This window comes from Curtobacterium sp. PhB146, from assembly GCF_004342995.1.
Classification (GTDB): domain Bacteria; phylum Actinomycetota; class Actinomycetes; order Actinomycetales; family Microbacteriaceae; genus Curtobacterium.
The window spans coordinates 1469643-1527313 of sequence record NZ_SMBN01000001.1; the positions used below are offsets into that span (position 1 = coordinate 1469643).

49 protein-coding genes and 1 riboswitch (2 of these 50 cut by a window edge) are annotated in these 57671 nt (G+C 71.6%); of the genes, 30 read left to right on the forward strand and 19 right to left on the reverse strand.

Translation table 11 applies throughout. The features are described 5' to 3' along the window. The 6 genes from EDF33_RS07110 to EDF33_RS07135 all read right to left on the reverse strand — a co-directional run. Positions 1–325 carry the 5' portion of a 6-phospho-beta-glucosidase gene (locus EDF33_RS07110; RefSeq protein WP_123340745.1) on the reverse strand. It extends 983 nt beyond the left edge of the window, so only the first 325 of its 1308 coding nucleotides appear in the window; it begins with the start codon at positions 323–325; the stop codon falls past the left edge of the window. An 8-nt stretch (positions 326–333) separates the two neighbouring features. Further along, positions 334–1224 carry a carbohydrate ABC transporter permease gene (locus EDF33_RS07115; RefSeq protein WP_123938925.1) on the reverse strand — a complete coding sequence of 297 codons (891 nt, stop codon included), beginning with the start codon at positions 1222–1224 and terminating at the stop codon, positions 334–336. Further along, complete coding sequence (locus EDF33_RS07120; protein ID WP_200849231.1) at positions 1224–2264, reverse strand: sugar ABC transporter permease; 1041 nt, start codon at positions 2262–2264, stop codon at positions 1224–1226. The genes EDF33_RS07115 and EDF33_RS07120 overlap by 1 nt, the downstream gene beginning before the upstream one ends. Next, entirely contained in the window at positions 2264–3622 is a 1359-nt protein-coding gene (locus tag EDF33_RS07125) for an extracellular solute-binding protein (RefSeq protein WP_243692379.1), read from the reverse strand. The genes EDF33_RS07120 and EDF33_RS07125 overlap by 1 nt, the downstream gene beginning before the upstream one ends. 177 nt (positions 3623–3799) lie before the next feature. Beyond that, positions 3800–5041: an ROK family transcriptional regulator gene (locus EDF33_RS07130; protein ID WP_123294056.1), complete on the reverse strand. Its 1242-nt coding sequence runs from the start codon at positions 5039–5041 to the stop codon at positions 3800–3802. Positions 5042–5178: 137 nt separating this feature from the next. Beyond that, on the reverse strand, positions 5179–6228 hold the full coding sequence (locus tag EDF33_RS07135; RefSeq protein WP_132099612.1) for an alcohol dehydrogenase catalytic domain-containing protein: 1050 nt from the start codon (positions 6226–6228) through the stop codon (positions 5179–5181). A 78-nt stretch (positions 6229–6306) separates the two neighbouring features. Here EDF33_RS07135 and EDF33_RS07140 point away from each other — a divergent pair, with 78 nt between their 5' ends. Together EDF33_RS07140 and EDF33_RS07145 are read left to right on the forward strand one after the other, a co-directional pair. Next, on the forward strand, positions 6307–7251 hold the full coding sequence (locus EDF33_RS07140; protein ID WP_132099613.1) for a DUF3097 domain-containing protein: 945 nt from the start codon (positions 6307–6309) through the stop codon (positions 7249–7251). Positions 7252–7322: 71 nt separating this feature from the next. Further along, entirely contained in the window at positions 7323–7976 is a 654-nt protein-coding gene (locus EDF33_RS07145) for a spermidine/putrescine ABC transporter substrate-binding protein (RefSeq protein ID WP_123294054.1), read from the forward strand. A gap of 108 nt (positions 7977–8084) precedes the next feature. Here the strand turns inward: EDF33_RS07145 and EDF33_RS07150 are convergent, their stop codons facing one another. Then, a complete protein-coding gene (locus tag EDF33_RS07150; protein WP_131878405.1) occupies positions 8085–9098 on the reverse strand; it encodes a LacI family DNA-binding transcriptional regulator in 1014 nt (337 codons plus the stop codon). After that, the gene (locus EDF33_RS20380; RefSeq protein WP_235035981.1) at positions 9095–9517 is read right to left on the reverse strand and encodes a DUF3054 domain-containing protein; all 423 of its coding nucleotides are present in this window, start codon (positions 9515–9517) and stop codon (positions 9095–9097) included. The genes EDF33_RS07150 and EDF33_RS20380 overlap by 4 nt, the downstream gene beginning before the upstream one ends. 121 nt (positions 9518–9638) lie before the next feature. On the opposite strand from EDF33_RS20380, the gene EDF33_RS07160 reads away from it, so the two are divergent. The 9 genes from EDF33_RS07160 (at position 9639) to EDF33_RS07200 (ending at position 19735) form a co-directional block, all read left to right on the forward strand. Further along, entirely contained in the window at positions 9639–10589 is a 951-nt protein-coding gene (locus EDF33_RS07160) for a hypothetical protein (RefSeq protein WP_131878409.1), read from the forward strand. Between the two features lie 284 nt (positions 10590–10873). After that, positions 10874–12031 carry an extracellular solute-binding protein gene (locus tag EDF33_RS07165; protein WP_131878411.1) on the forward strand — a complete coding sequence of 386 codons (1158 nt, stop codon included), beginning with the start codon at positions 10874–10876 and terminating at the stop codon, positions 12029–12031. Continuing rightward, a complete protein-coding gene (locus tag EDF33_RS07170) occupies positions 12028–13068 on the forward strand; it encodes an ABC transporter permease subunit (RefSeq protein WP_123294050.1) in 1041 nt (346 codons plus the stop codon). Before EDF33_RS07165 ends, EDF33_RS07170 begins: the two co-directional genes overlap by 4 nt. After that, complete coding sequence (locus tag EDF33_RS07175; protein ID WP_132099616.1) at positions 13065–13877, forward strand: ABC transporter permease subunit; 813 nt, start codon at positions 13065–13067, stop codon at positions 13875–13877. Before EDF33_RS07170 ends, EDF33_RS07175 begins: the two co-directional genes overlap by 4 nt. Before the next feature lie 26 nt (positions 13878–13903). Continuing rightward, positions 13904–14980 carry an ABC transporter ATP-binding protein gene (locus EDF33_RS07180; protein WP_243692380.1) on the forward strand — a complete coding sequence of 359 codons (1077 nt, stop codon included), beginning with the start codon at positions 13904–13906 and terminating at the stop codon, positions 14978–14980. After that, positions 14977–16575: an inositol monophosphatase family protein gene (locus EDF33_RS07185; protein ID WP_132099618.1), complete on the forward strand. Its 1599-nt coding sequence runs from the start codon at positions 14977–14979 to the stop codon at positions 16573–16575. Before EDF33_RS07180 ends, EDF33_RS07185 begins: the two co-directional genes overlap by 4 nt. Positions 16576–17005: 430 nt before the next feature. Then, a complete protein-coding gene (locus EDF33_RS07190) occupies positions 17006–17827 on the forward strand; it encodes a hypothetical protein (protein ID WP_243692381.1) in 822 nt (273 codons plus the stop codon). Between the two features lie 61 nt (positions 17828–17888). Then, positions 17889–18890: an ATP-binding cassette domain-containing protein gene (locus tag EDF33_RS07195; RefSeq protein ID WP_132099619.1), complete on the forward strand. Its 1002-nt coding sequence runs from the start codon at positions 17889–17891 to the stop codon at positions 18888–18890. Further along, a complete protein-coding gene (locus EDF33_RS07200) occupies positions 18887–19735 on the forward strand; it encodes an ABC transporter permease (protein ID WP_123294045.1) in 849 nt (282 codons plus the stop codon). Before EDF33_RS07195 ends, EDF33_RS07200 begins: the two co-directional genes overlap by 4 nt. 70 nt (positions 19736–19805) lie before the next feature. Here EDF33_RS07200 and EDF33_RS07205 read toward each other — a convergent pair whose 3' ends face one another. Both EDF33_RS07205 and EDF33_RS07210 read right to left on the reverse strand, forming a co-directional pair. After that, a complete protein-coding gene (locus tag EDF33_RS07205) occupies positions 19806–20468 on the reverse strand; it encodes a response regulator transcription factor (RefSeq protein WP_132099620.1) in 663 nt (220 codons plus the stop codon). Beyond that, positions 20465–21721, reverse strand: coding sequence for an ATP-binding protein (locus EDF33_RS07210; protein WP_132099621.1), 1257 nt, complete (start codon positions 21719–21721; stop codon positions 20465–20467). The genes EDF33_RS07205 and EDF33_RS07210 overlap by 4 nt, the downstream gene beginning before the upstream one ends. A gap of 114 nt (positions 21722–21835) precedes the next feature. Here EDF33_RS07210 and EDF33_RS07215 point away from each other — a divergent pair, with 114 nt between their 5' ends. The 4 genes from EDF33_RS07215 to EDF33_RS07230 all read left to right on the forward strand — a co-directional run bounded on the left by EDF33_RS07215 (position 21836) and on the right by EDF33_RS07230 (position 26545). Continuing rightward, positions 21836–23239, forward strand: coding sequence for a PspC domain-containing protein (locus EDF33_RS07215; protein WP_165918734.1), 1404 nt, complete (start codon positions 21836–21838; stop codon positions 23237–23239). A gap of 11 nt (positions 23240–23250) precedes the next feature. Further along, complete coding sequence (locus EDF33_RS07220) at positions 23251–23523, forward strand: hypothetical protein (RefSeq protein WP_131878423.1); 273 nt, start codon at positions 23251–23253, stop codon at positions 23521–23523. A gap of 155 nt (positions 23524–23678) precedes the next feature. After that, positions 23679–25580 (forward strand): amino acid transporter, encoded by a 1902-nt coding sequence (locus EDF33_RS07225; protein WP_243692406.1) that lies wholly within the window; start codon positions 23679–23681, stop codon positions 25578–25580. Next, complete coding sequence (locus tag EDF33_RS07230; protein ID WP_131878427.1) at positions 25577–26545, forward strand: EamA family transporter; 969 nt, start codon at positions 25577–25579, stop codon at positions 26543–26545. The genes EDF33_RS07225 and EDF33_RS07230 overlap by 4 nt, the downstream gene beginning before the upstream one ends. Before the next feature lie 29 nt (positions 26546–26574). Here EDF33_RS07230 and EDF33_RS07235 read toward each other — a convergent pair whose 3' ends face one another. Then, a complete protein-coding gene (locus tag EDF33_RS07235) occupies positions 26575–28260 on the reverse strand; it encodes a long-chain-fatty-acid--CoA ligase (protein ID WP_131878429.1) in 1686 nt (561 codons plus the stop codon). A gap of 126 nt (positions 28261–28386) precedes the next feature. Here EDF33_RS07235 and EDF33_RS07240 point away from each other — a divergent pair, with 126 nt between their 5' ends. Further along, positions 28387–29310: an oxygenase MpaB family protein gene (locus EDF33_RS07240; protein WP_131878431.1), complete on the forward strand. Its 924-nt coding sequence runs from the start codon at positions 28387–28389 to the stop codon at positions 29308–29310. 94 nt (positions 29311–29404) lie between these two features. On the opposite strand, the gene EDF33_RS07245 is transcribed toward EDF33_RS07240, so the two are convergent. The 4 genes from EDF33_RS07245 to EDF33_RS07265 all read right to left on the reverse strand — a co-directional run bounded on the left by EDF33_RS07245 (position 29405) and on the right by EDF33_RS07265 (position 33185). Next, positions 29405–30436: an aldo/keto reductase gene (locus tag EDF33_RS07245; protein ID WP_131878433.1), complete on the reverse strand. Its 1032-nt coding sequence runs from the start codon at positions 30434–30436 to the stop codon at positions 29405–29407. Beyond that, positions 30433–30999: a TIGR03086 family metal-binding protein gene (locus tag EDF33_RS07250; protein WP_111086825.1), complete on the reverse strand. Its 567-nt coding sequence runs from the start codon at positions 30997–30999 to the stop codon at positions 30433–30435. Before EDF33_RS07250 ends, EDF33_RS07245 begins: the two co-directional genes overlap by 4 nt. Before the next feature lie 583 nt (positions 31000–31582). After that, a complete protein-coding gene (locus tag EDF33_RS07260; RefSeq protein ID WP_111086826.1) occupies positions 31583–32143 on the reverse strand; it encodes a YceI family protein in 561 nt (186 codons plus the stop codon). A gap of 109 nt (positions 32144–32252) precedes the next feature. Further along, positions 32253–33185: a hypothetical protein gene (locus EDF33_RS07265; protein ID WP_131878437.1), complete on the reverse strand. Its 933-nt coding sequence runs from the start codon at positions 33183–33185 to the stop codon at positions 32253–32255. 490 nt (positions 33186–33675) lie between these two features. On the opposite strand from EDF33_RS07265, the gene EDF33_RS07270 reads away from it, so the two are divergent. The 8 genes from EDF33_RS07270 (at position 33676) to EDF33_RS07305 (ending at position 42784) form a co-directional block, all read left to right on the forward strand. Next, positions 33676–34680: an aldo/keto reductase family protein gene (locus EDF33_RS07270; protein WP_131845390.1), complete on the forward strand. Its 1005-nt coding sequence runs from the start codon at positions 33676–33678 to the stop codon at positions 34678–34680. A 300-nt stretch (positions 34681–34980) separates the two neighbouring features. Then, positions 34981–35451 (forward strand): GtrA family protein, encoded by a 471-nt coding sequence (locus EDF33_RS07275; RefSeq protein WP_243649870.1) that lies wholly within the window; start codon positions 34981–34983, stop codon positions 35449–35451. Further along, on the forward strand, positions 35448–36992 hold the full coding sequence (locus EDF33_RS07280) for a glycosyltransferase family 2 protein (protein WP_207906640.1): 1545 nt from the start codon (positions 35448–35450) through the stop codon (positions 36990–36992). Before EDF33_RS07275 ends, EDF33_RS07280 begins: the two co-directional genes overlap by 4 nt. Then, positions 36989–38977 carry a glycosyltransferase family 39 protein gene (locus tag EDF33_RS07285; protein ID WP_132099623.1) on the forward strand — a complete coding sequence of 663 codons (1989 nt, stop codon included), beginning with the start codon at positions 36989–36991 and terminating at the stop codon, positions 38975–38977. The genes EDF33_RS07280 and EDF33_RS07285 overlap by 4 nt, the downstream gene beginning before the upstream one ends. Before the next feature lie 182 nt (positions 38978–39159). Beyond that, positions 39160–39981, forward strand: coding sequence for a DUF4397 domain-containing protein (locus EDF33_RS07290; protein WP_123294030.1), 822 nt, complete (start codon positions 39160–39162; stop codon positions 39979–39981). A gap of 101 nt (positions 39982–40082) precedes the next feature. Further along, positions 40083–41237, forward strand: a complete 1155-nt coding sequence (locus EDF33_RS07295) for a glycosyl hydrolase family 8 (RefSeq protein WP_132099624.1) — start codon at positions 40083–40085, stop codon at positions 41235–41237. Then, positions 41234–41944 (forward strand): class F sortase, encoded by a 711-nt coding sequence (locus tag EDF33_RS07300; protein WP_165918735.1) that lies wholly within the window; start codon positions 41234–41236, stop codon positions 41942–41944. The genes EDF33_RS07295 and EDF33_RS07300 overlap by 4 nt, the downstream gene beginning before the upstream one ends. Positions 41945–41989: 45 nt before the next feature. Further along, positions 41990–42784, forward strand: coding sequence for a polyprenol monophosphomannose synthase (locus EDF33_RS07305; protein WP_123294027.1), 795 nt, complete (start codon positions 41990–41992; stop codon positions 42782–42784). A gap of 208 nt (positions 42785–42992) precedes the next feature. Here EDF33_RS07305 and treZ read toward each other — a convergent pair whose 3' ends face one another. Genes treZ through glgX form a run of 3 tightly spaced genes read right to left on the reverse strand, consistent with a single transcriptional unit; the run spans position 42993 to position 49476 of the window. After that, positions 42993–44747, reverse strand: a complete 1755-nt coding sequence (gene treZ, locus EDF33_RS07310; RefSeq protein ID WP_132099625.1) for a malto-oligosyltrehalose trehalohydrolase — start codon at positions 44745–44747, stop codon at positions 42993–42995. Then, positions 44744–47245, reverse strand: coding sequence for a malto-oligosyltrehalose synthase (gene treY / locus EDF33_RS07315; protein ID WP_132099626.1), 2502 nt, complete (start codon positions 47243–47245; stop codon positions 44744–44746). The genes treZ and treY overlap by 4 nt, the downstream gene beginning before the upstream one ends. Next, the gene (gene glgX, locus EDF33_RS07320; RefSeq protein WP_123294024.1) at positions 47242–49476 is read right to left on the reverse strand and encodes a glycogen debranching protein GlgX; all 2235 of its coding nucleotides are present in this window, start codon (positions 49474–49476) and stop codon (positions 47242–47244) included. Before glgX ends, treY begins: the two co-directional genes overlap by 4 nt. A 129-nt stretch (positions 49477–49605) precedes the next feature. On the opposite strand from glgX, the gene EDF33_RS07325 reads away from it, so the two are divergent. The 4 genes from EDF33_RS07325 (at position 49606) to EDF33_RS07340 (ending at position 53779) form a co-directional block, all read left to right on the forward strand. Beyond that, positions 49606–49926, forward strand: coding sequence for a hypothetical protein (locus EDF33_RS07325; RefSeq protein ID WP_111086838.1), 321 nt, complete (start codon positions 49606–49608; stop codon positions 49924–49926). A gap of 98 nt (positions 49927–50024) precedes the next feature. Further along, positions 50025–50136, forward strand: a riboswitch (TPP riboswitch). Then, positions 50132–50770, forward strand: a complete 639-nt coding sequence (locus EDF33_RS07330; RefSeq protein ID WP_123294023.1) for an ECF transporter S component — start codon at positions 50132–50134, stop codon at positions 50768–50770. It overlaps the preceding riboswitch by 5 nt. Before the next feature lie 2 nt (positions 50771–50772). Beyond that, on the forward strand, positions 50773–53217 hold the full coding sequence (locus tag EDF33_RS07335) for an ATP-binding cassette domain-containing protein (protein ID WP_207906641.1): 2445 nt from the start codon (positions 50773–50775) through the stop codon (positions 53215–53217). Next, complete coding sequence (locus EDF33_RS07340; protein ID WP_243692382.1) at positions 53210–53779, forward strand: ATP-binding protein; 570 nt, start codon at positions 53210–53212, stop codon at positions 53777–53779. Before EDF33_RS07335 ends, EDF33_RS07340 begins: the two co-directional genes overlap by 8 nt. A 126-nt stretch (positions 53780–53905) precedes the next feature. On the opposite strand, the gene EDF33_RS07345 is transcribed toward EDF33_RS07340, so the two are convergent. Next, on the reverse strand, positions 53906–55303 hold the full coding sequence (locus EDF33_RS07345; protein ID WP_132099627.1) for an MFS transporter: 1398 nt from the start codon (positions 55301–55303) through the stop codon (positions 53906–53908). A 102-nt stretch (positions 55304–55405) separates the two neighbouring features. Between EDF33_RS07345 and EDF33_RS07350 the strand changes: the two genes are divergently transcribed. Further along, positions 55406–56839 carry an LLM class flavin-dependent oxidoreductase gene (locus tag EDF33_RS07350; protein WP_132099628.1) on the forward strand — a complete coding sequence of 478 codons (1434 nt, stop codon included), beginning with the start codon at positions 55406–55408 and terminating at the stop codon, positions 56837–56839. Continuing rightward, positions 56836–57671, forward strand: partial view of an acyl-CoA dehydrogenase family protein gene (locus tag EDF33_RS07355; protein WP_132099629.1) — the 5' portion only. The gene runs 430 nt beyond the window's last position; 836 of the gene's 1266 nt are visible here — the first part of the coding sequence; it begins with the start codon at positions 56836–56838; its stop codon lies off the right edge, out of view. The genes EDF33_RS07350 and EDF33_RS07355 overlap by 4 nt, the downstream gene beginning before the upstream one ends.

A 57671-nucleotide genomic window follows, 5' to 3' on the forward strand; every position in this document is an offset into this window, starting at 1 on the left:
CGGTGGTCTCCTGCCCGATGCAGCACGCTTCGTGCGGCCACGTCTCGTCCTGCTGCCGTGCGGCCTGCCCGCCGATGCGGAGCTGGAACATGACGGCATCGGCGTCGGTGACCCCGGCGACGACGTCGTCGGTGACGTGGATCGTGCCGGGGTGTCCGGCGTGCGCGAACATCCGCTTGGCGACACCGCCGACGAGTTCACGGCGCACCGGGTCGGGGTCGACGAGCCAGAGCTCGTCGATGGGGAGCTGGTCGCGGAGCCGGGCGAAGCCGTCCACGAGTTCGGGGGTGTAGGTGGATCCGCCACCGACGACTGTGAGTTTCACTGGAGCTGCTATCCCTTCACGCCGGTGAGCGCGATGCCCTCGACGAATGCCTTCTGTGCGAAGAAGAAGATGATGACGACGGGGACCATGACGACGACGGTCATCGCCATCGTCATCGACCAGTCGGTGCCGTGCTGTCCGCGGAACGTGGCGAGTCCGTACGCCACCGGCCAGGCGGCCTGGTTCTCGGATGCGTACAGGAGCGGGCCGTAGTAGTCGTTCCACGAGTGGAAGAACATGAAGATCGCCGCCGACGCGATGCCCGGGCGGGCCATCGGGACGACCACGCGCCAGAGCACGCCCCACTCGCTGCAGCCGTCCATGCGGGCGGCGTCGCCGTACTCCTTGGGGATGGTCATGAAGAACTGGCGGAGCAGGAAGATGCTGAACGCGTCGCCGAGCAGGTTCGGCAGGATGAGCGGCCACAGGGTGCCGGTCAGGTGCAGGTGCGACCACATCACGTAGACCGGCACCGCGGTGACCTGCGGGGGCAGGAGCATCGCGACGATGATCACCGTGAAGATCAGGTTCGCGCCCCTGAACTTGATCTGGGCGAGCGCGTAGGCCGCGGGCACCGAGCTGATGAGCATGAACGCGGTGGCGAGGACGGCGTACATCGACGAGTTGCCGAACCACTGCGTGAGCGGCAGCTCGGTGAACACCCGCGCGTAGTTCGAGAAGTCGAACGGCCGGGGCACGATCGACGCCGTGAGGGCCTGGTTGCTCGACATCAGCGAGGTCAGGATGACGAACACGATCGGGGCGATGGTCAGGACGCCGAGGGCCACCAGAGCGGCGTGCTCGGCGATCCACACCAGGGAGCGACCACGCGGCCTGCCGGTGCGGGGCGCTGGACCCCGGGGCGCCCGGGCGAGCGGGGACTGGGACACAGCGGTCATCAGGACTCCTCCGGCCGGAACACACTGATCCGGCGCATCGTGAAGACGAGCACCACGGCGGTGATCACGAACAGGACCACGGCCATGGCGGACGCGTAGCCGAACTGGAAGTTCGCGAACCCGTGCTGGTAGAGCAGCTCGGTGTAGGTGAGCAGCGAGGTGCCCGGGTAGCCGAGCTGGGCGGCGGTCCCGCCACCGATCGTCGCCTTGCCGCTCGCGACGCCCGAGGCGACGGCCGCCTCGGTGAAGTACTGCAGCGCGGCGATCACCCCTGTCACGGCGGCGAACCCGATCACCGGGGCGATCGTCGGCAGGGTGATGTGCCGGACCTGCTGGACGCCGTTCGCACCGTCGAGCGACGCGGCCTCGTACAGGTCGCGCGGCACGTCGAGCAGTGAGGCCAGGAAGATGATCATGATGTCGCCCATCACCCAGACGCCCAGGATCACGAGCGACGGCTTCGACCACGCCGGGTCGTTGAACCACAGCGGGCCGTCGATGCCGAAGACCCGGAGGATCTGGTTCACCGGCCCGGTGCCCGGGTTGAAGAGGAACACGAACGCCACGACGCTCGCGACCGGCGGGACCAGGGCGGGCAGGTAGAACAGCGTCCGCCAGAACCCGGTGGCCGTCTTGGCCCGGCTGAGCAGCCCGGCGACCAGGAGTCCGCACACGATCCGGACCGGTACCAGGATGACGACGAACCACAGCGTGTTCACGACCGCGGGCCCGATCTGCGGGTCCTGGGTGAACAGGAACTTGTAGTTCAGCAGCCCGACGAACTCGGGCTCCTGCAGCTGGTTGTAGCGCGTGAACGAGTAGAAGATCGACGCGACGAGCGGGTAGGCGAAGAAGATCACCAGGCCCGCCAGGGCCGGCGCGAGCATCGTCAGGGCGACGAGGCGGCGCCGGGACTCTGCGGAGCGGGGCCGACGTCGCGGAGCCGTCGGGGGCACCGGACCGGACCCCGTCGGGCCCGTGGGCCGGGCGGCGCGGGCGAGCCGCGCCTCCCTGCCGGTCGTCTTGGTGGTGAGGCTCATCACGGACCAGCCAGCTGGTTCGCGTTGTCGATGTCGGAGTCCAGCTTCTTCAGCTTCGCGTCGAGGTCGCCGCCGTTCTGCTGGTAGGCCTGCCAGAACTTCGTGAAGGTGCCGATGTAGGCGGCGCCGTCCGCGGTGCCCGGCGAGGTCATCGTGTCCTTGTTGCCCGCGACGTCGACGAAGGTCTTGTAGTTCTCGTCGACCTCGAGGTCGGGGGACTCCAGCGCCGAGGTGAGCGTCGGGATGTTCTTCAGACCGTTGCCCATCGTGACCTGCGCGTCGGTGTTGGTGGACAGGTACCTCAGGAGCGCCCACGACAGCTCGGGGTTCTTGGACCCCTTCGCGATGCCCGCGACGTTGCCCGCGATGTACGTCGAGCCGTAGTTGCCGAGGCCGTCCATCACCGGGGTCGGGGACGTGCCGTAGTCGAGGTCCGGCTTCTGGTCCTTGAGGAACGCCGTGCGGTACTCGCCGTCGATCTGCATCGCGACCTGACCGGTCTGGAACGCGTTGTCGGCCGCGAACTCCTGCCCGAGGCCGGAGGTGAAGGCCTTGAGCTTGTCGTAGCCGATCTCGTCGACGAAGCCCTTCTGCCAGGTGATGAGCTTCTTCCACGCGTCGGACGTACCGATCACGCTGTTGCCGTCCTTGTCGAGCCACGAGCCGTCGACCATCGGCGCCCAGTGCTCGGGCGAGTTCTCGTAGAAGTCGATGAGCGGGTTGAAGCCGAGCTGCTTGATGGAGCCGTCGGCGTTGTACGTCGTCAGCTTCAGCGCGTCGGTCTTCAGCTCGTCGAGCGTCTTCGGTGGAGTCGTGATGCCCGCCTTCTCGAGGAGCGGCTTGTTGTACATGAGCGCGCTGACGTCGGCGAGGGCCGGCAGGGTGCAGCGCGTGCCCTTGTACTGCGTGTACGACTGCACCGCCTTCGGGATGTCGGACAGGTCGACCTTGTCGCGCTTGATGTACGGCGACAGGTCGCGGAAGGCACCCGAGGAGCAGAAGCTGCCGACGATCGCGGTCGAGTACGACAGACCCACGTCGATGTTCTGGCCGGACGAGATCGCCTTCTGCAGCTTCTCGTCGTCCTGGCCGGCGTGGATGTCGACGGTGACGTCGGGGTTGGCCTTCTCGAAGCCCTCGACGGCGGTCTTCACGACGCCGGCTTCACGGCCGGTGAAGAAGTGCCACAGGGACACGGTGCCCTTGAGGTCCTTCGGGGCGCTCTTCTCGATCGAGTCGGCGCTGCTGCCGGAGCTGCAGCCGGCGACGACGAGGGCGCCGGCCGCGGCGACGGCGGTGGCGGTGGCGATGCGGCGGAACGCCCGGCGGCGCGGGACGTTCGGTTCGGGGAGGGACAAGGCGGTACTCGCTCTCTGGTCTCGCTCCGTCGCCGCCCGTTTCCGGGCGCTGCTCGTTTCCGGGCGCCGCCCGTTTCCGGGCGCTGCTCGTTTCCGGGCGCCGCCCGTTTCCGGGCGCGACGAAGAGCCCTGTGACAGGGCTGGGTGATGGTGCCTCGAGTGGTGCGGGTGGAACGTTCAGGGGCGCTCGACGGGGTCCGGCGTCGGGGCATCGTCACTGATGCGCTCGAGCCGGTCCGCGAGCGCGGTGCGGACGACGTCGATGAGGACGTGCCGCGCACCGTGCAGGACGGGGGTGTCGGGGACGCCGGGCGCGACCACGGCGGTGGACCAGCGCGAGCGGGTCCGGAGCCAGGCGGTCACGGCGGCGGCCAGGGCGGGGCCACCGGCGATCCCGGTCGGGCCGTGCAGGACGACCGTCTCGGGATCGGCCACGGCGAGGGCGGGGAGCACGTTGTGCCCGACGCGCTCGCCGAGGGCGACGGTGAAGGGGTGCTGCTCGGGCAGGCCGGGCAGCTGCGGGAGCACCTGGCGCCAGTCGGCTGCGGTGCCGTCCGGTGCCGTGATCCCGTGCTCGGCGGCCAGGGCGATGATCGCGGACTCGGAGATGAGGTCCGCGACGATCGTGGCCGTCGGGTCGATGGAGCGTGCGTCGGCGGGCACGCTGAGGTAGCCGATCTCACCCGCGGCACCGGAGGCGCCGGTGTGCAGGTGACCGTGCAGGTCGAGGGCCATGCCGAGGCCCTCGGCCATCCAGAAGAGCGCGAACGACCCGGGTGCTCGACCGGCCCCCATGTTGCGTTCGGCGATGGCGGCGAGGTTGGCGTCGTTCTCGACGACGACGTGGACCCCGAGCTCGGCGGAGAGGGTCGCGCTGACCTGCTCACGAGGCCAGCCGGGCAGTCCGTCGGTGAAGATGAGGGTGTCGGTGGCGTGGTCGACACTCGCCTGCACACCCACGGCGACGGCGGTGACGAGCTCGGGGTCCACACCGGCCGCGGCGGCTGCGCGGGAGATCGCGGCGGCGACGATGTCGGCGCCGGGGGAGCGCACCTCGGCCTCGGACATCCGGTGCGTGGCGACCGGGAACGTGCGACCGGCGGCGTCCACCACGGTCGACCGGACGTCGACGAGCTGGACGTCCACCGCGACACCGAGGTCGCGGTCGGTGATCGCTTCGTACACGACGGCGCTCGGCCCGCGACGCCCGGCCTGGGTGTCCGTGCCGGCCTGGCGGATGAGCGCAGCCGACTCGAGCCGGCGGATGATCTCGGCGGCGGTGGGCTTGCTGAGCCCTGTCCGCTGCGCGATCTCGTTGCGGGTGAGCGGGCCGTCGTCGAGCAGCAGCTCGAGGGCCGCACGGTCGTTCAGGACGCGCAGCAGACCGGGCTGGCCGGGGGTGCGTCCTCGTGTGGTCATGTCGAGGACTGTAACGGACAACCTTCTTTACTGAAAGGTTTGTTTACCGATTCGAAACACGCGTTCTGCTGCGCGAAACGTGCCGCCCCGACGGAGGCCCGCCGACCGCCGGCCGGGTGCCCGCGAGCGACCGGCGCCTACGGCCGCAGCAGCACCTTGATCGCCCGGCGCTCGTCCATCGCCCGGTACGCCTCGGCGGCCTCGTCGAGCGGCAGCTCGAGGTCGAACACGCGCCCGGGGTCGATCGCTCCGGACAGCACGTCGGGCAGCAGCTCCGGGATGTACTTCCGTGCCGGCGCCATGCCGCCCGCGACGGCGATGTTCGTGTCGAAGAGGTAGCGCGTACCGATCGTCGGCACGCCGTGCGGGACCCCGACGAAGCCGAGGTTGCCGCCCGCGCGCACCGAGTGCAGCGCCTGGTCCATGCTCTCCTCGGTGCCCACGGCCTCCACCGCGCAGTCGGCGAGGTCGCCGCCGAGCAGCTCGCGGATCGCCGCGACGCCCTCCTCGCCGCGCTCGGACACGATGTCCGTCGCGCCGAACTCGCGTGCCAGCGCCTGGCGATCGGCGTGCCGGCTCATGGCGATGATGCGCTCGGCGCCGAGTCGCTTCGACGCGAGCACGGCGGACAGGCCGACCGCGCCGTCGCCGACCACCACGACGGTCTTGCCCGGACCGACCGCCGCCGACACCGCGGCGTGGTGCCCGGTGGAGAAGACGTCGGACAGGGTCAGCAGCGACGGCACGAGCGCCGGGTCGACGGGGCCGGGCACCGCGACCAGCGTCGCGGACGCGTCCGGGATGCGGACGTACTCCGCCTGGGCGCCGCCGACCGGGTCGCCGTACGCGTCCTTCCCGCCGAAGCCGGACAGGTGGTCGCAGCCGCTGGTCATCCCGTGGCGGCAGGCCTGGCAGGTGCCGTCGTTCATGGTGAAGGGGGAGATCACGAAGTCGCCCTCGTGCAGGTCGGTGACCGCGTCGCCGACGGCGACGACCTCGCCGACGAGTTCGTGCCCGATCGGCCGGGGCTCCTTCGTCTTCGTGACGCCGCGGTAGGGCCACAGGTCCGAGCCGCACACGCACGCGGCGACGACCTTGACGACGACGTCCGTCGGGGTGAGCACCGAGGGGCGGTCGCGCTCCTCGACGCGGATGTCGTTCGGGGCGTGGATGATGGCTGCGCGCACGGGAGGCCTTCCGTCGAGATGGTGGGTGTCGGCGCGGTCGACGTCGTCCGGGCCGACGTCGACAGTACCCTCGTGCGGGTGGACGACGACCGGTACGGCGGGGACGTGCTCTCGGGAGACTGGCGCTCCCGCGGGGTGAAGAAGGTGCGGCAGGTGCCGCTCGAGCGCGACATGGTGCTCGAGGACCCGGACTCCGGGTGGGCCGGTGCCGTCGTCGGACTCGAGGCGGGCAACATCGCGCTCGAGGACTGGAAGGGCCGCACCCGCTCGTTCCCCTTCACCGGGCAGTTCCTGCTCGAGGGCGAGCTCGTCACGCTGGGCCGCCCGCAGGCGCCGGTCGGCCGGTCTGCCGCAGCTGCTGCCGGGTCGCCGGGTTCGCTGGGTTCCGTTCACTCGGACTGGAGGCCCGGGGCCGCGCCCGCCGTGCGGCATGCGTCCGACGGTGGTCGCCTCCGCACCGCGTCCGGATCCTTCGCGGTGGAGTCGCAGCGTGCCCGGGTGGCTCTGCCCTCGCGCATCATGGTCGAGGGAAAGCACGACGCCGAACTGGTCGAGAAGGTCTGGGGAACCGACCTGCGCGTCGAGGGCGTCGTCGTCGAGGAGCTCTCCGGCGTCGACAACCTGGCTTCGGTGCTCGATGAGTTCCAGCCCTCGCGAGACCGTCGCGTCGGCGTGCTCGTCGACCACCTGGTGCCCGGGTCGAAGGAGTCCCGGTTCGCCGACGCCGTGATGCGCGGCAAGTGGGGCGCGCACGTGCTCGTCGTCGGCCACCCGTTCGTCGACGTCTGGCAGTCCGTGAAGCCCGCCCGCGTCGGACTGCAGGCCTGGCCGACGATCCCGCGGTCGATCGAGTGGAAGAAGGGGATCTGCCAGGCGCTCGGGTGGCCGAACGCCGAGCAGGCCGACATCGCCCGGGCGTGGCAGCGGATCCTCGGACAGGTGCGCACCTTCGCCGACCTCGAGCCGCAGCTGCTCGGCCGTGTCGAGGAGCTCATCGACTTCGTGACGGAACCGAAGGCCTGAGAACCCGGCCGTTCTGGGCAGGCGTGCGGAATGAGCGGGTGATCCGCGCCTCCGCTCCGTATCGTTGAGGGATGGACGGCATCGACGGACGCGTGCGCAGCGCTGTCGACGTCTGGCTGCGCTGGCTGCCGCGCTGGCAGATCGGCACCGCCCGCCCGCGCACCCGCATCTGCCGGAAGTGCACCGGGTCCCCGATCGCGAGTGCCGCCGGCTTCGGGCAGGACGTCCCGCACGCCGTCCAGCACGCGCTCATCGGCCGGATCTCGACCATCGTCGAGGACGCCGTCGACGACTACACCGCCAAGAACCTGCCGCTGCTGCAGCGGGAGCTCGAGCGGGCCGCGGCGCGGAAGCGGCACGCCGGGTACCAGCCGGCGGAAGGCCTGTCGCCCGAGTTCCAGGGCCTCGACGTCGATCCCGAGCCCTCGCCGGGTTCGCCGTTCCTCTTCACGCTCGGGGAGCTCGCGGGGACGGGCGCGGGGGAACAGACACCACGGGAGCCGCTGTCGGACGAGGCGAAGGCGGCGCTCCGGCACGAGATCGAGCTGTCCGACGAGTGCGCTCGCTCGACCGGGACGGCGGTGTGCCTGGCCCTCATCGACCACCGGCCGCGCATCGCCGAGGCGGTCGAGCGCCTGGTCGAACCGCAGATCGAGGCGCTCGTGTCCGACATGTTCCGCGGGTTCGACGGTCCGGACGAGGGGCCGCGCAGCGGGCTGTTCTAGCGGCGACGCGCGCGGGCGCGGGCTTCGCCCGGTGCGAGGTTGACCACGCCGTGCGCGCTTGTTGCGCTGCACCGAGTGGTCAACCTCGCACCGTGCGCGGTCCGTCGGTCAGCGGGGGAGCAGCGTGCGACCGGGCACGACGGTGCCCCGGAGTGAGCGGTGCTCGACGGCACGCGTCGGGTCGTCGATCCGGCCGATGACGAGGTCGATCGCCTCGCGGCCGATGCGTTCGATCGGCTGCTCGAGCGTCGTGAACCCGATCCAGTCGCTCGCGAGGGGGTACACGCCGTCGAACCCGGTGACCGACAGATCGTGCGGGACCCGGACACCGCGGCGTGCGAGCGCCTCGCACACGTCGAGCATGAGCCGGTCCGTCGGGCACATCACCGCGGTCACGTCCGACTCGTGCATCGCGTCGACCAGGTCGGCGGCGAGGTCGTCCGGTGGTCGCACGAAGCTGGCGTCGATGTCGATGACCCGGACACCACGCGCGCGGAGCCGTTCGACCATCGCCGTCGAGCGGGCGTGCTGCGTGATCGCGTTGTCGAGTGGGACGGTGAGTACGGCGACCGTGCTATGGCCGGCGTCGGCGACGGTGTCGGCGATGGTCGCGCCACCGTCCACCTCGTCGCAGTACACGCTGGACAGTGCCGGGTGGAGTTCGGGCCGGCCGGCGACCACGGTGGCGATCCGCGGGGCGAACTCGGCGATGTCGGCCGACGGCATCAAGCCGCTGCAGACCACGAGGCCGTCCACCCGCATCGACACGAGTGCGGCGAGTGCGGACTTCTCGTCCTCGACACGGCCGACACCCGTGGTGGTGACGACGCGGTAGCCCAGCTCGGACGCGCGGCGCTCCATCACGGCGTGCAGTGCGGTGTAGACCATCGACGACGCATCGCGGACGAGCATGCCGATGGTGTGCGTCCGACCGCTGACGAGCCCGCGTGCCATGGCGTTGGCGACGTACCCGAGCTCGGCTGCGGCGCGCTCGACCCGCTCGCGAGTCTCATCGGAGAACCGTCCGGTGCCGGAGAGGACACGGCTCACCGCGGACTTCGAGACGCCTGCTCGTGCGGCGACGTCGAGGATGGTCGGCTGGGACCCGCGGCTGGCGTTCACGCCTCGGTCGCGGCGGCGTCCTGCCGGGACCGCGACGCGGTGAAGCGCAGCACCCCGCGGGCGATCGCGCGCCAACCGAGCAGGAACACCCCGAGCACGATCGTGGCGACGATGACGAAGGAGATCGGCAGCGGGTTGCCGTCGACGTCGCCCTGACCCGTGGCGACGCGGATCGCCATGCCGACGAACACCGTGAGGATCCATACGACGACGCCGGTCGGCCAGAAGCGCAGCGGGCGGGCCCAGGCTCCACTCGTCACGTACCCGATCGCCCAGCCCGCCAGGAACGGGTAGACGGTGGTCCAGATCCCCAGTGCGGTGTTGCCCTCGCCGTGGGAGGAACGGCCGATGAGCGCGAAGACGACGATGAGGACGACGTCGATGACGGCTGCGAGCCAACCCCAGGTGCGTGTGTTCACCCGGACAGTCTCGCAGCCCGGACGGCTCCGGCCTCTCCACAGGCGGGCGTCGCCCTCGTCTTGTCCACAGATCCGCCGCCGTCCCGACGGCTCCCGTTCCCCGACCATCACCATCGTCGGGGTGAACCGTCAGATCGCCCTCGCCCCACTTCCCGCCGTCACCGTCCTCCGGACCTCGGCGCACCATCCAGCCGAGTCCGAGGTGATCAGGAGGCGGGCGGACGCGCAGGAGCTCGTCCGCATCGGGCGAGGGAAGTTCGTCGACGCTGCCGCTTGGGCAGCCCTCCGGCCAGCGGAACAGCACCTGGTCCGCGTCGGTGCGTCCGCCGATCGCATCGGACCCGACCAGGTCGTCTCACACGTCTCGGCGGCGGTCGTACTCGGTGTGCCGACGGTGTCGCCGCCGCCCGATCGAGTGCACGTGACCTCGGTCGGGAGTGATCGGCGGACCACGAATGCTTCCTTCGTCGTCCACGCCGACCTCGACCCGGTACCAGACCCGAACCGGATCAGCACGCCGGAAGGCCTGCAGCTGAGCGGACCTGTTCGGATCGCTGCCGACGTGGCCCTCACGCTCCCGTTCATGGACGCCGTCGTGGCGCTTGACGACCTGCTCCGTCGGGGTCTTCCCCGAGCAGCCGTGCGCGACACGATCGCGCGACGTGGCCCCAAGGGGCGCCGTCGCGCGCTCCGTGCGGTGGACTTCGCCGACTCCGCGTCGGACTCGCCGGGTGAGTCGATCGCGCGCACCCGGTTCGATCAGTTCGGCACGGAGGAGCCCGTCCTGCAGCACCGTTTCCGGTCGTCCGGGCAACCGGACATCGTGGTGGACTTCTGGTTCCCCTCGGCCGGCGTCGTGGTCGAGTTCGACGGCGAGGTGAAGTACCGGGACCCGACGATGCGGAACGGGCGTTCGGCGGAGGACGTGGTCATCGCCGAGAAGTACCGGGAGGACCGGCTGCGGTCCTTGCCCGGCGTCCGGCACGTCGTGCGGTTGCGATGGGCTGATCTCTGGGACGAGGCGACGTTGCGCGCGAAGCTGCGGCGGGCAGGCGTTCGGATGCGACGCTGAGCGCGCCGTGCGAAGTTCGCCACTCGGTGCGAGGTTGTTGCGGCGCACGGGGTGATCAACCTCGCACCAGAGCAGGCGCTGCGCCGGCCGCGGCCCCCGGAGTTCACCCGGCGGCGACGCCCGCGGCACCCGGCGTTCACCCGGCAGCGCCACACTCGACCTCGGCGCGGGAACGTTCCCACACGGCCCGCGCCACACCACCCCGCACGACCCGCACAACCCCCCCCACCCCGCACCACCCCACCCCGGACGACCCCACCCCACGGAACAGGGAGATCATCGACGTGAAGACCCGAGTCCTCGCCGGCCTCGCCATCGCGGCGGCCGCGACCGTCGCACTGTCCGGCTGCGTCCAGAGCGCCAACGCCTCGAACGCCGCGGACACGAGCGGCGGCACCACGAACCTCACCGTGTTCATCAGCGGCGACACGAACGTCCAGGACCTCTGGGACAAGTCGCTCATCCCCGCCTTCGAGAAGGCGAACCCGAAGATCCACGTCAGCACGAGCATCGACCTGCACGGCGAGCACGACGCGCAGACCCAGGCGAACCTGGCCACCGCGGTCAAGGCCGGCAAGTCCGTCGCGTACGACCTGGTCGACGCCGGCTTCGTCAGCACCGCGGGCAAGGCCGGACTGCTCAGCACGGTCAGCGACAGCACGATCCCGAACCTGAAGGACGTCCCCGAGGCCACGAAGCAGCAGGGCGGCGACAGCGCGATCCCGTACCGCGCCTCGAGCGTCCTGCTCGCCTACGACTCGAGCAAGGTGACGGACCCGCCGGAGAGCCTCGACGACCTCCTCGCCTGGATCAAGGCCAACCCCGGTCAGTTCGCGTACAACTCCCCGTCGTCCGGCGGCTCCGGCGGCTCGTTCGTCGCCACGGTGCTCGCGAAGTACCTGACCGCGGAGGAGCAGGCGACGATGCAGACGACGTACGACAAGTCGCTCGAGTCGAAGTGGGACAAGGGCTTCGCAGCGCTCAAGGACCTCGGCCCCTCGACGTACCAGAAGGGGGTCTACCCGAACGGCAACGACCAGGTCGTGCAGCTGCTCGGCAGCGGCCAGATCGCGATGGCGCCGGTGTGGAGCGACCAGTTCATCACCTCGCAGAAGACCGGCGTGATCCCGAAGACCGTCAAGGCGATCCAGATCACCGACCCGTCGTTCACCGGCAGCGCGAGCTTCCTCGGCATCCCGAAGACCGAGCCGAAGGCCAAGAAGGCCGCCGCCGAACAGCTCGCCGACTTCGTCCTGAGCTCCAAGGGGCAGCAACTCGTCGCGAGCGCCGTCTCCGGCTACCCGGTCATCCCGCTCGACAGCCTGCCGGCGTCGGTCGCGGAGCAGTTCGCCGACGCGAACCCCTCGCAGCTCCGCCTCGGGTTCCAGAGCGACTTCGCCGCCGACATGAACGCGGCGTGGGACGCGAAGGTCCCGCAGTGACCCAGACCGTCCAGGACGGCCCGGCAACTGACCGGGAGGCCCGTGGCGACTCCGCCACGGGCCTCCCGCCCGTCCCGTCGCCCTCCCACGGCACCGCGGACCCCGCAGGTCGGCTGTCCGTCCAGGAGCGGCTCGACCGCCGTCGGCGGTGGCAGGGCCTCGCCCTCGTCGCGGCGCCCGTCCTCGTCGTGGTCCTGTTCGTCGGCGTACCGGTGGTGAACGCCGCGCTGTTCAGCCTCGGGTTCACCGGCGGCCTGAACCAGGCACTCGCGGACATCGGCGGCGACACCGTGCGCGGCTTCTCGTTCGCGGTGTACGGCACCCTGCTCGGCAACGCCACGTTCCTGCGCGACCTCGTCGCGACGCTCGGGGTCACCGCGTTGTCGACCGGTCTGACCGTGGCGCTCGCCGTGGCGGTGGCGGTGATCCTCCGGCTCCGCGGTGGTTTCCTCGGCAAGAGCCTCAGCGTCCTGGCCGTGGTCCCGCTCTTCGTGCCGGTGGTCATCGCGAGCTGGTCGGTCCTGACGTTCACCGATGCGCAGGGCTTCCTCCGCAGCCTCGGTGCCCAGTTCGGCCTCGACGTCCCGGTGTGGGGCTACACCCTCGTCGCCGTGGTGTTCGGCAGCGTCTGGACGAGCCTGCCGTTCGCGGTGCTGATGATCGCCGGCGCGCTGCAGGGAACTCCGGACGCCCTGGTCGAGGCCGCGAAGGACGCCGGCGCGAGCACGTGGCGGGTGGTCTGGCAGGTGCTCCTGCCGATGGCGGCGACCCCGCTCGTCATCGCGACGACGTTCACCGTCATCGGGGTCCTCGGGTCGTTCACGGTGCCGTACTTCACCGGTCCGAACGCCCCGACGATGCTCGGCGTCGACATCTCGAAGTACTTCCAGGCCTACAACCGTCCGCAGCAGTCGACGGCGATGGCGTTCATCGTGTTCGCCTTCGCCGCGGCCGCGAGCGTGTTCTACCTGCGCTCGACGGTCCGGGCGAACGCCGGCGAGCTGCGGAAGCAGCAGCAGAAGCAGGAGCAGCCGTGATCAAGCGACTCACCGGGAACACCCTCGTCTGGGCGACCGCCGTCGTGCTGGCCGTCTTCGTGCTCGGTCCGCTCCTCTGGCTGGCGGCTCGTGCCTTCGCCACGACCTGGACGTACCCGAACCTGTTGCCCGACGGCTGGACGCTGCAGTGGTGGGGCACCGTGTTCGAGGACCGGAGCCTGGCGGTCGCCGTCCAGAACTCGCTCGTCCTCGCCCCGCTGACCGTGCTCATCGCCGCGGTGGTCTGCCTGCCGGCCGCGTGGGCGATCAGCCGCATCGAGTTCCCCGGGCGACGGCTCGTCCTGGTCGGGCTGTTCGCCACGAACGCGTTCCCGAAGATGGGCCTCTTCGTCACGATGTCGGCCATGTTCACCGCGCTGAACCTCATGAACACCGTGACCGGGATCCTGATCGTGCACGTCCTGGGCTGCGTCGTGTTCATGACGTGGCTGCCCGCCGCCGCGTTCTCGGCCGTGCCGCGGTCCCTCGAGGAGGCAGCACGCGACGCCGGAGCGAGCCGCTGGCGGACCTTCTGGCGGGTGACGTTCCCGATCGCGTGGCCGGGGATCCTCGTCGCGATGGTGATGTCCTTCCTCGCGTCGTTCGACGAGGCGCAGGGCACGTACCTGGTCGGAGCCCCGACGTACATGACGATGCCGACGGCGGTGTACTCGCTCGTCCTCAACTCCCCACGTCAGGTCTCGGCCGTGTTCGCGATCGCGTTGAGCATCCCGTCCGTGGTCCTGCTGCTGCTCGCCCGGAAGCACATCATGGGCGGCCGCCTGGCGGACGGCTTCCAGATCCGATGACCACCACCAGCACGAAAGGCGACCAGATGACGGACGCAACGCTCGTCGCGGAACGCACCACGGGCCTCCCGGCCGATGGCAGCACGACGGACCGGACCCGATCCGGCGGACTCAGCATCCGCGGACTGCGCAAGACGCTCGGCGGACGCGACGTCGTCGCCGGCATCGACCTCGACGTCGCGAAGGGCGAGCTCGTCTCGCTGCTCGGCCCGTCCGGGTGCGGCAAGACGACGACGCTCCGGATGGTGGCGGGGTTCCTGCCCGCCGACGGCGGCGTCGTGACGATGGGGGACCGCGACGTCACGTCGATCGGTCCGGAGCGTCGGCCGAGCGCGATGGTGTTCCAGAACTACGCACTGTGGCCGCACATGACGGTGACGCAGAACGTCGCGTTCCCGCTGCGGACCCGACGCGTGCCGAAGCAGCGGGTGGCGGAGCGGGTGCGGGAGGCGCTCGACCTCGTCGGTCTGAGCCACCACGCCGGGTCGAAACCGACCGCGATCTCGGGCGGTGAGCAGCAGCGGGTCGCCCTGGCGCGGGCGATCGTGCAGGAGCCCGACGTGCTGCTCCTCGACGAGCCTCTGTCGAACCTCGACGCGAAGCTCCGGGTGAGTGTCCGCGACGAGATCCGGCGCATCCAGCAGCGTCTCGGCATCACGACCGTGATCGTGACGCACGACCAGGACGAGGCGCTCAGCATCTCGGACCGGATCGCGGTCATGCACGACGGCCGCATCGAGCAGATCGCGACGCCCACCGAGCTGTACGCCCGCCCCGCGACCGGGTTCGTCGCGTCGTTCATCGGGTCGACGAGCCCCGTCACCGGCCGGTTCCTGGCCGGCACGTCGGTCAGCCCCACCGTGGCGGACACGGTCTTGATCCGACCCGAGCAGGTCGTGCTCACCGACGACTCGCCGATCCGTGCGACCGTCGCCCGCGTGCTGATGCGCGGGCACTTCGCCGAGGTCGTGCTGGCCGCCGACGGCGCCGAGCTCCGCGCGTTCGTCACCGGAGCACCTCCGGCGGTCGGCACCGAGACCGGGGTCCGCCTCGGCGAGGTGCTCGTGTACCGCGACGGCGCCCTGCTCGAGGGCACCCGATGAGCGCCCCGGTGTCGGCGCCCGCCGACCAGGTGGTCGCCACCAGCCCGACCGGGAGGCCCGGCCTGCGTCCGCCACGGCTCGTCGCCCACCGCGGTTCGCCGCGGGTCCGGCGCGAGAACACCCTGCCCGCCATCGCGGTCGCCGAGGCGCTCGGCGCCGAGGTCATCGAGGTCGACGTCCGTCGCACGGCCGACGACGTCGCCGTCCTGCTGCACGACGAGACCCTCGGCCGGATGTGGGGTGACGCCCGCCGGGTGTCCGACGTCGCCTGGTGCGACGTCGCCCGGCTCGGCAACGGCCTCGACCGGATCCCGCGGCTCGACGCCGCCCTCGAACGGCTCGACGGCTGCCACTCGGTGCTGCTCGTCGACCTGACGGACGCGGCCGACGGACTCGTCGCTGCCCGGACCGTCGCGGGGTCCACAGCGTCCACCACCGTGGCGTGGTGCGGAGCGCCTGCGGCCATGGCGGCGGTCCGCTCGGTGCTGCCCGACGCCGACGTCTGGCTCGCGTGGGAGTCGCTCGACCCGCCCACTCCGGCCGACCTGGAGGCGTTGACCCCGTCCACCCTGAACCTCGACATCGCGTTCCTCACCCCGCGCACGATCGAGGCCGCGCACGCCCTGGAGCTGCGGGTCGCCGTGTGGACCGTCGACGAGGCCGAACCGGCGCTCTGGGCGGCACGGCTCGGCGTCGACTCGATCACCACGAACGACGTCGGTGCGATCGGCGCCGCGCTGTCGTCGGCGGAGCGGGACGGCTGGCCGGAACGGGACCGCGAACCGACCGAGACCGAGGTCGCCTCGCGCGCCCAGGCCCTGGCACACCGCATCGCACACGAGGTCATCGCCTTCACCCGCGAGCACCCCGTCAGCGAGGTGCGGAGCAAGGCGAACCCCGCAGACCTCGTCACCGACGTGGACCGACTGGTCGAACAGCACGTCCGGTCCCGCGTCCGGATGGCGTTCCCGACCCACGGCTTCACCGGCGAGGAGTACGGCGTCGCCCCCGGCGACCGGCACCGCTGGTACCTCGACCCCGTCGACGGCACCACGAACCTGGCGAACGGCGTGCCCTGGACGTCGATGTCGCTCTGCCTGACCCGCGGTGGCCGGCCGCTCGTCGGCGTCGTGGCCGACCCGTGGCGGGGCGAGGTCCTCGAGGCGCGGCGCGGACGCGGTGCCACCCTGCGCGACCGTCCGCTGCAGCTGGACGACACCCCGCGACCGCTCGCCGGTGCGGTCGTCGGCACCGAGCTCGACGGACACCGGCCGTGGCCCGGGTTCGGTGCGTTCCTCGACGCCCTGGCCGACCGGTCGTGCACACTGCGGGTGCAGGGCTCCGGCACGCTGACCATCGCGCAGGTGGCGGCCGGCCGGGGGATCGGCGGGTGCGTGTCGGCGTTCAACCCGGTCGACCACGGGGCCGCCGTGCTGCTCGTGCACGAGGCCGGCGGGATCGTGCTGACCCGCTCCGGTCCGGTCGAGGGCTTCCCGCCCGTGGGGGAGCCGTTCCTGGTGGCGCACCCCGGGGCCGCCGACGAGCTGCACGCGGTGTGGACGGCCGCGCTCGCCGCGGGCGCGGCGGCGGGCTGAGCCGGCGCGTGCGCGCGGCAGGTGTGGCCGGCGCACGATGCGGGGTCCGCGTTCTGGTGCGGGGTTGGCCGCTGGGTGCGGTGCTGTAGGCGCGCACGGTGCTGCCGACCCGGCACGGGTCGTGCAGGTGCGCACGGTGCGGACTGGAGGCGCGGGGCGGGTCGGGTACGGGCCTCCCGTCGGGTGGGTGGTGCGCACGGTGCGGGGTCCGCGTTCTGGTGCGGGGTCGGCCGCTGGGTGCGGCGCGGTAAGCGCGCACGGTGCTGCCGACCCGGCACGGGTCGTGCAGGTGCGCACGGTGCGCTCGCGGGCGCGGCGGCGCACGGCTGACTCTGAGCGGGCGCTCAGTCAGCGGCCGACCGCGCTCCATAGGGTGGCAGGCCACGGGCGGTCCGACCGGATCACCCGTGCACCCGAAGGAGCATCGACCATGGGATTCCTCGACCGCCTGCTCGGACGTCCGGACCGCGACCGCACCGGTGACGCGCAGCAGTACGACGCGCAGCAGAACCAGTGGGGGCAGCCGCAGCAACCGCAGCAGCAGGGCTACCGGTACGGCCAGCAGTCGTACCACCAGCCCGCGCCGACGGGGGTGCCGGCCGAGCAGCAGCAGGGCGGTCAGTACGGCGTACCGCAGTGGGGCGGTGCACCCGCGCAGCAGCAGGGCGCGACGACCGACGACGAGCGCGCGGTGGAGCGGTACCGCTACCTGCTCCGCACGGCGCCGCCCGAGCGCATCGAAGAGGTCCATGCCGAGGCGTTCGCGAAACTGACCGACGAACAGCGCCGCATGGTCTACGACGAGTTCACCCGTACGGCGCCTCCCGGTGAGGCCCCGCGCGGCGACGACCCCCGCTCGCTCGCGCAGTCGGCGACGCGGTCCGAGATCCGCCAACCGGGCTTCATGGAGCGCTCGCTCGGTGGCGTCGGCGGTGGTGGCCGCCTCGGTGGGCAGCGCGGCGGACCGTCGTTCGGCAGCATGATCGGTGCCTCGATCCTCGGCACCGTGGCCGGCTACGTCATCGGTTCGGCGATCATGAGCGCCTTCCTGCCGGACCCCGGATCGTTCGATGGCGGTACTGACGCTGCGGGTGACGGTGGTTCGGAGGACACTGGAGCCGACTCCGGTGACGGCGGTGCGTCCGATGGTGGCGCGTCCGACGGCGGCGGGTTCGAGAGTGCGGGCTGGGGCGACAGCGGATCCGACTTCGGCGGTGGCTCCAGTGACTTCGGTGGTGACTTCGGCATCTGAGTGACCGGTCACGAGTTCCCACCGACCCACTGATATTCTCCGTGGTCGACAAGGGAGCGACATGGCCATCATCGAAGCCTCCGGGCTGACCAAGACCTACCGGTCGAAGTCCGGGCCGGTGCACGCACTGGCCGGACTCGACCTGTCCGTGCCGCAGGGCACCGTGAAGGCGCTGCTCGGGCCGAACGGCGCCGGCAAGACCACGACCGTGAAGGTGCTCACCACCCTCATCACCCCGGACTCCGGGACGGCCACGATCGACGGCATCGACGTGATCGCCGACCCCCAGGCCACCCGGCGGTCCATCGGGGTGTCCGGGCAGTACGCCGCGGTCGACGAGAACCTGACCGGCTTCGAGAACCTCGAGATGATCGGGCGGCTCTACCACCTGGGCCGGAAGACGTCGCGGGAGCGTGCCCGTGAGCTCATCGACGTGTTCGACCTGGCCGAGGCCGGGGACCGCCCGGTGAAGGGCTTCTCCGGTGGCATGCGGCGACGGATCGACCTCGCCGGGGCCCTCGTGATGAACCCACGCGTGCTGTTCCTCGACGAGCCGACCACGGGCCTCGACCCCCGCAGTCGGCTGGCGCTCTGGGGCATCATCGAGGACCTGGTGGACGAGGGTGCCACGGTCCTGCTCACCACGCAGTACCTCGAAGAAGCCGACCGGCTCGCCGACGACATCGCGGTCATCGACGACGGCCGGGTCATCGCCGAGGGCACCGCTGACCACCTCAAGGCGCAGGTCGGCGGCCACCGGGTCGTCGTGACCCTGGTGGACGAGACCGACGGTGACGCCGTGACGACCGTCCTGCGGCGCTACGGCGTCGGCGACGTCGAGGCCTCTGGCGACGGCCGCACCCACGCCATCGCGGTCGAGGCCGGCCCCACCGCGCTGCAACGGGTGCTCGCCGACCTCGGCGACGCCGGCATCGAGCTGCACGACGCGGGCATGCGCCGACCGACCCTCGACGACGTGTTCCTGCGGCTCACCGGCCACGCCGCGACGGAGGACGAGGCCGACGAAGCCGCCGCCACCAAGCAGAAGGAGACGGCCCGATGACCGCCACCACCATCGCGCCGGGTCGGCAACTGCCCGTCGTCGTCACCTCGCCGGTCGCCATCTGGTTCGAGGACGGCTGGACCGTCACCAAGCGGAACCTCATCAAGATCAAGCGGTCGCCGGACATGCTCGTGTTCGCCGTGCTGCAGCCCATCATGTTCGTCCTGCTCTTCAGCCAGGTCTACGGCGGCGCGATCGCGGTCGAGGGCACCGACTACACGCAGTTCCTGATGGCGGGGATCTTCGCGCAGACCGTCGTCTTCGGGGCCACGTTCTCGGGCTCGGCGATGGCGCAGGACCTGAAGGAAGGCCTGATCGACCGGTTCCGCACGCTGCCGATGTCGGCGTCCGCGGTGCTCGTCGGCCGGACCAACTCCGACCTCGTGCTCAACTCGATCTCGATGGCGATCATGATGCTCACCGGGCTGGCCGTCGGGTGGCGGGTGAACTCGTCGCCGCTCGAGTTCCTGGCCGGCATCGCCCTGCTGCTGCTGTTCAGCTACGCGTTCAGCTGGGTGATGGCGCTGCTCGGCATGAGCGTCAAGACGCCGGAGGTCATCAACAACGCCTCGTTCATGATCCTGTTCCCGCTGACGTTCATCTCGAACGCCTTCGTGCCGAGCGACACGCTGCCCCTGGTGCTGCGGGTGTTCGCGGAGTGGAACCCGGTGTCGTCGCTCGTGCAGGCGGCCCGCGAGCTGTTCGGCAACGTCGGGTCGGCGCCGGTGCCGGACATCTGGACGATGCAGCACCCGATCGTGACGGTGCTGATCGGGATCGCCGTGATGCTCGTCGTGTTCGTGCCGTGGGCCGTGAACAAGTACACCCGCATCAGCGCGAAGTGAGACCGTCGGGGCAGTGAACAAGACTGCACTATCCACAGCCCGGATCAGCGCGAAGTGACCGCGTGGGCGCTCAGAGCAGCTTGCGCTGCAGCGCCCACGCCGTCAGCTCGTGCCGGTTCGACAGCTGCAGTTTCCGCAGCACGCTCGACACGTGGGTCTCGACGGTCTTCACCGAGATGAAGAGCTCGGACGCGACCTCCTTGTAGGCGTACCCACGCGCGATGAGGCGCATCACCTCCTGCTCGCGCGCCGACAACCGGTCGAGTTCCGCGTCGTGCTGCGCGGTCTCGCCGCTCACCGCACCGAAAGCGTCGAGCACGAAGCCGGCCAGGCGGGGCGAGAACACCGCGTCGCCCTCCGCCACCCGTCGGACGGCCTCGGCCACCTCGGCGCTCGACGAGCTCTTCGTGATGTACCCGCGGGCCCCGGCCCGGATCACCCGCACGACGTCGTCGGCCGCGTCGGACACGCTCAGCGCGAGGAACAGCGTGCCCGGGTGCTCGGCAGCGGACTGCGTGATCACCTCGGCACCGCCACCGCCGGCTCCGCCGGGCAGGTGGACGTCGAGCAGGACGACACGGGGTGCAGTGGTCGCCACGAGCGTCACGGCTTCGTCGACGGTGGCGGCTTCACCCACGACCTGGAGGCCCGGTGGCAGTCCGGCGCGCACGCCGGCTCGGAAGATGGAGTGGTCGTCGACGACGGCGACGGTGAGCAGGTCGGGCTCGGTCATGCGTCTTCCTCGTGGTGGGGGTCGGTGGGCGCGAGCGGCAGCCGGAGCCGGACCTCGGTCCCGGTGCGACCGGGCCCCGGGGCGATGGTCGCCCGGCCGCCGAGCCGGTGCAGCCGCCCGGTGATCGACTCGCGCACGCCGTACCGTCCCTCGGGCACTGCGTCGGGGTCGAAGCCCGGCCCACGGTCGCGGATGCTGACCTCGACGACGTCCTGCGCGGTCTCGGCGTACACGCTGATCGTGCCGCCGGCGTGCCGGGCCGCGTTGAGCATCGCCTCGCGGGCAGCGGCGACGACACCGTCGGGCAGGTCGGTGCGCGACGGGCCGACCGCGATGACGTCGATGCGGACCGGGTACTCGGCCTCGATGTCGGCGGCGGCGTCGCGCAGTTCGGCGCCGAGGTCACGGGCCGGCTCGGTCTGCTCGGCGAACAACCACGACCGCAGTTCGCGTTCCTGCGCCCGGGCGAGCCGTGCGGCATCGGAGCCGGGCTCGGCCTTCTGCTGGATGAGCGCGAGCGTCTGCAGCACCGAGTCGTGCAGGTGCGCGGCGAGTTCGGCGCGCTCGAGGTCGCGGACCCGTGCCGCGCGCTCGTCGGCGAGGTCCCGGACGAGCCGAACGACCCAGGGCGCGACGACCACGGCGACGCCGAGCAGCACCGCGACCGCTGCGCTGAGCACCGTCCACACGTTCGGCCGGTCGCTCGTGGTGAAGAACAGCAGGATGCCGAGCACGACGAGCACCAGTGCACCGAGCGCCCGGACGACCAGGGTCGACGACGCCGCGGCCCGGACGGTGCGCAGGGCGTCGAACTGCCGCCAGGCCAGGGCAGCACCGGTGACGACCACGACGCCGGGCACGACGACCTCGAGCGGGACCTGGGTGCCGAGGCGCACGGCGACGATCGCGCCCCCGGCGGCGAGCAGTGCGAGTCCGAGCAGGATCTCCACGACGGGTGCTCGACGGCTCACGGTCACGGTCGCGTCGCCGTCGCCGTCGCCGTCGGCGTCGCCGTCGCCGTTCGCACGGGGCGCCGTGAGGACGGCCTTGAGCGGTGACGTCGCGGCCGACGTCGCGCTCGGAGTGGTGGCCCACAGCCACGCGTAGAGCAGGACCCCGGCCCCGCCGCACACGGCCAGGACCGCCGTCGCCGCCCGGACGGCCCCGAGTGGCAGACCGGTGTGCGTCGCGAACCCGCTGCAGACACCGCCGAGGACCCTGGGGGTCGGGCGGGTCATCCGAGCGGTGGCCATGGGCCAATCCTGGCACTCGGGCGCCCGCACCAGCAGGGATCGGGGCAGGGATCAGGGACCGGTCAGGGGGAACCCCGATGGTGTCGGCCACCGCGGGCCGGGATGCTGGAGACCATGACCGATCACCAGCACGACACGGCTCCCGGCCCGGCTGCCGGGAACGCCGACTCGACGGCCCGGTTCTTCGACTGGATCCGCGGACTCGACGTCGCCCGCACCGACGACCGCTGGCTCGCCGGCGTCTGCGGTGCCGTGGCCCGACGCACCGGACTCGACCCGCTCGTGGTCCGCGGCGTCGCGATCGTCGTCGCCCTGCTCGGCGGTCCGGTCTTCCTGGCGTACGCCGTCGGGTGGGCGCTGCTGCCGGACACCACGGGACGGATCCACGTCGAGCGGATGATCCGCGGCGTGCTCGACCCGGCGCTCATCGGGATCGGCGTCTTCGTGGTGCTGACCTTCGTGCCCGCGGTCCAGGGGATCTGGTGGCAGGGCGTGCCCTCGGCGTGGGGGATGCCCGGCTGGCTCGAGGCGACCCTGCGCACGGCGTGGAGCATCGCGCTCGTCGGCGGGATCGTCTGGCTGGCCGTGGTGGTCGCGCGTCGTCGCACCGACGGGCCGGCGCCCGACGCTGACGCCGCCGCGGCAGCGGGGACACGGCGCGACTTCTGGACGAGCCCCGACGACCCGCGCCCGGCCGGTGGAGCCGCGTGGACGGCGGACGCGGGGGAGGCGTCGGACGCGGGCCGGGCCTCCTGGCAGTGGAACGCCCCCGGTACCCCGCAGGACCGACAGCGACGACACGACGAGCGGATGCGCGCCGAACGGGAGCGGGCGGCCGCGTGGCGCGCGACCCGCGCCGAGCGACGGTCGAGCGCGGCGTACGTCGCCGTGTCGCTCGGGCTGGCGCTCGTCGCCGGGGCCGGCGTCGCGGTCTGGGCGCAGGCGGAGGCCTGGCCGGTGGCGGTGCTCGGCATCGCCGCGGCGGTCGCCGTGCTGGCGATCGCGACCATCGTCGCCGGGATCCGGGGACGCGACGACGGTGCCTTCGGCCTGTTCTCGACGATCGGGGTCGTCGCCCTGGTCGTCACCGGGGTGCTGCCCGCCGGCACGCAGGTCTCGCTGATCGGCGGGACCACCTGGCGGGTCGACAGCGTCGCCGCCGGGTCGGAACGGAACTACGCGATGCTCGTCGGCGGGCCGACCCTCGACCTGCGCGGCCTCGACGAGACCGACGCCGGCGGGGACGTGAACCTGTGGCTCGGCGCCGGCGGGGCCGAGGTGCTGCTGCCGACCGACGTGCCGGTCCGGGTCGAGGTGAGCGGCGTTGGGTACGGCGTCGACACCGACACCGACGGCGACTCCGGCGACGACGGCAGCGGCGGGCTGTTCGGCACGACCACCGTCGAGAACCGGGCGGCACGGTCCGCCGGTACCGATGCGGTCGGGACGACGACCGTGCACCTGTGGATCCTCGGGGGCGCCGCCGACGTGCCCCGTGCGCTGACCGTCAACGAGTGAAGGACGAGACGATGACGAACGACGACGAGACGACCCAGACGTTCCCACCTGCGGCGCCGGTACCGGCACCGGCACCGGAACCTGCGCGGGCGCGCCGTGGTGCACGCTTCGGCACGATCTTCTGGGGTGTGGTGCTGCTCGTGTTCGCGATCGCGATGGCCGTGAGCGCGATCCCGGTGTTCTCGGTCGACCCGACCACCCTGTTGCTGGCGGCCTGCCTGGCGGCCGGGGCCCTGCTGGTGGTGGCGGGGCTGGTGGCGGTGTTCACCCGGCCCGCGCGGTAGCCGGACCGGGTTGTCCACAGGGGCCGTCCGGGTGCGCGCGTGCGTCACCCGGACGGCTTAGCATCGTCCACGTGACCGCGACAGACGCCGAGCGGGCCGCCCAGCGCGACGCCACGGAGCCACCCCTCGACCGCAGCACCCGACTGCGTCGCTGGATGCTGCAGGGCGCCCACCAAGGGGCATCCCACCAGGGTCCGCACCAGGTCGAGGTCGAGAAGACCCACCCGTGGTGGCGGGTCATGTGCCTGACCGGCGTCGACTACTTCTCGACCCTCGGGTACCAGCCGGCGATCGCGGCGCTCGCCGCCGGTCTGCTGTCGCCGATCGCCACGATCGTGCTCGTGCTCGTCACGCTGTTCGGCGCGCTGCCGGTGTACCGCCGGGTCGCGAGCGACAGCTTCCGCGGTGCCGGGTCGATCATGATGCTCGAGAAGCTCCTGCCGTGGTGGGCCGGCAAGCTCCTGGTGCTCGTCCTGCTCGGGTTCGCCGTCACCGACTTCATGATCACGATGACGCTGTCGGCGGCGGACGCCACGGCGCACATCGCCGAGAACCCGTACACGCCGCACTGGTTCACCGAGATCCCCGTCCCGCTCACCCTCGCGCTGCTGCTGTTGCTCGGCGTCGTGTTCCTCCGCGGCTTCAAGGAGGCGATCGGCATCGCGGTCGGACTCGTCGCGGTGTTCCTCGCGCTGAACGCCGTCGTCGTGGTGGTCGCGCTCTGGCACGTCTTCGAGCACCCGATGGTCGCCAGCGACTGGTGGTCGGGGCTCACCGCGCAGCACAGCAACCCCCTCGTCATGGTCGGCATCGCGCTCGTCGTGTTCCCGAAGCTCGCGCTCGGCCTGTCCGGGTTCGAGACCGGCGTCGCGGTGATGCCGCAGGTGCGCGGTGACGCGTCGGACGACACGAGTGCCCGGCCCGAGGGTCGGATCCGCGGCACGAAGCGGCTCCTGACCGTCGCGGCCGTGATCATGAGCTCGTTCCTGATCACCTCGTCGATCGCGACGACGTTCCTCATCCCGCAGCACGAGTTCCAGCCCGGCGGCGGTGCGAACGGGCGGGCCCTGGCCTTCCTGGCGCACCAGTACCTCGGTGGGGTGTTCGGATCGATCTACGACTTCTCGACCGTCGCGATCCTGTGGTTCGCCGGCGCGAGCGCGATGGCCGGCCTGCTCAACCTGGTGCCGCGGTTCCTGCCGCGCTACGGCATGGCGCCGCAGTGGGCGCGGGCGACGCGGCCGCTCGTCATCATCTTCACGCTCATCGCCTTCCTGATCACGGTCGTGTTCCGCGCGAACGTCGACGCCCAGGGCGGGGCCTACGCCACCGGTGTGCTCGTCCTGATCACGAGCGCCGCGGTCGCGGTCACCCTGTCGGCTCGTCGCCGGCAGCAGAAGAAGCGCACCATCGCGTTCGGCGTCATCTCGGTCGTGTTCGTCTACACGACGGTCGCGAACGTCATCGAGCGGCCCGACGGCGTCCGGATCGCGGCGATCTTCATCATCGCCATCGTCGTGGTGTCGCTCGTCTCGCGGGTGCGCCGGTCGTTCGAGCTCCGCGCGTCGTCGATCGAGCTGGACGCCACGGCCCGGCAGTTCGTCGAGGCCGACGCCGACCAGTTCAGCGCGGTCTGCATCATCGCGAACGAGCCGGGTGCTGGCACCGCCGAGGCGTACCGGGCGAAGGGACGCGAGGAACGGCGCGACTCCGGCATCCCGGCGCGCGTCCCGACGATGTTCCTCGAGGTGCTGCCCGCCGACTCGTCCGACTTCGAAGAGGACCTGCTGGTCGAGGGGCACGTCGTGCACGGACACCGTGTGCTCCGGGTCCGGTCCGGCAACGTGCCGAACACCATCGCCTCGACCCTGCTCGCGATCCGCGACACCGCCGGGGTCGTCCCGAGCATCTACTTCGAGTGGAACGAGGGCAGCCCGATCCGGAACGCCCTCCGGTTCGTGTTCACCGGTGCCGGTGACGTCGCGCCCGTCACGCGCGAGGTCCTGCGCGAAGCCGAGCCGGACGTCCACCGCCGGCCGTCCATCCACGTCTCGTGACGGGTCCCGCCAGCGCGCGCCGGGTCCCGACGCCCGCCGGTGGGCTCGCCGCGGTGGTCGTCGCCGCCGCGGTCTGGGGGACCACCGGCACCGCGACGCACTTCGCCCCGGGCGTCCCCGCCTTCGTCTTCGGCGCGGTCACCTTCGGGATCGGTGGACTCGTGCTCGCCGCCGTCGCCGGACGTGGCACGCTCCGCGCCGTCGCCGAGCGTCGCACGCGGGGGTGGGCGCTGCTCGGCGCAGGGGCGCTCGTCGTCTACGCGGTCGCCTTCTACGCGGCCCTCGCCGACGCGGGCGTCGCCCTCGGCACCACCATCGCCATCGGGTCGTCACCCGTGTTCGCCGGGCTCGTGGAGTGGGTGTCGGACAGGAGGCCCGTCACCGGCAGGTGGATCGTCGCCACGCTGGTGAGCGTGGCCGGCATGGTCGTCGTGACCCTGGCGCGGTCAGAGCACGACGGCGGTGGTGGTGCACTCGCGCTCGGGATCGCCAGTGCCCTGCTCGCCGGACTCACCTACGCGCTGTACTCGTGGGCGGTGGCGCGGGGACTGCACGCGGCGGCCGGGGCGGTGTCGGTGCCCGGCGGGCCCGGGGTCGAAGCCGTCGCGGCGGGGCTGCCGAACGGCCGCGGGCTCGTCGGCGCCGTGTTCGGCATCGCTGCCGTGCCGCTCGTCGTGCTGGTGGTCCTCGCCGGCGCACCGTACCTCGGCGAGGGCGGCAACTGGCCGGTGTTCCTGTACCTGGCCCTGGTGCCGACGGTGCTCGGGCACTCGCTGTACGCCGTGGGGTTGCGGTCCGTCGGTGCCTCGGTCGCGACCCTGGTGTCGTTGCTCGAGCCCGTGGTCGCAGCGGTGCTCGCCGTGCTCGTCGTCGGGGAGCACCTCGGCGCGACGGGGTGGGTCGGCATCGCACTCGTGGTGGCCGGGCTCGCCGTGCTCGCGGTGCCGGGGCGACGCCTGCGCTGACGCGCGTCAGGCACCGACGTCGTCAGTCGTCAGTCGTCGGCGAGGATCTGGTCCCGCACCTTCCGCCGCAGCACCTTGCCGATCATCGAGCGCGGCAGGTCCTCGACCACGACGACCCGACGCGGCACCTTGTACGCCGCCAGCTGGTCGCGCGCCCACACCCGCAGCGCCGCGGCGTCGAACGAGGACGGGTCCTTCGGCACGACGGCGGCGACGACCTGCTCGTTGCCGCCCTGCGTGATGCCGACGACCGCGACCTCCTTGACGCTCGGGTGCTTGAGCAGTGCGTCCTCGACCTCGGACGGCGACACGTTGAAGCCGCCCGTGATGATGAGCTCCTTCAGTCGGTCGACGATCCGGACGTAGCCGTCGGCGCCGATCGCCACGATGTCGCCGGTGCGGAACCAGCCGTCGGGGGTGAAGACCTCGTCCGTGGCCTCGGCCTTGCCCCAGTAGCCGCGGAACACCTGCGGCCCGCGGACCTGCAGTTCACCGGGCTCGTCGACGCCGAGCACCTTCGTGCTGTCGTCGGGGTCGACCACGCGGGCCTCGGTGGAGGACAACGGCAGCCCGATGGAGCCGAGGCGACGCTCCGGGGACACCGGGTTCGCCATCAGCACGGGGGAGCACTCGGACAGCCCGTAGCCCTCGACCAGGTACCCGCCGGTCCGGGCTTCCCACGGCTCGACGATGTCCTGCGACAGCGGCATGGCGCCCGAGATGCCGATCTCGATGCCCTCGAGCGAGACCTTCGCCGAGTCGGCGGCGTGCTGCAGTCGGGCGTAGATCGGCGGGACGGCCGGCAGGAACGTCGGCGGGTGCTTCTTGATCGCCGTGAGCACGAGCGCCGGGTCGAACGTCGGGAACAGCACGAGTCGCGAGGCCATGCTCATCGCGAAGGTCAGGCACAGCGTGAGGCCGTAGGCGTGGAACATCGGCAGCACCGCGTACACGACGTTGTCGCCGCGTCGGATCTGCGGGACCCAGGCGCGGGCCTGTGCGGCGTTGGCCAGCAGGTTCCGGTGCGTGAGGACCGCGCCCTTCGGCGTGCCGGTGGTGCCCGAGGTGTACTGGATCAGGGCGATGTCGTCCGTCGACGGGCGCGGGTGCCGCTTCGACAGCTTGCGGGTGTGGACCAGGTCGTCCCACTTCGTCGTGCCGCGCACCGCGGTGGTGAGCTTCGCGCGGGACTCGCGGGCCTTCGCCACCGGCAGGGCCAGGGCGAGCCGGGTGCTGCGGGGCATCGCGCGGGTCAGGTCGACCGACACGATCGCGTCGAGCTTCACGTCGGCAGGGAAGTCCTGCAGCGTCGCGACGGACTTGTCCCAGGCGATCGCGACCTTGGCGCCGTGGTCCTCGAACTGGTGGCGGAGCTCGCGCGGCGTGTACAGCGGGTTGTGCTCGACCACGATCGCGCCGAGGCGCAGGACCGCGTAGAACGCCACGATGTGCTGCGGGCAGTTCGGCAGCACGATCGCCACCCGGTCGCCGGCACCGACGCCGAGTTTGCGGAGACCGTTCGCCGCGCGGAGGATCTGCTCCTGCAGGTCGGCGTAGCTGGTCGTCCGCTTGAAGAACTCGAGCGCGACCCTGCCCGGGAACCGTCGCGCCGATTCCTCGACCAGGTCGATCAGGGAACCGTGCTGTTCCTCGATGTCGTGCGGGACCCCCGGGGCGTACGAGGCAAGCCAGGGACGAGGCGTGTCGATGCTCACGCGTCCCAACCTAGCGGGCCACCCCGGCGCCCGCTGGGAAGCATCGGCCGGCATCGGGCGGCATCGGGCGCCATCGGGGTGCACGAAGCCGAGCGCGCTCCCAGGGGACGGACGGACGATGACGCCATGCCCTCCGTCTCCGACGCCTTCCGCTCCCGCCTCAACGACACGTTCACCGGTGGGGCGACGAGCAAGCCGGAGTGGATCGACGAACTCGAGGACGGCACCGACGCCGGCTTCTTCGGCCCCGGTTCCGCGACGTGGGCGGTGCACGGCGGCAAGCAGACGATCGTCGCCGGGGTCCGCGCACTCCTCGTGCAGGCCCTGCACCCGGGAGCCCTCGCCGGCGTCGCCGACCACTCCCGCTACCGCGAGGACCCGTTCGGCCGACTGGCCGGCACCATCCGGTGGATCTACACGGTCTCGCACGGCGACACCGCGACCGCCCGTGGTGCGAGCGAGTGGGTGCTGCGCCTGCACGAGCGCGTTCGCGGCCAGTACGTCGACGGCCACGGCATCGCACGCGACTACGCGGCGAACGACCCCGACCTGGCGCGCTGGGTGCACCTCGCCTTCACCGACGCGTTCCTCCGCGCTGCGCAGCGCTGGGGCGGGCCGATCCCCGGCGGTGCCGACGCCTACGTCCGCGAGTGGGCCACCGCCGGCCGGCTCATGCGCGTCGAGGACGCCCCGGAGTCCGAGGCCGAGCTCCGCGCCCAGATGGACGGGTACCTCGACCGCGGCGAACTGGCCGTCACGGCCCGCACCCGCGACGTCGTCAAGTTCATCAAGAACCCGCCGCTCGCGCTGATGCTGCGGCCCGGCTACCGGGCGCTGTTCCAGGGCGCCGTCTCGACGCTCGACCCCCGCCACCGCTCGATGCTCGGCCTGCGGGCCCCCGCGATCGGGCCCGTCGAACTGCCCGTCGGCCGGGCGACCGGACTCGTGCTCGATGGGATCGGCGGCGTGCTCGGCAACCAGACGGGCACCGAGCGCGCTGCGCTCGTGCGCATCGCGCGCCTCGAGCGCGAGCGCGGCGCCGTCGCCTGAAACGTCCGCGTGTCACGTGTCGTGGACGTGACCGGAGACGGACGGGAGGCCCGTGGCCAGCTGGCCACGGGCCTCCCGTCCGCTTGTGGGTGCGTCAGAAACCGGACGGCACCCGGGGCGTGTACGCGGACTCGAGTCGCGTCACCTCGTCGTCGGTCAGCGTGATCGCGGCGGCCGCGACCGCGTCGTCGATGTGGTGCTCCTTCGTCGCACCGACGATCGGCGCGCTCACCGCGGGCTTGCCCGCGACCCAGGCGAGGGCGATCTGCGCCATGCTCACGCCGCGGTCACTCGCGATGGACTCGACGGCGCCGACGATCGCGCGGTTCGCGTCCTCGTCCTGGCGGTAGAGCGTCTTACCGAACTCGTCGGTGCTCGCGCGCGAACCGGAGCCCTCGGCGTCCCACGGCCGGGTGACCTTGCCGCGGGCGAGGGGGCTCCACGGGATCACGCCGACGCCGGTCGCGTGCGCGAAGGGGTGCATCTCGCGTTCTTCCTCGCGTTCGAGCAGGTTGTACTGGTCCTGCATGCTGACGAAGCGCGTCCAACCGTGCAGGTCGGCGACGTGCTGCATCTGCGCGAACTGCCACGTCCACATGCTGCTCGCGCCGAGGTAGCGGGCCTTGCCGGCCTTGACGACGTCGTGCAGGGCCTCCATCGTCTCCTCGATCGGGGTCACCGGGTCGAAGCGGTGGATCTGGTACAGGTCGACGTAGTCGGTGCCGAGTCGGGTCAGCGAGGCGTCGATCTCGTGCATGATCGCGGCGCGGGAGAGCCCGGCGCCGTTCCGACCGGGGCGCATCCGGTTGAACACCTTGGTGAGGACCTGGACGTCCTCACGCGGAGCGAGTTCCTTGAGGAGCGTGCCGGTGATCTCCTCGCTGGAGCCGTCGGAGTACACGTTCGCCGTGTCGAAGGTGGTGATGCCGGCGTCGAACGCGCGACGGACGAAGGGGCGGGCCTCGTCGATGCCGACGCTCCACGCGTGCGAGCCGCGGTCGGGGGCGCCGTAGGACATCATGCCGAGGACCACGGTGCTGATCTCGAGGCCGGAGGCGCCGAGGCGGGTGGTGTCGGTTGTCGCTGCAGTGCTCGGTGCTGCGTTGCTCGGCGCTGCGTTGGTCATGCGCTCACCTTGGCATCGCGGCCTGTGACGGCGAGCAGGCGGACCTGGAGTGGGGCGTCCTCGTCGACGTCGACCGGGGCGGCGTACAAGCCGGTGGCCGCGAGGTCCTCGATCTGCGGCTCGAAGTACTCCCACACCGCCTGCACGAGCTCGTCCGGCAGGGACTCGTCCGTACCGGTCGCCCGCGCCAGGTCCCACGTGTGGATGGTGATGTCGCTGGTCTGCTCGGTGAGGTACTGGCCGGCCGGAACGACGTCGGTGCTGAGGTGGACGGGGGTGTCCTGCGGGGCGTTCCGCCAGGCATCGGTCGCCGCGGTCGCGAAGCGCTGCCACTCGGACACGAGGTCGTCGCCGATGGACTCGAGGTCGGCCTCGGCCTGGGCGTAGTCGCACCCGGTGAGGAGCTTCGGGATCCAGCGCTGCTCGTCGACCACGTGGGTCACGAGGTCGCGGGTGGTCCACTCGGAGTCGGGGGTGGCGGCGTCCCAGTCCGTCACGGCGGCGACGCGGCGGCCGAACTCGGCTGCCGCGAGGGCCTGCATCGCGATCCAGTCGGTGGCCATGGTGGTGCTCCTGTTCGTCGGGCTGGCGTGCGGTGTTTCGTGCGGGTGGTGCGGGTGGTGCGTGTCGTGCGGGTGGTGCGTGTCGTGCGTGTCGTGCGTGTCGTGCGTGTGTCGTTGTAACTCGGGGGCCGGTGTGCGGATTCCCGGGCGTGCGGGCGTGCCCCTGTCCGCTGCCCAACGCTACGCCGAGGAGCCCGGCCGAGCGGGCGAAATGCCGCGGTCGTGCGCGTACCCACCGGACGTTTCCGCCCGTTCACGCCGGCGCGGGGTCGGTGCGCACTGCACCCGCTGACACCGGAGGGGCGTGCCAGCGCGTGGTCCCTGAGCGAGCGGGCGGAATGCCGGGGTCGAGTTCGAGATGAGGCCGGCATTTCGCCCGTTCGCCCGGTTGCGCTCGCATGGAGCACCCGCTCGCGAGCGGCGAGCGGCGGCGAGCGGCGAGCGGCGGGCGGCGGGCACGGACGCACCCCCGAAGCGCCGCGGGGACGACGAACGCCCCGGCTCCGTGGGGAGCCGGGGCGCGTGTCTCGGGTTCGGGTGGTGCTGTTCGGTGCCCTCAGTCAGGCAGCGAGTCCGAAGGGACTCAGGCCGCCTGGAGCACGAACTGGACGTCGAGGTTGATCGTCACGTCGTTGCCGAGGGTGAAGCCACCGGCCTCGAGCGCTGCGTTCCAGTTCACGCCGAACTCGGTGCGGTCGATCTTCGTGGTCGCCTCGGCGCCGAACTTGACCTGGCCGTAGCCGTCGGTCGTGAAGCCACCGAGCTCGGCCTTGAGGACGACGGGCTTGGTGACGCCGCGCAGGGTCAGGTCGCCAGCGATGTGCAGGTCGTCGCCCTTGGCCTCGATGCTCGTCGAGCGGAAGGTGAGCTGCGGGTGCTCCTCGGTGAGGAAGAAGTCGCTCGTCTTCAGGTGCTGGTCGCGCTGCTCCTGGCCGGTGTTGATCGACGCGACGTCGATGTTCGCCTCGACGGTCGACTCGAGGGGGTTCTCGGCGGTGACGACGGTGGCGTCGAACGTCTCGAACTTGCCCTTGACCTTGCTGATGGCGAGGTGGCGGACCGAGAAGGTGACCTCGGAGTGGGTGGGGTCGATCTTCCAGGTGCCGGTCTGGTAGCCGGGGATGGTCGTGGCGGTGAGCGTCATGGTGGTCCTTCTTCCGAACGAGAGTCTGTGGTGCGACGCGATCCATGCGCCTGCATCAACCTGATACTACGCCAGTGTGCACCCTTTTGGTTGAAGCGTCAACCATTGTTCACCGAAGCGTCGCGAAGCGGTGGTCGTGCGGTGCGCTGAGCCCGGCCTGCAGGAGGCGTCTCACACGCTGTACGAATCGATCGACACCTCGGCCGACGTCGTCCGCCGTGGCCCGGACCAACCACCAGTCCACGTCCTTCAAGTGCTCACCGCGGGTGAGGTCCTTCCGGAAGGTGGCCGGGTCGGTGCGGTGGAGATCGCTCTCGTACTCGATCGCCACCCGTGCTGCGGGGTAGGCGAGGTCCACGCACGCGATCCACCTGCCGTCCACGATCACGTCGTGGTTCAGGGCGGGTTCCGGGAGTCCCTGGCGGACGAGGGTCAGCCGTGCCCTGGTCTCACCCGGGGAACGAGAACCCGGCCTGATCTCGGCGAGAGCGTGGCGCAGCTTCACGACGCCCCGGAGCCCGCGCCGCCGGCCGACTGCCAGGAGCAGCTCGTCGAGGGTCGCCCATCCGAGCCACCCGACGAGGGCGTCACCCGCGATGATCAGTTCGTCGAGCGTCAACATCGTGCTCAGCGCGACGAACGTGTCCGCTGGCGTCGTCAGACGCACACCTCGGCAGGTGGTCGCACGGACCCTGCCGAGGTGGGCGCGGTGTCCGACGGCGCCGCGGACGCGAAGCGCCTGATCGACCCCGATCGTCGTGACGTGGAGCCGCGGCGAGCCCTCGAGCCGGCGGGGGAGCGGGATGCCGAGGATCGCGGCGGCCGTGACGTGGCTGAACACCTGGTCGGGGCGCAGCCGGGGAGCCAGTGCGCGGGCGCGTTCGTCGACGGTTCGCGGTGGAACCGCGGATCGGGTGCCGTGGAACGGGCGGACGAGGTCACGTGCCTCGAGGCGGCCGCGGGACACCCCTCGATGCAGTGCGTCACGGACGCGGAACGAGGCGTCCCGCAGCGCCAACGGGAGTCGGCGTCTGGCGGTCATCTCCACATCGTGGAGCCGAGCGGGCGCGACGGTGGCGAGTCGTGCCTCCAGTGTGGACGGCCCGCGATCCTGGCGCCCCTGTGGAGGAATCGCGCCGCGGTCGAGCGGGCGAAACACCGGGGTCCGGCTGCGTGGCGACCGCGGCATTTCGCCCGCTCGCGGGGGCGCCCGCCGGCGCGGACCGCAGCGCTGCCCGCCCGGCTGGTCCGCGCAGCGGTCGGGACCGCGGCGACGGCGTCAGCCCGCCCATCGCGGCGAGGCTCCCGCGGTCGCGACATCGTCGACGGCGCGAACGGGCGTATTGCCAGGGTGTCGCCGTCGGGCACGCCGGCATTTCGCCCGCTCGCGGGACGGGATCCACCCTCGCGAGATCCGCGCTCGCGGCGGCCGACCGCACCGCACGCCCACCCACCCCCGCCCCACCCCGCGGCGGGCGGCAGGCACTCGCGGGGCCCCTCACGTGTCGGCGGGGTCCAGTAGCGTCGGGAACATGGAATTCAGGTACCTGGGCAACTCCGGACTCAAGATCTCCGAGATCACCTACGGCAACTGGCTGACGCACGGCTCGCAGGTCGAGAACGACGTCGCCTCCCAGTGCGTGCGGGCAGCGCTCGACGCCGGCATCACCACGTTCGACACCGCGGACACGTACGCCAACACCGCCGCCGAGACCGTCCTCGGCGAAGCACTCAAGGGCGAGCGGCGAGCGGGGCTCGAGGTCTTCACGAAGGTCTACTGGCCCACCGGCCCCAAGCAGCACAACGACGTCGGACTCTCCCGCAAGCACATCCTCGAGTCGATCAACGGCTCGCTGACGCGCCTGCAGACCGACTACGTCGACCTCTACCAGGCGCACCGCTACGACCACGAGACCCCGCTCGAAGAGACCATGCAGGCCTTCGCGGACGTCGTCCGCCAGGGCAAGGCGCTCTACATCGGCGTCAGCGAGTGGAACGCCGAGCAGATCCGCGCCGGCGCCGCGCTCGCGAAGGAGCTCGGCTTCCAGCTCATCTCGAACCAGCCGCAGTACTCGATGCTGTGGCGGGTCATCGAGGGCGAGGTCGTCCCCGCCTCGAAGCAGCTCGGCCTGTCGCAGATCGTCTGGTCGCCCATCGCGCAGGGCGTGCTGACCGGCAAGTACAAGCCGGGTCAGCCGCTGCCCGAGGGCTCACGCGCCACGGACGAGAAGGGCGGCGCCGACATGATCAAGCGGTTCATGCGCGACGAGGTCCTCGAGGCCGTGCAGCGCCTGCAGCCCGTCGCCGACCAGGCCGGCCTCACCCTCGCGCAGCTCGCGATCGCGTGGACGCTGCAGAACGACAACGTCGCCAGCGCAATCGTCGGTGCCTCGCGTCCGGAGCAGGTCACGGACAACGTCAAGGCAGCGGGCGTCACGCTCGACGCCGACGCGCTCGCCGCCATCGACGAGGCGCTGGGTGACCTCCCGGAGCGCGACGCGGCCAAGACCGTGTCCCCGGCGCAGCGTCCCGCCTGAGACGCGACCCACCATCGGACGGGAGGCCCGTGGCGACGCCGCCACGGGCCTCCCGTCCGCTTTTCGGTCGGCCGCACAGCCCTGTCGGCCTGCACAGCCCTGTCGGCCTGCACAGACCGGTCCGGTCTGCACAGACCGGCCGTCCGTACCCCGGATGAACAGCACGTGTCGTGGAACTGGCAGACACCTGGGTAAGCCCGTACCCCACCCAAACCGCAGTCGCGTTACCCCCGAATCGGGGGCATGACCCGAACTGATACCCCCGTTCTGGTGTCACCCGACACCGGTACGGTGCCGACCGTGCGACCCGGCACGGTCTCGCGCCTGCTCGCCACCGCGAGGCAACTCGCGTCGTTCGGCACGATCGGTGCCGTCTGCTTCGTCATCGACCTGGGCATCTACAACCTGCTGCGCGCCACCGTCATGCCCGACGGTCCCATCGCCGCGAAGATCGTGTCGGCCGTCGTGGCGACCGCCGTGGCGTGGATCGGCAACCGCTTCATCACGTTCCGCGCCGAGCGCCAGACCGGCCGCCGCGAGACCGTGCGCGAGGGGCTGCTCTTCGCTGCCACGAACCTGATCGGGCTCGGCATCGCCGCGGCCTGCCTGTTCGTCTCGCACTACGTCCTCGGGTTCACCTCGACCTTCGCCGACAACGTCGCCGGCAACGGCGTCGGCCTCGTGCTCGGAACCGCCTTCCGGTTCGCCGCGTACAAGGCCCTCGTCTTCCGTTCCACCGATGCTCGTCGCACGAAGGGGCTCGCCGCATGACCATCTCCGCCACGCTGCTGACGGCCGCAGGGCCGCTGCTCCAGCCGAACGAGGGGACCGCTCCGTCGAGCGTCCCGAACCGAGGGACCACCGACGTCCCGACCGGAGGCTCCGGTGCCGCCCAGCAGGCCGCGTGGTCGCTGGGTGAGTGGATCGGCTACTCCGCGCTCATCGCGATCTCCGTGCTGCTCACGATCGTCGCGCTGACGACGCTCTGGTGGATGCTGCACGCATGGCGCTCGCGGGATGCGCTGAAGTCGACGAGCTTCAGCCAGACCCCGCGCCCGGCCGCGCACCGCTTCACCCTGCTGGTGCCAGGGCGGCACGAGCAGGAGGTCATGGGCCAGACGCTCGACATGCTCGCGAAGCAGGACCACCCCGACTTCGAGATCATTGCGATCGTCGGCGAGGACGACCCGGAGACGGACGCCGTCGTGCGCGCCGCCGCAGCCCGCCACCCCGAGCTGATCCGGGTGGTCGTCGACGACACCCTGCCGAAGAACAAGCCGAAGGCGATGAACCTGGCGCTGCAGTACGCGACCGGTGACGTCGTCGGCGTGTTCGACGCCGAGGACGAGGTCTACCCGCACCTGCTCACGCTGGTGGACTCGCGGTTCCAGGAGACCGGCGCCGACGTCGTGCAGGGCGGCGTGCAGCTGATGAACTTCAAGTCCAGCTGGTGGTCGCTCCGGAACGTCCTGGAGTACTACTTCTGGTTCCGCTCGCGCCTGCACTTCCACGCCGGCTCGAAGTTCATCCCGCTCGGCGGCAACACCGTCTTCGTGACGAAGGAACGCCTCGACTGGTCGAACGGCTGGGACGCGCACTGCCTCGCCGAGGACTGCGAGCTCGGCGTCCGGCTGTCCGCCGACGGCGCGAAGGTCGTCGTCGCGTACAGCCCCGAGGCCGTCACCCGCGAGGAGACCCCGCCGACCTTCGCCTCGCTGCTCAAGCAGCGGACGCGCTGGAACCAGGGCTTCCTGCAGGTGCTCGGCAAGGGGGAGTGGAAGAAGCTCCCGTCGTTCCGTCAGCGCTTCTTCGCCCGGTACATGCTGACCATGCCGTTCATCCAGGCGGCCACCGGTCTGCTCATCCCGCTCAGCGTCCTGATGATCCTGTTCGTCAAGGTGCCGACGGCGATCGCCCTGGTGTCGTTCATCCCGGTGGCACCGACGCTCATGCTGCTGGCCGTCGAGGTCGTCGGCCTCAACGAGTTCGGTCGCATCTACAAGGAGAAGGTCCGGTTCCGCGACTACGTGAAGCTCGTGCTCGGTCTCGTGCCGTACCAGGTCTTCCTCGCCGCAGCAGCCGTCCGAGCCGTCGTCCGCCACGCCAAGGGGCAGAACGGCTGGGAGAAGACGGAGCACACGGGTCAGCACCGGAACGCCGAGCAGCCCGCCGAGGTCGTCGGCTTCGCGTCGGAGTTGACCGGGTCCGGGTCCGCGGGCGCGACACCTTCGTCGTCGTCGTCTTCGTCTTCGTCTTCGTCTTCGTCTTCCGAGCGTGAGCTCGCCGGCACGACCACAGGAGGGACCCGATGACCGCCAGCATCACCAACACCACCGGCATCCCGATCCGCGGTGCCGTCGCGGGGAACCACACCGGCATCGGCGCCTGGTTCCGCCGGCACGCCGCGAGCCTGACGTGGCTGCTGCCCGTCGTTGCCGTCACCGTCATCGTGCAGGCCTGGAACATGTCCGGCACCCCGCAGCGGATCGACGACGAGGGCACGTACACGGCGCAGGCCTGGGCGATCATGCACCTCGGCGAGATCACGCACTACACGTACTGGTACGACCACCCGCCACTCGGCTGGATCCAGATCGCCGGCTACACCGGTCTGACCGGGGCGTTCGCGCGCTACCCGTTCGCCGTCGAGGCCGGCCGCGAGGCGATGGTCTTCTTCTCCGCCGTCTCGAGCATCCTGCTGTTCGTCCTCGCCCGCCGCCTCGGTGCCGGCCGGATCACCGCTGCCGCAGCCGGACTCGTCTTCGCGCTGTCGCCGCTCGCCCTGCAGTACCACCGCACGGTCTACATCGACAACGTCGCGACGCCGTGGTTGCTCGCCGCGTTCGTCCTCGTCCTGAGCCGTCGCCAGCAGCTCGCCGGGTTCGCCGGCGCCGCTGCGTGCCTCGGCATCGCGGTGCTCTCCAAGGAGACGTACCTGCTCGCCCTGCCGTTCCTCATCTGGATGGCGATCCGTCGCGCCGACAAGAGCACCCGCCGGTACACGCTGAGCGTCGCCGGCGCCGTCCTCGTCATCATCGGCGGCGGGTACCTGCTGCTCGCCGCGGTCAAGGGCGAGCTGCTGCCGAGCAGTGGTCGGGTCAGCCTGTTCGAGGGCATCACCTACCAGCTCGGCTCGCGCTCGGCATCGGGTTCGCTGTTCGACCCGGGCAGCCTGGCCAACGCCGCCGCGTCGCAGTGGTGGGCGCTCGACCCGGTGTTCATCGTGCTCGGCTCGGCCGCCGCGGTCGTCGGGCTCTTCATGCGACGGGTCCGTCCGATCGCCGCGATGCTCGTCTTCCTGCTCGCGATGATGTTCCGCCCGAACGGGTACCTGCCGGTGCCGTACGTCATCATGCTCATCCCCTTCGCCGCCCTGCTGGTCGCCTACACGGCCGAGCGTGCCGTCCTGGCGATCGCCGGTCGGGTCCGCACCCGTACCCGCCTCGGCGCCGGGACCCGTCGTGGTCTCGGCATCACCTGGGCCGTCACCACCGCTGTCGCGCTCGTCGTGGCGGTGCCGCTCTGGGGAACACAGCTGCGCGGCTTCGTCCTGGGCAACCTCGACCTGCCGATGCAGCAGGCTGAGCAGTGGGTCGGGGACAACGTCTCGAAGTCCTCCCGACTGCTGGTGGACGACGCCATGTGGGTCGACCTCGTCGAGGACGGCTTCGCCCGGAACAACGTGGTCTGGTACTACAAGCTCGACACCGACGGAGCCGTGGAGCGCCAGTCGCCCAACGGGTGGAAGGACTCGGACTACGTCATCACGACGGACTCCATGCGGACCGGCGGCAACTCGTCGTCCGACATCCGCCAGGCGATCGAGAACTCGACGGCCGTCGCGACCTTCGGGTCCGGTGACCAGCAGGTCGAGGTCCGACGCATCCACGCCGAGGGATCGACGGCCGCACAGACCGCGATCACCCGGGCCAGCGACCTGCGGAAGACCATGGGCACCGAGCTGGCGTCGAACCCGGCGCTCCGGGCCGACGACGGCACGAAGTCGCAGTTCCGTGCGGGTCAGGTCGACTCGCGAGCGATGATCGCGCTCGGCCAGGTGCTCGCCGACCAGGACGTCCGCGTCGACCGGTTCACCCCGCTCACGGGCGAGACCGGGCAGCCGTTCCGCACCGCCGTCCTGCACACGAGCGACGCTGCCTCGGCGGAGCGCGTGGCCGCCACCCTCGAGGCGATGCCCGATTCGTTCCGGCCGGCGTCGGTCGAGCGTGAGGGTGAACGCCTCACCGTCACCTACACCCCGGCGGACCCGACCACGACCGCGACGAGCGCCTCGTGACCCGCCGCCCCGCCGCCCCGTCCGCCGCCCGCATCGCCGAGCGGGCGAAACACCCGGGTGCTCCGTCCGCCGACCCCGGCATTTCGCCCGCTCGCGGGGACGCTCGCATCCACGGCCCCGGGGCGGCCCGCAGCACCACCGCACACAACTCGACCAGCACCACGACCCGAAGGAGCACGACCATGACCGCACACACCCAGCGACGCCGCACCGTCGTCGTCGGCGCACTCGCAGCGACCCTCGTCGCCGCGACCGTCGGACTCGCAGCACCCCAGACCGCCTCCGCCGCCACCGCCGACGAGGGCTGGCTCCGCGTCGGCCACCTCTCGCCCGACACCAAGGGCGTCGACGTCGAACTGTCCAGCCTGTCCGGCGGCAAGACGATCTTCGAGCTCGACGACGTCACGTACGGCCAGGTCAGCAAGTACCAGGAGCTCCCGGTCGGCACCTACGTGCTGTCGATGCGGGCCTCGGACGCCCCGGACTCCACGCCGGTGATCTCCACCGACGTCAAGGTCGACAAGGGCGACGCGAGCACGGTCGTCGCGTACGGCAAGAACACCGACCTCAAGACGACGGCGTTCACCGACGACCTGCAGCAGCCCGGCGACGGCAAGGCGAAGCTCCGGCTGGTCCAGGCCGCCACCACGGCGAAGCAGGTCGACGTGAGCACCTCCGAGGGCACCGCCATCGCCGAGGGCGCGAAGTTCGGCACCGCCACCAAGTACGCCACCGTCGACTCCGGCAAGTGGACGCTCGACGTCTCCGGCAGCGGCCAGCAGGGCACCGCCAGTGTCGACCTCGCGGGCAACACGGTCTCCACCCTGTTCGTCCTCGACGACAGCAAGGGCGACCTGACGGTCGTGCCGGTCACGGACGCCGCAGCCACCGCCGCGACGCCGACCGGCGGCGTGCAGACGGGTGGCGGCGGCGCAGCCGCCGACCGACCGATGACGGAGGCCGTCCACACGGCCATCGCAGCGCTCCGCTCGCTGTACCGCTGACGCCCTGGCCGGGAGGCACGGATCACGTGCGCCGACACGCTCACGTGATCCGGCCCTCCCGTCCAGATCCATCGTCACCATCCACGGAAAGGCAGGCCAGCATGACCCGCAGGACCTGGATACCCGTCACCGCCGCAGCGGCGGTGGTCGTCGCCGTCGGCGTCGCGCTCATCGCGGTTCGCCCGTGGGGGCAGGACACCGAGGCCTCGAGCGGCTCGGTCGCCACCCCGACCTCGACCAGCGCGCCCGACGCGGCACGCTCCCCGAAGGAGCTCCGCACGGAGTTCCTCGACCGGTACGTGCAGGACGGCCGCGTCGTCCGCACCGACCAGGGCGACGACACCGTCAGCGAGGGACAGGCCTACGGGCTGCTCATCGCCTTCGCGAACGGCGACCGCGACCGGTTCGACGACATCTGGAAGTGGACGAAGACGCACATGCTGACCGACGACGACCTGCTCGCCTGGCGTTGGACGCCCGACGACGGTGTCGCCGACGAGCAGCCGGCCAGTGACGCCGACCTCGACGCCGCGCGGGCCCTGGTGCTCGCTGGCGACGCGTGGGGCGAGGACCGTTACACGGCAGCCGGCAAGCGCATCGCCTCGGCGATCCTGGAACACGAGACCGCGACCACGGAACTCGGCACGATCCTGCTGCCCGGGCCGTGGGCGGACTCCGAGCCGTACCGGTACAACGCCTCGTACGCGTCGCCGGCAGCCTTCGCGGTGCTGGCGAAGGCAACGGGCGACGACCGCTGGACCGCGCTGAACCGTGGATCGCGCGCCGCGACCGCGGCAGTGCTCGACGAGTCGCAGCTGCCGAGCGACTGGTCGCAGGTGCACGCCGACGGCACCGTCGACCCGATGCCCGCCACCGGTGGGGACCAGCGCGTGCTGTACGGGTACGACGCGATGCGGACGCCCGTCCGCTACGCCGAGGCCTGCTCCGCCGACGACCGCGCCCTCGCCGGGGCGCTCGCCCCGACCCTGCGTCGGACGACGCAGCTCGCGGCGCAGCTCGACCTGGGCGGCACCGCCGTGACCGGGGACACGAACGCCCTGGCGTACACCGCCCGGGCCGCTGCCGAGTACGCGGCCGGTTCCTCCGGTGCGGCTGCCGACGACCTGGAGCGGGCCGACCGGACGGCTGCCACCACGCCGACGTACTACGGGGACGCCTGGGCCGCCCTCGGTTCGACCATGCTCACCTCGGACGTGCTCGGCGGCTGCGCGACGACGGCCGGAGGCGCATCGTGACCGGCCGACGGTCCGCCGGGCGTGGTTCGGTGTTCGGACGTCGTGGCGTGGTGATCGGGGTCGTGCTGGCCGCGGTCGTCGTGGGCGGCGGCGTCACCGGTGTGGCGCTCGCGTCGACCGTCGGCAGCGACGGGTCGGACGGTCGGGCCGGTGCGGCGCCGTCGAGTTCGGCGTCGGCGTCGGCTTCGGCTTCTGCTTCTGCTTCTGCAGGGTCGGGCATCGAGGGGTTCCAGGACCCGGCCGTACCCGCTGCCCGATCCGCGGCGACCCCCGTCAGCGTCTCGATCCCCGCGATCGGCGTGCAGTCGAACCTCGAGGACCTGCACCGCGGCACGGCCGGCGAACTCGACCCGCCCGTCGACTGGGACAGCGCCGGGTGGTTCAGCGACGGCATCGTCCCCGGTGAGGTCGGCCCGGCAGTCATCGCCGGCCACGTCGACAGCCCGACGAGCGCCGCGGTGTTCTTCCGGCTCGACGAACTGGTCGCCGGCGACGAGATCCACGTCGCGATGTCCGACGGCAGCACCCGCACCTTCACCGTCGACCGCTCGGAACGCGCCGCCAAGTCCGCGTTCCCGACGAGCGACGTCTACGGCACCACCCCGACCCCCCAGCTCCGACTGATCACCTGCGACGGCGTGTTCGACACCGCCACCGGGCACTACACGGACAATCTGATCGTGTTCGCAGACCTCTCGTCGGACTGACCCAAACACCGACCGATACATTCGATGTGGAGCACGAGGAGCACCATGAGCGAGACCCTGGTCATCATCCCGACCTACGACGAGGCGGAGAACGTCCGTCCCATCGTCGAGCGCACGCTCGCCGCCACCGACGAGAACGTCCACGTGCTGGTCGTCGACGACAACTCGCCGGACGGCACCGGTGACATCGCCGATGCCATCGCCCGTGAGACCGACCGCGTGCACGTCATGCACCGCACGGTGAAGGACGGCCTCGGCGGCGCGTACCTGTCCGGGTTCGCCTGGGGCCTCGAGCACGGCTACGCCAAGCTCGTCGAGATGGACGCCGACGGCTCGCACCACCCCGAGTACCTGCCGTGGATGCTCGAGCTCGCGGACACGAACGACCTCGTGCTCGGGTCCCGCTGGATCAAGGGCGGCAAGGTCGAGAACTGGCCCTGGTACCGCGAACTGCTCTCCCGTGGCGGCAACCTCTACACGCGCCTGGCCCTCGGCATCGCCGTCCGCGACGCCACCGGCGGGTTCCGGGTCTTCACCTCGCGGGCGTTCGAGCGGATCGACCTGGCCGGCGTCGCGTCGAAGGGCTACTGCTTCCAGGTCGACCTGTGCTGGCGTGCCCTCGAGGCCGGTCTGCGCGTCGTCGAGACCCCGATCACGTTCACCGAGCGGGAGTTCGGCGTCTCGAAGATGAGCGGCAACATCGTGCGCGAGAGCCTGGCCCTCGTGACGAAGTGGGGCATCGACCGCCGCATCCGCGAGACCCGTTCCCTGGTCAAGGACCACCGGAAGCTGCCGTCCGTGCGCACCAACGCGCACGCCGTGGCCGACCACGCAGCCTGATCCGCTGGGTCGGGGTCGGGGTCGGCGCTCGGGGTCGGCGGTCGGCCCGCGGCGTCGGTACCGCGAAAGCGACAGTGTCCCGCGAACTGTTCGCGGGACACTGTCGCTTTCGCGGATCGGCCGCCCGTGGGCAAGCCCGGGCCCGCCCGTGGGCAAGCCCGGGCCCGCCCGTGGGCAAGCCCGGCCCGCCCGGACGGCAGTGCAGCGACTAGCGCAGCACCACCACGCCCCGCCCGCGGAACCGCACGCAGTCCGTCGCGACCTCGGCCGCTCCGAACCGGTAGAGCTCCTCGCCGGTGGCACCGGGGACCGGCACCTCGGCTGCGTCGTCGAGGAAGTTCACCACGACGTGCACGGGTGCCACGTCCGGTCCGAGCAGCCCACGCGTGAGCACCAGCCACCGGCGGTCCTCGCTGAACCGCACGGCGTTCGCCTCGTACCGGTGGTCGACGAAGGCCTGGTCGGTCCGGCGCAGGGCGACGAGCACCCGGTAGGCACGCAGGATCGCCGCACCCCGCTCGGAACTGACGTCGGCCCAGTCGAGCTTCGAGTTCGTGAACGTCGTCGGGTCCTGCGGGTCCGGCACGGCCGACTCGTCCCAGCCGTGCTCCGCGAACTCGCGGATGCGTCCCTCGGCCGTCGCCTTGCCGAGCTCCGGCTCTGGGTGCGACGTGAAGAACTGCCACGGTGTTGTCGCGGCGAACTCCTCACCCATGAACAGCATGGGCGTGAACGGGCCCAGCAGCGTCAGTGCCGCAGCGATGACGAGGCCTTCGTCGTCGAGCGTCGCCGCCAGACGGTCGCCCGCCGCGCGGTTGCCGATCTGGTCGTGGTTCTGGTTCGTGACGACCAGGGCAGTCGCCGGGGAAGTCCCGCGGTCGATCGGTTGCCCGTGGCGTCGGCCACGGAACGACGACCACGTGCCGTCGTGGAAGAACCCGTGGTCGAGCACCTTCGCGAGCGCCGACAGCGGTGCGAAGTCGGCGTAGTAGCCGTTCGTCTCGCCCGTCAGCGCCACGTGCACGGCGTGGTGGAAGTCGTCGGACCACTGTCCGGCGAGCCCGTACCCGGCGGCTTCCCGCGGGCGGAACATCACCGGGTCGTTGAGGTCCGACTCGGCGATCAGCGACAGCGGACGACCGACGAAGGAACCGTGGGCGTCCGTCTCGTCGGCCATCTCGGCCAGGACGTGCGGCCGCGTGGTGTCGCGGATCGCGTGCACGGCGTCGAGCCGGAGCCCGTCGACGTGGTGGTCGCGGAACCACATGCGCACGTTGTCGAGGACGTACCGACGGACCTCGGCGTGCTCGACGTTCACCGAGTCGCCCCACGTGTTCGCGAGCCCCTGCACCAGGTACGGCCCGAACAGCGGCAGGTAGTTGCCGCTCGGCCCGAGGTGGTTGTAGACGACGTCCTGGATGACGCCCAGGCCGAGTGAGTGCGCCGTGTCGACGAAGCGGTCGTAGGCGTCGGGGCCGCCGTACGGGGCGTGCACCGCGTACCAGGCGACCCCGTCGTAGCCCCAGTTCCACTCCCCGTTCACACCGTTCACGGGCAGCAGTTCGACGAACTCGACGCCGAGTTCGACCAGGTGGTCGAGCTTCTGCGCCGCCGCGTCGAGGGTGCCCTCCGGCGTGTAGGTGCCGACGTGCATCTCGTAGATCACGGCGCCGCGGGCCGGACGCCCGGTCCACGACTCGTCGGTCCACGCGAAGCGCGCGGGGTCGACGACGGCGGACGTGCCGTGCACCCCGTCCGGCTGGAAGCGACTGCGGGGGTCGGGTCGGACCGCGTCGTCGTCGCCGAGGCGGAACCCGTAGCGGGCACCGACGACCGGCATGATCGCGTCGGTCGACCACCAGTCGTCGTCGCCCCTGGTCAGCGGGTACTCGACATCGTCGACGACCAGCCGGACACGGTCCGGCTCGGGCGCCCAGACGGCGTAACGGTCGGGTGCGGTCATGCGTGACCCTCCAGGATGTCGATCTCCGCTTGCGCGTCGGACTCGGTCGCCGGGGTGGTCCGGGCGGTCGACCGGGAGGCCCGTTCCGCGTCGGACGCGTCGGTCACCGTGTCGGCGTGGCCGGGTTCCCCGACCGTGGCGGCCGGTACGAGCAGGGCGACCGGGTAGGTGGTGAGCAGGTCCGCGAGGGCGATGCCCCGGCTGGCCGCGAAGGTCCTGCCGGTGAGCAGGTCGACCCGGTCGACGGGGACGGCGTGCACGAGGGTGTCACCCCAGCCACCGACCCGTTCGAGCCCGATCGGCAGTCGCGTGGCGATCGTCACGGCACCGCCGCGGTCGAACGCGACGACGTGGTCCGCCGCGCTGCCCGTCGCCTCGAGCGCGAGGTACCGCGTGAAGAGCTCCGGGTGGTCGCGCCGGAGACGGAGTGCACGGGCGGTCACGAGGAGCTTCGCGGCGCCGTCGATCCCGATCGCCGGGAGGTCCTCGGGGCCGTCGTCGTCCGGGCCGTCGATCTCGGCGAGGACGTGGCGCCGCTCGGCGTAGTCCACGGCTCGGCGGTTGTCGGGGTCGACGAGGGAACGGTCCCAGAACTCGGTGCCCTGGTAGACGTCGGGGACACCGGGAGCCGTGAGCTGCACGAGCTTCTGCGCGAGCCCGTTCGACCACCCAGCCGCGTCGATCCGTTCGTCGAGGGCATCGAGCACGGCCACCACGGCGGGCTCGTCGAACGCCGCGTCGACGAGGGCGTGCATGCGCTCCTCGAACGCCGTGTCCGGCTCGGTCCAGGTGGTGCTGTCGCCGGCTTCGCGTGATGCCTTCTCGGCGTAGGCGTGCAGCCGCTCACGACTCGCGGGTCGGGCGCCGACGATCGCCTGCCACAGCAGGTCGGCGAACACGCGGTCCTCGAGCGGGACGAGGGACTGCAACCGGTTGAGCGTGTCGGCCCACTCGCTGGCGAGCTCGGCCAGGACCGCGATGCGTGCGCGGGTGTCCTCGCTGCGCTTCGTGTCGTGGGTGGTGAGCGTAGTCATGGTGTGCGGCCAGCTGCCGAGCCGGTCGCGCTGCGCCTGGTGGAAGTCGGCCACGGACACCGCGAACACGCTCGGGTCACCACCGACCTCGCTCAGGGACGTCAAGCGGGACGTGCGGTAGAACGCCGTGTCCTCGACGCCCTTGGCCATCACCATGCCGCTCGTCTGCTGCAGGCGGATCGCGGCGGCGTTGTCCGGGTCGACGAGCGCCGGTGCGATCCGGTCGATGACGTCGTCGAGGTCGGGACGGGCCTCTGCCGCGCGTTCGAGCGCCGCGATGAGGTGGTGCGCGCCCTCGGGCAGGTAGGTGCGGTACACGTCGAACGACGCCACGACCTCGGCGAGGGCGTCGACGAGCCGTTCGTGCGTGATCGCGTCCGCTCCTGCGGTGACCGGCGCGAGCAGTCGGGCGAGTCGCTCGACCTCGCTGCCGAGGATCCCGTCGGCGATGCCGCGGCGGGTGTCGTGCGTCAGCTGCTGCCAGTCGGCGGGCTCCGCGCCCGATGCCGCGGTCAGCGAGGGTTCGCCCGCGGGGTCGACGAGCACACGGTCCAGGACGCCGAGGGCGTCGTACCCGGTCGTGCCGTCGACCGGCCAGGAGCTCGGGAGTTCCTCGCCGGGTTCGAGGATCTTCTCGACGAGGGTGTACGCACCACCGGTCAGCTCGGCGAGGTCCTGCAGGTAGCCGGCGGGGTCGTACAGTCCGTCCGGGTGGTCGATGCGCAGTCCGTCGACGAGGCCGTCGCGGAACCAGCCGCCGATGACGCCGTGCGACGCCGCGAACACCTCTGGTTCCTCGACCCGGATTGCCGCGAGGGTGTTCACCGCGAAGAACCGGCGGTAGTTCAGCTCGTGGTCCGCACGCTTCCAGTGCACGAACGCGTAGTGCTGCAGCGCGTGCACGGCCTCGACCGAGTCGCCCGGGTGGGCGGTGCCCGGCGCGGTCGGGTACGCGGTGTCGCCGACCCGGAGCACCGGGTGCTCGGCGTCGGACGTGTCGAGTGTGACCGCGTCGAGCAGCCGGTCGTCGAGGACCGGCACCCGGACCTTGCCGTCGCCGGCGTCCCAGTCGACGTCGAACGCCCAGGCGACGGGGGAGCCCTGGCCGAGTTCGAGCAGGGACCACCACCACGGGTTGACCGCCGGGGTGGCGACCCCGACGTGGTTCGGGACGACGTCGACCAGCACGCCGAGCCCGACCGCGTGCGCGGCCTCGGCGAGGACCCGGAGGGCCTCGTCACCGCCGCGGTCGGTGTCGACGTGCGTGTGGTCGACGACGTCGTAGCCGTGGTTCGAGCCGGGCTCCGACTGCAGGACCGGCGACAGGTACAGCCAGTCGGCCCCGAGGTCGTGCACGTAGTCGACGAGGTCGCGTGCGGCGGCCAGGTCGAAGTCCGCCGAGACCTGCAGCCGGTACGTCGATACGGGAACGCGACGTCCGGCCCCCGTCGTGCCGGTCGTCATCGCGCGGTGCCGCTCGGTGCGGTGGAACCGGCCGGGTTGGCCGGGGTGACGGCGTCCTGCGGGGACCGGGGCTCGGGGGCGCCGTCGTGGTGCTGGACCTCGACCGGGGTGACCGAGACCTCGTGGTTCGGCTCGGCACGCAGGACGATCATCGAGCGCGCGGGCACGTCGAGCGGTGTGCCCGCCTCGACGATCTCGTCACGGGCACCGGGCTCGGCGGTGTCGATGCGGACCGTCCAGCCGGGTGCGTACTCCTCGGGCGGCAACGTGAACGTCACGACGTCGTCGTGGGCGTTGAAGTACGTGATGAACGCCACGTCGGTGACGCGCTCGCCGCGGGAGTCGCGCCCGCGGATGCCGTCGCCGTTCAGGTACATGCCGACGCTCTTGCCGAAGCCGGAGTCCCAGTCCTCCGGCGACATCGCGTCGCCCTCGGGCGTGAGCCAGACGACGTCGGGCAGCGGCTCGTCCTGACCACGGCGCACCGGGCGCCCGTTGAAGTACCGGGTGCGACGGAACGTCGGGTGGTCGTGGCGCAGCTTGACCACGTCGGCCGTGAACTGGACGAGGTCGTCGTCCGCGGTGTCCCAGTCGATCCAGCTGAGCTCGGAGTCCTGTGCGTAGACGTTGTTGTTGCCGGACTGCGAACGGCCGAGCTCGTCACCGTGGGCGATCATCGGCACGCCCTGGCTGAGGAGCAGGGTCGCCAGGAAGTTCCGGCGGCGCTGGAGCCGCAGGGCGTTCACGGACTCGTCGTCCGTCGGACCCTCGGCGCCGGAGTTCCAGGACCGGTTGTGGCTCTCGCCGTCGTTGTTGTCCTCGCCGTTGGCGTCGTTGTGCTTCTCGTTGTAGGCGACGAGGTCGTACAGCGTGAAGCCGTCGTGCGCGGTGATGAAGTTGATGCTCGCCTTGGGCGTCCGGCCGTCGTGCTCGTACAGGTCGGCCGAGCCGGAGATGCGCGACGCGAACTCACCGAGGGTCGACGACTCGCCGCGCCAGAAGTCGCGCACGGTGTCGCGGTACTTGCCGTTCCACTCGGACCACTGGGGCGGGAAGTTGCCGACCTGGTAGCCGCCGGGGCCGACGTCCCACGGCTCGGCGATGAGCTTGACCTGCGACACGATCGGGTCCTGCTGCACGAGCTCGAAGAACGCGGACAGTCGGTCCACCTCGTAGAACTCGCGGGCGAGCGCCGAGGCGAGGTCGAAGCGGAAGCCGTCGACGTGCATCTCGGTCACCCAGTAGCGCAGCGAGTCGAGGATGAGCTGCAGCGAGTGCGGGTGCCCGACGTTGAGCGAGTTCCCGGTGCCCGTGTAGTCCATGTAGAACTTCTTGTCGTCGTCGACCAGGCGGTAGTACGCCGCGTTGTCGATGCCGCGGAACGACAGCGTCGGCCCGAGGTGGTTGCCCTCGGCGGTGTGGTTGTAGACGACGTCGAGCACGACCTCGATGCCGGCGCGGTGGAGCTCCCGCACCATCGTCTTGAACTCCTGCACCTGCTGCCCCTGGTCGCCCGAGGACGAGTACGAGGAGTGCGGCGCGAAGAAGCCGATGGTGTTGTAGCCCCAGTAGTTCGACAGCCCCTTGTCCTGCAGGGTCGAGTCGTTCACGAACTGGTGCACCGGCATGAGCTCGAGCGTCGTGATGCCGAGTCGCTTCAGGTGCTCGATGACCGCGGGGTGCGAGACGCCGGCGTAGGTGCCGCGCTGCTCCTCGGGCACGTCGGGGTGGGTCTCGGTGAGGCCCTTGACGTGCGCTTCGTAGATGACCGTCTCGCCGTAGGGCGTGCGCGGTGCGCGGTCGCCCTGCCAGTCGAAGAACGGGTTGATCACGACGCCCTTCATCATGTGCGCCGCGGAGTCGTCATCGTTCGTCGAGTCCGGGTCGCCGAACGTGTAGGCGAAGAGCGACTGGTCCCAGTCGATCTCGCCGCTCGTCGCCTTGGCGTAGGGGTCGAGCAGCAGCTTTGACGGGTTGCAGCGTGCGCCGTTGTCGGGGTCGTACGGGCCGTGGACACGGAAGCCGTACTCCTGGCCGGGGCCGACGTTCGGCAGGTACGCGTGCCAGACGTAGGCGTCGACCTCGACGAGGGGGATGCACTCTTCGTTGCCGTCGGTGTCGAACAGACAGAGTTCGACGCGCTCGGCGACCTCACTGAAGAGCGCGAAGTTCGTGCCGCTTCCGTCGTAGGTCGCCCCGAGCGGGTACGGGTTGCCGGGCCAGGTGTGCAAACGGTCCTCCAGGTGATGGTCGCGCCAACATATCGGTGACACCCGTCCGCGTCCGCAGACAAGCACCAGCTGTGTACCCGTGCGCGCGTGGCCCGCCCTGTGGAGGAACGGACGAGTAGCGTCGCGCGCATGGCCAACATCGTCACGCAGATCGCAGACAAGGTACGCCCGATCGGCGTCTCCACGAACTACGGAGACCCCGTCGAGGTCGGCGACCAGACCCTCATCCCGGTGTCCCTCGGCTGGTTCGGCTTCGGGGGCGGCGGGGACGACGAGAACGGCGGCGGCGGTGGCGGCGGCGCGTCGATCCCGGTCGGCGCGTACATCCGTCGCCCCGGCAAGGACCTCGAGTTCGAACCGAACCTCATCTCGCTCGTCGCGGTGAGCATCCCGCTCGTCTGGGTGACCGGAACCGTGCTCCGCAAACTGGTGCGCGTCCTGAAGAAGTAGCGACAAGCGGACGGGAGGCCCGTGGCGGACCCGCCACGGGCCTCCCGTCCGGTGTGTGGTCGCGACCCGTCTTGTGGTCGCGACCACGTCTAGACTGCTGGGACACACACGGGAGTCCGGGACCGCCGGGCTGAGAGGGAGCGAGTGGCGCTCCGACCGTCGAACCTGATCCGGATCATGCCGGCGCAGGGAGGAGTCCAGCACCATGTCTTCTGGCACGTCATCAACCGTCCACACCGCCCCGCGGCGGTCGCTGCGCTGGCGGGTCGTCGACATCGTCGTCGCGAGCGTCCTCGCGGTGGCGCTCGGCGTCGTCTTCCGGCTGTGGGAGTTCGGCTACGAACCCATCAGCGCCGTCATGGACCTCGTCCTCCCGGGAACGAAGGCCCTGTTCGGCGGAGTCTGGTTGCTCGCCGGCCCGCTCGTCGCGATCGTCGTCCGCAAGCCCGGCGCCGCGCTCTACGGCGAGATGGTCGCCGCGTCCGTCGAGGCGCTGTTCGGCACGCAGTGGGGGTGGCTGACGCTCGAGGCCGGACTCGTCCAGGGTCTCGGCGCCGAGATCGTCCTCGCTCTGTTCCTGTACCGCGTGTACCGGCTGCCGGTCGTCGTCCTGGCGGGCGCCGCAGCCGGTCTCGCGCTCGGCATCAACGACACCGTGCTGTGGTACCCGGGTCTCGACGCCGCGTTCAAGGTCGTCTACGTCGTGTGCGCGATCGTGTCCGGTGCCGTCATCGCGGGCGCCGGCTCGTGGCTGGTCGTCCGCGCGCTCGCACGCACCGGCGTGCTGTCCTCGTTCGCGGCCGGCCGGGAGCACAGCCGGCGTCGTCCGCGCGAACTGGTGTGACGGTGTCCGCTCCGTCGTCGACGTCCCCGGACGTCGTCGGCGTGCGCGCCGCGCGCATCGCGTTCCGTGACTGGGGGTGGCGCTACCCCGAGCGTGCCGAGTGGGCCGTCCGTGGCGTCGACCTGACCGTCGAGCCGGGGGAGCGGGTCGCGGTCGTCGGGCCGTCCGGCTCCGGCAAGTCGACGCTGCTCCGGGCAGTGGCCGCCGTGCTGCCCGACGAGCCCGACCCCACCGACGACACCGCTGCTTCCGTGCAGGGCTCGGTCCTGGTCGACGGCGCCGACCCCCGCGCGGTCCGCGGGCGTGTCGGCCTCGTCATGCAGGACCCCGAGGCGCACACCGTGATGTCGCGGATCGGCGACGACGTGGCCTTCGGGTGCGAGAACCTCGGCGTCCCGCGCGCCGAGACCTGGACACGGGTGCGGTCGGCGCTCGCGGTCGTCGGGCTCGACCTGCCCCTCGACCGTTCGACCGCGATGCTCTCCGGCGGCCAGCGGCAACGACTGGCGCTCGCCGGGGTGCTCGCGATGCGTCCGGGAGCCCTCGTGCTCGACGAACCCTGCGCGAATCTCGACCCGGCCGGCGTGGCCCAGGTGCACGACGCCGTCCGCGCACTGCTCGACGAGACGGGGGCGACCCTGCTCGTGGTGGAGCACCGGATCGGCACCTGGCTCGACCTGGTCGACCGCCTCGTGCTGCTCGAGCCCGGCGGCGGGGTCGTCGCGGACGGCGCGCCTGCCGAGGTGCTCGCCCGCCACGGCGCAGCGCTCACCGCGGCCGGGGTGTGGGTGCCCGGTGCCGAGCCGGAGCGTGGCGCGGCCCGCGGGCGGCCTGCTGCGGCTGCGGCTGCGGCTGCGGCTGCGCGAACGGGCGAAATACCCGGGTCGGCTGCCGAGGGGACCGCGGCATTTCGCCCGCTCGGCGAGGGGGCGGGCGCGCTGCTCGTGGCGCGGGACCTCGGGACTGCCCGGGGCAAGCGACAGCGGGTGGGCAGCGGGATCGACCTCGAACTCCGAGCCGGGCAGGTCCTGGCGATCACGGGGCCGAACGGGATCGGCAAGTCGACGCTCGGCCTCACGCTCGCGGGGCTCCTGCCTCCGGTCGCGGGGGAGCTCGCGGCCACGACGGACCTCGCCGCAGGCCTCGACGCGGCGCCGCACACGTGGTCGAGCCGCGAACTCGCCGCCCGCATCGGTACCGTCTTCCAGGACCCCGAGCACCAGTTCGTCGCCGGCTCCGTCCGCGAGGAGGTCGAGGCCGGCCCACGCGCGATCGGTGCTCCGGACGCCGCGGGCCGGGCGGACGTGCTCCTCGGCGAGTTCGGCCTCGCCCACCTCGCCGACGCCAACCCGTTCACGCTGTCCGGCGGCGAGCAGCGACGGCTCGCCATCGCCGCGGTCGTCGCCGCGCGGCCGCCGGTCGTCGTGCTCGACGAACCGACCTCCGGGCAGGACCGGTCCACGTGGGACGCCGTCGTCCGGCACCTCGGAGCACTCGCCGACGACGGCACCACCGTCGTCGCCGTCACGCACGACCGCGACCTGATCCGCGCGCTCGACGCCGACGAGGTCGTGCTCGCGGCGGACGGCGCCCGGCGCGTGGACGGCGACCAACGGCGCGTGGAACGCGACCAGGGGGGTGCGACGGCGACCACCCCAGAGACGGTGCCGACGACGGCGGGCCGAGCCGCGCCTCCAGGCCGAACCGACCGAGCCGCCGTCCAACCGGTGGCCTCGCTCGTCGGCGTCCTCGCGCTCGGCGTGTGCCTCGTGCTGAGCCTGGACGTCGTGTCCGCAGCCGTCGCCCTCGCGGTCGAGCTCGCCCTGCTGCCCCTCCTGCGGCTGCCGGTGCGGACCCTGTTGCTGCGGGTGTCACCGGTCCTGGTGGCCGTGCCGCTCACGGCGGTGAGCATCGCGCTGTACGGGCGGCCCTCCGGACGGGAGTGGTTCGACTTCGGCTTCGCCCACGTCACCGACGGGTCGCTCACGCTCGCCCTGGCGACGGCGCTCCGCGTGCTCGCGGTGGGGCTGCCCGCGGTCGCGTTGTTCATCCGCGTCGACCCGACCGACCTGGCCGACGGGCTCGCGCAGGTGCTGCGGCTGTCGGCACGGTTCGTGCTCGGGGCACTCGCGGCTATCCGGATGATGACGCTGCTGGTGGACGACTGGCGGCAGCTCGCGATGGCGCGGCGTGCGCGGGGTCTTGCTGACACCGGGCGGCTGCGGCGTGGGGCGTCGATGGCGTTCGCGCTGCTGGTCCTGGCGCTGCGACGGGCGACGACGTTGGCGGTGGCGATGGAGTCGCGCGGGTTCGGGGCTCCCGGGCGACGCACGTGGGCGCGGGCCGCACGGTTCGCGTGGCCGGAGTGGGCGATGGTCGCGGTGCTCGTCGGGATCGGTGTCGCGTCGATCGCGGTCGCCGTGGCAGCGGGGACCTGGCGTGCGTGAGTCGGTGGACCCGGCGGACCCGGTGGACCCGTCGGGCGGCGACGGTCTCGCCGCGGGTGTCACCGCAGCTGCTGCCGGCGCCGCGGCAGCGTCGGGCGGACGCCTCGTGGTCCTCGTCGACGGCCGCTCCGGCACCGGCAAGACGACTCTCGGCGACCAGCTCGCGCAGCTGCTGGGGGCGCAGGTCGTGCACCTCGACGACGTCTACCCGGGGTGGGACGGACTCCGCGCGGCGGCCGACGCCGTGGTCCGCGACGTGCTCGGGCCTCCCAGCGGGTACCGCCGGTGGGACTGGGTGGCCGACGGCCCGGCGGAGTGGACCGCGGTCGACCCCGACCTGCCGATCGTGATCGAGGGCTGCGGGGCGGTGTCCCGGGCGTCGGTGCCGCTGGCCTCGTTGGCGGTGTGGCTCGAGGCCGACGACGCAGTCCGCTGGGACCGGGCGATCGGCCGCGACGGCGACACCTTCGCGCGCGAGTGGGACCGGTGGGCGGCGCAGGAGCAGGACTTCATCGCCGCCGAGGACCCGGCGTCCCTGGCCGACGTGGTGCTGCGGACGTAGCGGACCGGCCGGCGCGCCCAGCTGGCCGCGCCGAGTCTCGGGCTGGCCGCGCCGAGTCTCGGGCCGGCCGCGCCGAGCCTCGGGCTGCGCGACAGTTCACGGACGTCCGAGCGCGAGAACTGTCGCTCACCGCGAGACTCGGCCCCGCGCGCCGCCCCGCGCAGCAGCACCGCCCCGCGCACCGCCCCGCCCCGCGCCCCGCGCCCGCGCGACCGGGTCCACCGCGAACACCGCCGCCACGATGGTCAGCACCGCGTACACCCCGAGGTACCCGCACAGGATCCACGGCGAGCCCCCACCGAGCTCCACGAACACCGCAGCGAGCAGCGGCGTCAGCCCCACCGAGAAGATCGACCCGATCTGGTACCCGAGCGACATCCCCGAGTACCGCCGACCGGTCGGGAACTGCTCCGCGAACCAGGCTGCCTGCGGCCCGTAGATGCTGTCGTGGAAGACGCACATCCCGATCAGCGCCACGAGCGGCAGCAGCACGAGCGGCCCGGCGTCGAGGAACGCGAAGAACGGCCAGATGAGCACGGCGATGCCGACGGCCGACCAGATCGTGAGCACGCGGCGTCCCACCCGGTCGGACAGCCACCCCCAGAACGGCGTCGACACGAGCGACACCGCCGAGATGACGAGCACCGCCTGCAGACCGGCGTCCGAGCCCGCCGGTCCCCGTACGGCTGCGAGGTAGGTCAGCGAGTACGTCGTCAGGATCGAGTACAGCGCGGGCTGCACCAGGCGCAGCCCGGCGGTCACCAGGATCGCGCGCGGGTGGTGTCGGATCGCCTGCCAGACCGGGAACCGCTCGACCCCGCCGGAGGCCCGCAGCTCCTGGAACACCGGAGCGTCCTGCACGCCGAGCCGGATCACCAGGCCGACGGCCACGATCACCGCGGAGAACAGGAACGGCAGCCGCCAGCCCCAGGCCAGGAACACCTCGTTGCCGAGCAGGGACCGCACCAGGGTGAACACGCCGGTCGCGAGCAGCATCCCGCCCGCCGACCCCATCTGCGTGAACGCCCCGAACAGCCCGCGGTGCCGTTCGGGCGCGTGCTCGACGGACAGCAGCGCGGACCCGCCCCACTCCGCGCCGGCGGCGACGCCCTGCAGCAGCCGCAGGAACACCAGCGCGACGACGGCACCGACCCCGATCGTCGCCGCCGACGGCACGACCCCGATCAGGGTCGACGCGATGCCCATCAGCACCAGGGACGCGACGAGCAGCTTCTTCCGTCCGATGCGGTCGCCCAGGTGTCCGGCGATCACCCCGCCGAGCGGCCGCGCGACGAAGCCGACCCCGTAGGTCGCGAACGACGCGATCACGCCGATCGCCGGCGTCACCGACGGGAAGAACGTGGGCGCGAACACCAGGGCGGACGCCGTCGCGTACAGGTAGAAGTCGTAGTACTCGACCGTCGTGCCCACGAACGAGGCGAGAGCGACGCGACGGCGGGTCGCGCCCGTCGTCGGTTCGGCACGGCGGACGGGAGGCGCGGCAGCAGTGGTCGGGGTCGGCATGCCTCAGCAGCATGGTCGGCTCCGACGTCCGGTGGAACCAGCCGCGTAACGCGGTGTCACCTCACTGCCCCTCGTGACGGCACCACGGGGAACATGGGGTGCATGAGCGATGCACCGAACCGACCGCTGCGCTTCGCGGCCTTCGTCATGAACACGACGTCGCACATCCAGCACGGCCTCTGGCGGCACCCGGACGCCCGCCAGGCCGACTTCGACGACGTCACGCTCTGGACCGACCTGGCGAAGACCCTCGAGCGCGGCAAGTTCGACGCGATGTTCTTCGCCGACGTCGTCGGGACCTACGGACCGGGACGCGGCGACTACTCGACCAACCTGCGCGAGGGGCTGCAGATCCCCTCGAACGACCCCTCGGTGCTGCTCTCCGCGCTCGCCGTGTCGACCGAGCACCTCGGCCTGGCGTTCACGTCGAGCGTCATCCAGTCCCACCCGTTCGACTTCGCCCGCAAGGTCTCCACCCTCGACCACATCACCCGGGGCCGGATCGGCTGGAACGTCGTCACGAGCGCCCTCGACAGCGCCGCCCGGAACTTCGGCGCCGACCGGCTCGAGGAGCACGACGAGCGCTACGTCTGGGCCGAGGAGTACCTCGAGGTCTGCGCGAAGCTCTGGGAGGGCTCGTGGGAGGACGGCGCCGTGCTGAAGGACCCGGTGCGTGGCTACGCCGACCCCGACAAGGTGCACCGCATCGACCACCACGGGAAGCGCTACGACGTGCAGGGGCCGCACCTGAGCGCGCCGAGCCCGCAGCGGACGCCGGTGCTGTTCCAGGCCGGCTCCTCGCCCGCCGGTCGGGCCTTCGCGGCACGGAACGCCGAGGCCCAGTTCATCCTGACCTCGAACCGGGACGCCACCGAGCAGCTCATCCGCGAGACCCGCGACCTGGCGGTCGCAGCCGGCCGGGATCGTGACGACATCGCGTTCTTCATCGGGCTGACCTTCGTCACCGGGTCCACCGAGGCCGAGGCGAAGGCGAAGGAAGCGGAGATCGACGAGTACCTGGCGGCCGACGGCTTCCTGGTGCACTCGAACCTCGGCTTCGACCCGGACACCGGCGAGGCCCTCGACCCGGACACCCCGCTGTCCGAGGTCCGCACCCACGCCGGGCAGTCGCACCTGCAGTGGCTCCGCGAGGCCGCCGGCGACCGCGAACCCACGATCGCCGACCTCGCCCGCCTGTCCGCCAAGCTCCGTGCGCGGGTCGTCGGCACGCCCGACCAGATCGCCGACGAACTCGCGGACTGGCAGCGCGTCGGCGTCGACGGGGTGAACGTCATCAACTGGACGCTGCCCGGTTCGTACGAGGAGTTCGTCGACCGCATCGCGCCCACCCTGCAGGAGCGTGGCCTGATGCAGTCCGAGTACCGCGAGGGCACCCTGCGCGAGAAGCTCTTCGGGCACGCACAGCTGCCGGACTCGCACCCCGCCCGGCAGTGGCGCGGCGCGTTCACGGGCGGCGCGAGCGCGACCGGGACGGCGCCTGCGGACGCGGCACGTGCCGTGGAGGTGACCGCATGACGGACGCGACGACGACCGACGGACGGGTGAGGAGCCTCCCGGCCGATCGTCTGGCGACCCTGCGCGAACGCTTCGCACCCGTGTTCGCGACCATCCGCGAGGGCGCGGTCGAGCGCGAGCTCGCCTCCGGCACCCCCGGCGACCGGCCGTTGCCGCACGCCGAGGTCCGCGCACTCGCCGACGCCGGATTCGGCCGGCTGCGCGTCCCCGAGGACCGCGGCGGGTTCGGCGTGACCCTGGTCGAACTCGTGCAGCTGGTGGCGGACCTGGCGGCCGCGGACTCGAACATCGCGCACCTGTGGCGAGGGCACTTCGGGTTCACCGAACTCGTGCTGCTGCGGCCATCGTCGGCCGGACGGGACGAGTGGCTCCAGCGCATCGTCGACGGGGCGATCGTGGGGAACGCGACCTCGGAGCGGACCGGCACGACCCTGGCCGACATCTCGACGACGGTGACGCCTGTTGGTGATTCCCTCCGTCTCGACGGGCGGAAGTTCTACTCGACCGGCACGCTCTACGCCGACTGGATCTACCTGGCCGCGGACCGCTCGGGCGACCGCGTGACGTTCGCCGTTCCGGTCGACGCGCCAGGTGTGACGAGCGTCGACGACTGGGACGGGTTCGGCCAGCGGCTGACTGCGTCCGGCACCACGGTCTTCGAGGGTGTGCCGGTCGACCCCGCCGTGGTGTCGGCGTACAAGGACGCGCCGCTGTCGCACATCCAGGCCTTCTTCCAGCTGTACCTGCTGGCCGTGCTGGCCGGGATCGGACAGGCGGTGTCTGACGACGCGGTCGCCTTCGTGCGACCGCGGACCCGGACGTACATCCACGC

Excerpts from the sequence above, each read along its gene's own strand:
- EDF33_RS07130 (WP_123294056.1), bottom strand. The coding sequence starts at position 5,041 with ATGACCACACGAGGACGCACCCCCGGCCAGCCCGGTCTGCTGCGCGTC.
- EDF33_RS07215 (WP_165918734.1), top strand. The coding sequence starts at position 21,836 with ATGACCGATCACCAGCACGACACGGCTCCCGGCCCGGCTGCCGGGAAC.
- EDF33_RS07260 (WP_111086826.1), bottom strand. The coding sequence starts at position 32,143 with ATGACGCTCACCGCCACGACCATCCCCGGCTACCAGACCGGCACCTGG.
- EDF33_RS07220 (WP_131878423.1), top strand. The coding sequence starts at position 23,251 with ATGACGAACGACGACGAGACGACCCAGACGTTCCCACCTGCGGCGCCG.
- treY (WP_132099626.1), bottom strand. The coding sequence starts at position 47,245 with ATGACGACCGGCACGACGGGGGCCGGACGTCGCGTTCCCGTATCGACG.
- EDF33_RS07345 (WP_132099627.1), bottom strand. The coding sequence starts at position 55,303 with ATGCCGACCCCGACCACTGCTGCCGCGCCTCCCGTCCGCCGTGCCGAA.
- EDF33_RS07305 (WP_123294027.1), top strand. The coding sequence starts at position 41,990 with ATGAGCGAGACCCTGGTCATCATCCCGACCTACGACGAGGCGGAGAAC.
- EDF33_RS07195 (WP_132099619.1), top strand. The coding sequence starts at position 17,889 with ATGGCCATCATCGAAGCCTCCGGGCTGACCAAGACCTACCGGTCGAAG.
- EDF33_RS07350 (WP_132099628.1), top strand. The coding sequence starts at position 55,406 with ATGAGCGATGCACCGAACCGACCGCTGCGCTTCGCGGCCTTCGTCATG.
- EDF33_RS07180 (WP_243692380.1), top strand. The coding sequence starts at position 13,904 with ATGACGGACGCAACGCTCGTCGCGGAACGCACCACGGGCCTCCCGGCC.
- EDF33_RS07120 (WP_200849231.1), bottom strand. The coding sequence starts at position 2,264 with ATGAGCCTCACCACCAAGACGACCGGCAGGGAGGCGCGGCTCGCCCGC.
- EDF33_RS07225 (WP_243692406.1), top strand. The coding sequence starts at position 23,679 with ATGCTGCAGGGCGCCCACCAAGGGGCATCCCACCAGGGTCCGCACCAG.
- EDF33_RS07250 (WP_111086825.1), bottom strand. The coding sequence starts at position 30,999 with ATGGCCACCGACTGGATCGCGATGCAGGCCCTCGCGGCAGCCGAGTTC.
- EDF33_RS07330 (WP_123294023.1), top strand. The coding sequence starts at position 50,132 with ATGTCTTCTGGCACGTCATCAACCGTCCACACCGCCCCGCGGCGGTCG.
- EDF33_RS07325 (WP_111086838.1), top strand. The coding sequence starts at position 49,606 with ATGGCCAACATCGTCACGCAGATCGCAGACAAGGTACGCCCGATCGGC.
- EDF33_RS07185 (WP_132099618.1), top strand. The coding sequence starts at position 14,977 with ATGAGCGCCCCGGTGTCGGCGCCCGCCGACCAGGTGGTCGCCACCAGC.
- treZ (WP_132099625.1), bottom strand. The coding sequence starts at position 44,747 with ATGACCGCACCCGACCGTTACGCCGTCTGGGCGCCCGAGCCGGACCGT.
- EDF33_RS07205 (WP_132099620.1), bottom strand. The coding sequence starts at position 20,468 with ATGACCGAGCCCGACCTGCTCACCGTCGCCGTCGTCGACGACCACTCC.
- EDF33_RS07295 (WP_132099624.1), top strand. The coding sequence starts at position 40,083 with ATGACCCGCAGGACCTGGATACCCGTCACCGCCGCAGCGGCGGTGGTC.
- EDF33_RS07210 (WP_132099621.1), bottom strand. The coding sequence starts at position 21,721 with ATGGCCACCGCTCGGATGACCCGCCCGACCCCCAGGGTCCTCGGCGGT.
- EDF33_RS07270 (WP_131845390.1), top strand. The coding sequence starts at position 33,676 with ATGGAATTCAGGTACCTGGGCAACTCCGGACTCAAGATCTCCGAGATC.
- EDF33_RS07145 (WP_123294054.1), top strand. The coding sequence starts at position 7,323 with ATGGACGGCATCGACGGACGCGTGCGCAGCGCTGTCGACGTCTGGCTG.
- EDF33_RS07190 (WP_243692381.1), top strand. The coding sequence starts at position 17,006 with ATGGGATTCCTCGACCGCCTGCTCGGACGTCCGGACCGCGACCGCACC.
- EDF33_RS07115 (WP_123938925.1), bottom strand. The coding sequence starts at position 1,224 with ATGACCGCTGTGTCCCAGTCCCCGCTCGCCCGGGCGCCCCGGGGTCCA.
- EDF33_RS07240 (WP_131878431.1), top strand. The coding sequence starts at position 28,387 with ATGCCCTCCGTCTCCGACGCCTTCCGCTCCCGCCTCAACGACACGTTC.
- EDF33_RS07265 (WP_131878437.1), bottom strand. The coding sequence starts at position 33,185 with ATGACCGCCAGACGCCGACTCCCGTTGGCGCTGCGGGACGCCTCGTTC.
- EDF33_RS07200 (WP_123294045.1), top strand. The coding sequence starts at position 18,887 with ATGACCGCCACCACCATCGCGCCGGGTCGGCAACTGCCCGTCGTCGTC.
- EDF33_RS07245 (WP_131878433.1), bottom strand. The coding sequence starts at position 30,436 with ATGACCAACGCAGCGCCGAGCAACGCAGCACCGAGCACTGCAGCGACA.
- EDF33_RS07290 (WP_123294030.1), top strand. The coding sequence starts at position 39,160 with ATGACCGCACACACCCAGCGACGCCGCACCGTCGTCGTCGGCGCACTC.
- EDF33_RS07280 (WP_207906640.1), top strand. The coding sequence starts at position 35,448 with ATGACCATCTCCGCCACGCTGCTGACGGCCGCAGGGCCGCTGCTCCAG.
- EDF33_RS07285 (WP_132099623.1), top strand. The coding sequence starts at position 36,989 with ATGACCGCCAGCATCACCAACACCACCGGCATCCCGATCCGCGGTGCC.